This window comes from Aliarcobacter vitoriensis (assembly GCF_003316695.1).
Classification (GTDB): Bacteria; Campylobacterota; Campylobacteria; order Campylobacterales; family Arcobacteraceae; genus Aliarcobacter; species Aliarcobacter vitoriensis.
In genome coordinates, this window is record NZ_PDKB01000002.1 from 115,343 (window position 1) to 173,013 (window position 57,671).

Sequence of the window (57,671 nt, forward strand, 5' to 3'; positions counted from 1 at the left end):
TTTGTAATCTTTTATTATTTGAAACTCTTTATTATAGAACTTGCACTCAACTATATCATATACATTATTATCATATTCAACAATAAAATCTATTTGAGCTCCACTATCTTCATCATTGCCTATAAAATTCCAATAACCATAACTTTTTGCAAATCCTTTAGTCTTTCTTGCTTCTAAGTATAAATCTATATTTGCAACACATAATACTTCAAATGCAAATCCACTCCAAATAGAATATTTTTGAGAATCCATTACAGTATTAAAATAAGGCTTTTGTAGAGAGATTAATTCATTTTTACTATATTCACTAACCCACTTATTATAAAAAAGTACAAATGGATCACATATGATGTATTTTGTATTAATTTTTGAATTAAGTTTGCTTAATCCTTTTATAAAACCTGCCTCACAAAGCTCTTCTATTGCATCTTTAATAACTGAACCACTTTTTTGCCCAAGTTCATTGGCTAATTCAGTTTGAGTAAGTCCACTTTGTTTAGAACATAATATTTTGATAATTGATGAATAAAACGATGCTTTCATATCAAAAAGAGATTTTAAAACATCTACATACTCTTTATTTAAATGTCCATCTATATTGAATATTAAATCATCTATATTTTGGGAAATTGTTTTAGAACTATCGAGAAAACTCAAATATTTAGCAACTCCACCAAATACCATATAAGTTTCAGCTATTGTTTTATCATCTATATTAAACTTACAAACATCTAACAAGTATTCTTTAGTTTCTTTTAAATCAAATGGCTTGAGAGGGATTTTTTCATCTAATCTTTGATAAAGTGGTCCACTACTATCTTCAAATATTTTATTTTTTATCCATGATGAATTAGATCCACAAAGAATTAGAATAATATTCTTATGATTAAGTGCAAACTCATTCCAAAAATATCCAAGTGCTCCAATGAATCCAGAATTATTTTTTTTATCTATCCAAGGTACTTCATCCAAGAAAATTACAACTTTTTGATTCTCTTTTTGATATTGAGTAATTGCATATTTTAAATAGTTGAATCCATCCATCCAATTATTAATCTCTTTTTTTGATTCTATTTTAAACCAGTCATATATTGATTCAGTAAAGTTTCCAAGTTGTGTTGAACTGTCTAGCATATATGAGCCAGTAAATCTAAAGAAAATGCACTCTTTTTTATGCTCACTAAACATATTATTGATTAGATAAGTTTTTCCTATTCTTCGTCTTCCATATACTGCAATAAGTTTACTTTCATTTTGTTCACATGCTTTTGTTAAAATTTCAATCTCTTTTTTTCGACCAATCATTTAATGCCTTTTATATTATTAGTTTTCGTAAAATACTTATTTTTATAAAATAAAAACATAATTATATATAAAATTTCGTGAGATATCAACATATACGATATATTTATATTTAATTTAAATATAATTTCGGAAATCTAAAGAATTTATACAATTTTTACTTAAAATTAGTTATTCCATTAAATAGCAAATTAATCATTTCTTAGAAAACTTAAAAATATTCTCTTTTTTATCTACTTTTATAGAGTATATTTTTGGTAAAGATACTAAAAATTTATCAAAATCATTTATAGCAAATTTACCAGTTATTTGTGTTTTAGCAACTCTTTCATCTTGAAATTCTATTTTTAAATCTTTGTATCTTGAAAACTCCGCTAAACTATCCTTTAGAGTTGTTTTATTAAACACTAAAAAACCATTTTCCCAACTTGCTATATTTTCAACTTCTACTTTTTCAAAATCCATTTTTTTATCTTCATTTATCCCAATTTTATCACCTTGATTTAAATAAGTATATTTTCTGTTAGAAGTAACTTTTACAGTTCCTTCTTTTACTTTTACACTAAAACTATTGTTGATATTTGATACTTCAAAAGTTGTCCCAACAACTTCAATTTCTGCATCTTTTGTTTTTATGATAAATGGTTTTTCTTTATCCTTTGCAACATAAAAAATTGCTCTACCATCTACAAAATCTATCTTTCTACTACTTTTATAATAATCTACATTTAGATTTGAATTTACATCTAAAACTATTTTAGAATCATCAGGAAGAGTTATAGTATTTTGTAATTCTTGAGCTGAAACAAAATTTTGAGAATATACTGGAACAAAATAATAATCTGCTCCAAAGCCAATACAGAGAAAAACTGAAGCGGCAATCATAAACTTTTTTGTTCTTTGAATAAATTTTGTTCTTTTTGCTCCTTTATTCGCATTTTTTACTAATTTTTCTATTGTATTATTTGATAGTTTTGAAAATCTTTGTCTTAAAAGTTTATTTGTATTGTAAGCTTTTTTATGTGAAGAATTTGACTCTAACCAATGTTTTAATTGTTCTTCTTCATTTTGAGTTAATCCTTCTTTTTCTTTTATAAGCCAAGATACAGCTTGTTCATCAACACTTTTCATCAATTATATCCTTCAATACTTTCTAGCTTTTCTTTGATTCTTTCAGTTGCTCTAATAATATGTTTTTCAACTGCAGGGACACTTATTCCCATTCTTTTAGCTATTTCTTTTCTGCTTAATCCTTCATACAAATGTAAAATAAAAGCTTGTGCATTATTTGGAGGGATAGTTTCTAAAATTTGAGCTAACAACTCTTGTTCACACTCTTCAAAAAGTATCTCTTCTGGTTGCTCTGATATAGGAATACTAGAATATTCTTCTTCATATTCAATCGAAGCTGAATGTTTTTCTCTTCTTGCTAAATCAAAAACGATATTTCTTGCTAATTTGTATAAAAAGGCTCTTTGATTTTCTATTGGAATATCTAAATTTGCATCTAATAATCTACTATAAGACTCTTGTACTATATCCTTGGCTTTTTCTTTATCTCCTACCATCTTTTGAACATAATATACCAATTCTTGATAATATTGTACCATTGAAAACTAATCCTTTGATAATTTTTTAAGAAATACTATCATAATTGGAATTATGCTTATATTAATATAAACTATAAAAATTTATAACTTATAAAATTTCTATTTTTTTGGTCTAAAAGCTTTTATAATATCTTCATTTGTTTCTAAATATGCTCCATCCATCAAATCTATACAATATGGAATTGCTGGAAAAACTGCATCAAGGCACTCTCTAATTGATTTTGGTTTTCCTGGAAGATTTACAATCAAAGAAGTTCCTCTTAATCCTGCTGTTTGTCTTGATAAAATCGCAGTTGGCACATATTGTAAACTAACACTTCTCATAAGTTCCCCAAAACCAGGCATCATCCTATCACAAACATTTTCAGTCGCTTCTGGAGTTACATCACGAACTGCTGGTCCAGTTCCACCTGTTGTTACAACTAAACAACATTTTTCATTATCAACTAAATCTTTTAAAGTATTTTCAATAGTATTTCTATCATCTTCAATACATCTATAAACTGGTTCCCAAGGAGATTTTAAATACTCATTCAAAGTATCTATTATAGCTTTTCCTGATAAATCTTCATATATTCCTGCACTTGCTCTATCACTTGCTGTTACAATCCCAATCTTTGCTGTCATAATAAATGTCCTTTATCTTTAAAATAATAAACCGTTGCATAATTTTTAAAAAAGTCTTTTGCAACTAAACTATCAATTATCAAATCTTTTTCACCTAAAAAAACTTCTATTTTTAAACCATTTTTTACAAGTTTTTCTAAATCATCTTCAATCCAAATATAGTTTAAAAGTGTTTCTAACTCTTCAAAACTTCCTTTTTTAAAATATTTTTCTATATCTTTGTATATTGGAGATTTTACATTTTCTAAAAAACTATTTATATATGAGTTTTCATCTTTTTTAAAAAACATAAGTTGCATTCTTTTGAATTTATCATCTTTTGTTTGAAAAAAAGCTGGAGATAAGAGTTGAAGTTTATCAACTCTATTTTTTGAATTTAAAACATATTCAAAAGCTTTTATTGCACCGTAAGAGAAACCACTAACAGTAAAATCATTTGAAACTAAATACTCTTTGAAAAGTTCACTTTCATTTTCAAAACAAAATCCACTAAAAAAGTTTTTACAAATCTTCAATAGTTATTACCTCATTTTTAAGCATAATTTCTTTTAATCTATTTATTTCAGCTACATTTGAAGATAATTCAATTCTTAGTTCATCTTTAATATTTGATATAAGTTCATCTATATTATTTGCCATTTTGTACCTATTTACAACTATATCAGCTGATTTATATGCTCTATCCAAATCTTCACTATTTATAGCAAATTTCTCTTTTTTTATTACTTCAAGTCCAACAAAACCAGCTAAATCTCTTTTGATATTTTCGCATAATTCACTATAAGATGGATAAGTTGAATTCAGTTTTGAGACGCTTTCATCTAAAAGAGATATTTTACTTTTTGAAATAAATGCTTTACTTACTTGGTAAATTGCTAAAATATCTTTTTGTTCATTGTCTAAAATTTTTATCTGTTTTTTTCCAAATTCTAACTTATTTTTTGCAACTTCAATATCATTGTAATCTAATACTTTTTTATTGTTTTTTATCATATTTAAAAGTGCTTCATTTACAAGTGTTGAAAGAGCTGCTGAACTAAATCCAGCAGTTTCATTTACAAGTCTTTCTATATCTATTTTGCTATTTTTATCTTTTAAATATAACTCTAAAATTTGCTTTCTATCTTCTATATTTGGCAATCCTACATACAATCTTCTATCAAACCTCCCTGCTCTTAATAGTGCATCATCTAAAACCTCTATTTTATTTGTTGCAGCTATTACTATAACTCCACTTTCTCCATCAAATCCATCCATTTGAGTTAAAAGTTCATTTAAAGTTGATTCTCTTTCATCATTTGATTTTCCACTTCTTGCCTTTCCAACTGCATCTATTTCATCTATAAATACTATTGAAGGTGCATTTAACTTTGCTTGAGTAAAAAGTTCCCTAACTTTTTTTGCTCCCATTCCAACATAAATATGTACAAAACTAGCTCCACTTTGATAAAAAAATGGTACTTGTGCTTCTCCTGCAACTGCCCTTGCTATTAGAGTTTTTCCAACTCCAGGAGCACCTACAAGTAAAACACCTTTTGGAAGTTTTACACCAAATTTATTATATTTTATTGGATTATTTAAAAAATCAACAATTTCTTCAAGTTCTTCTTTTATCTCTTTTATTCCTGCAACATCTTTAAAAGTTATATTTGAAGTTACTGGTTTTATGTTGCTTTCTAAATCTTCTTGAGTTTTTTGTGTAGTTTTTTGAAGTTCCATATCAAAAGAGTTTATATTAGGTTTTATACCTTTTTTATTTTCTAAATATTTTCTTAATTTATTTTGATTAGCTCTTAAAACAAGAGATAAAATAAGTAATATAAATAAAAATCCAATACCAAAATAGTATGAACTTCCCTGTATATTTGAGCTACTTTTATAAATAGTATAAGAAAATAGCACTATTAGTACAATAGCTGATATAATCATCAACTTAAAGTTTTTTTCTATATTTTTGTTATTTGAATCTTGTTGCATTTTTAGTAAACTCCACTTCATAATCTTCTAAATATAACCAATCCCCAACTAAATCTTCATCACTACTTATCTCAATTTGATTAAAATATTGATCAAGCCCTATATATTTTCCATTTTTCTCTTGTTCAACCAATACTTCAAGTTTAGTTTTATTATCTCTTCTAAACTCATAATTTTTCTGTTTGATAGTTTCTACAAGTTCAATATATCTATCTTTTGCAATATCACCTTTTATATCAGGCTTCATAGTAGCACTAGGAGTTCCATCTCTTTTTGAATAAGTGAAAGCATGAACATGAGTTAAAGGAAACCTTTTAAGATTTTGCATAGCTTCTTTCCAAATTTCAGGAGTTTCGCCAGGATGCCCCACTATAAAATCTGTTCCTAACGCATATCCACTATCTTTTAAAAATTCAAAAAGTTCTAAATCACTTAAAACTTTATTTCTTCTATTCATAATTTTCAACATATCTTTTGAAGTATGTTGAAGTGCAATATGTAAGTGTTTTGCCATAAATGGTTCATTTATAAGTTCTTTAAACTCATCATCTATTTGTATTGGTTCAATGCTTCCCATTCTTATTCGTCTAACACCTTTTATTTGTGACATTTTTTTAAGAAGTTTTGCTAATGAAGTATGTTGTTTTTTACCATAACTGCCAACATTTGTTCCTGTTAAAATAAACTCTCCAAAACCATTTTGTGCTAAAGTTTCTATTTGTTCTAAAATTACTTTTTCTTCATAACTTCTAGCATCTCCCCTTACATAAGGGATAATACAGTACGAACATCTAAAATCACAGCCCTCTTGAATTTTTATAAATGCCCTACTTTTACCTACAAACTCTTCAACTATTGTTTTATCCAAATGAGTTAAATCACCTAACTTAAAGAATCTTTTATCCTCTAAAAGTAAATCATTGATATTCTCTTTTTCAGAGTGTCCAAAAAGTGAATCAATTTTATTCTCACTAAATAGTTTTTCACCTTTTGTTCTTGTTCCACAACCTGTAAAAACAACTCTTGGATTTGTTGGTAAATTTTTTAAACTATTTATATAACTTCTTGCTGTACTATCTGCACTATTTGTAACTGTACAAGAGTTAATTATTACAATATTTGCATCTTTTTCATCTTGTGTTACTTCAAAATCTTTTAAATTACTAATCATAACTTGTGTATCAAAAAGATTGGTTCTGCAACCAAAAGTTTTAAAATATACTTTTGGTTTGTTTTGTGAAAAATTCATAAAATATTATCCTACACTTTATTTGTTAGTTCTTCTAACTCTTCTGGAACAACTTTTCTATTCATTGCTGGACCATAAGGATTACTTGTTCTATTAAGATTAATTTGTTGTGTTGGATAAGCAATATTTATATCACTTTCTTTCATAAATGCTTCGAGAATTTCCGTACTTATTGTACTTCTTAAAACTAAAGCAGCAAATGAGTTTGTAAGATACCAACCAGAAATCACAACTCCATGTGGCTCTATAAAAGTAAATACTCTTGGTTCTACTCCAGTTGCTCTTAACTGATATTTATTTCTCATTTTAGATAACTGTTTTCTTGTAATATCACTATAACCTTTTGAATAGTGCTTCAATATTTCTCTTATAATTTTTTGTGCTTTTTTATGATTTGAATCAAATGTTAAAGTTATATCTATTCCATCCCAAACTGTTTTTAGTTCACTATGACTATAATTTGCTATAAGTTCAGAAAAAATATAGTTATTTGGTATAAAAAATATTCTTCCAGCTCTTCTATTTTGCATATATGTAACTAAAGTAACATCTTCTCTAATAGTTATCTTAAATAACGAAATATCCAAAACATCTCCAACTGTTTCAACATTTCCTTTTGTAACTCTAATTCTATCTCCAACTTGAATAAATCCAGAAGTAACGATAACCATCCAGCCAAAAAGCGACATAAACCAATCTTTTAAAGCAATCGCAATACCAGCTGATGCAAATCCAAGAATTGTTACAAGATATGAAACATTATCGATATATGAGAAAAGTAATACCATCAAAACTAAAAAAGCTAAGGTAAAGTTTATGATTTTATTTACCATATAATAATTTTCAGTTTGTGAGAAATACTTTTTCAAAGTAAGTTTTACTAAAAATGATATTACAAATAAGAAAACAATAATACCAAATATTAAAAACATTTTTTGTATTTGTTGAGTTATTTGATTTTTAATCTCTAATATAACTTGTTCAATTTTTTTACCATAAACTTCTTGAGTTGTAGTAACGATATCTAAAACAATATCAAAATCTCTTTTTTGTTTATCTAAAAATGTAATTTTCTCTTTATACTCACTTTTTGAATCAAGAGCATAAAGTTCTCTATAAGTAGTCAATTCTTCCTCTAAGGCTTGAAAAGTAGTCTCTATTTGCATTTTTAAAGTATTGAATTGTTGTCTGTTATTTTCTATTTTTTTAATATTTGATAGAGCATTTATTATTCCAAATGGGTTTGTAATATTCTCAAATTTCTCTATTTCAGGGGGATTCATCAAAGAACCAATAGGAGAACCTTTATACTCTGCTATTAATTCTAACTCATTTTCTTTTACTCTAATTTTATTTAGAAGTTGATACTCCAACTCCTCAGCTAAATTGTTTTTTTTCTTTAAACTATCTTTTAATTGATCCAATTCGGCTGAAATTTTGCTATATGATAAATAATTAGAGTATCTTTTTAATAAAATATTATCTTTAAATGTTGATTCTATTTTATTGATTTTTTCCAATAAAATATTTATCTCAACCATATTCTCAATCTCTAAAACACTATCATCTTTATTTGTATTTTTTGTATTTGTTTTTTGTTCTTTTTTTTCTACTTTTTCATTGGCACTTAAGATAAATACACTTGAAGAAGATAAACTTATTAGTACAAAAGCTAAAAATATTTTTTTTAACAATTAAAATCCTTCTAAAACTTCAATAACATCATTTTTACTAATATCATCTGTGATTTTACAATCACCTATACCAACAGGAACAATAAATTTTATTTTATTGTTTGAAGATTTTTTATCTAAGAAAAAATGCTCATAAAAATCTTCAACATCTTTTATTTTGTAAGTTGTTGGGATATCATATTTTTTTAATAAATCTTCAACTCTTCTAGCATCTTCACTACTCATAAGATTTAACTTAACAGCTAAAGCATTTGCCATACACATACCTATTCCAACAGCTTCACCGTGTAAATACATTTTATAATTTGTTTCATTTTCTATTACATGTCCAAAAGTATGTCCATAATTTAATGCAGCTCTTAAACCTTGTTCTTTTTCATCTTGAGAAACTACCCAAGCTTTTGTTTCAACAGATTTTTGAATAGCTATATCAATATTGTTTTCTTTATTTAAATCATTATTTTCAAGCCAAATAAAAAAATCTTTATTAAAGGTAACTGCCATTTTTACAATCTCAGCAACTCCAGCACCAAACTCTCTTTTTGGCAAAGTTTTAAGCATCGATGAATCTATATAAACAGCTTTTGGTTGATGAAAAGTCCCTATTAAATTTTTTCCATATTTATTATTTATTCCTGTTTTACCACCAACACTTGCATCAACTTGAGAAAGAAGCGTTGTTGGAATTTGAATAAAATCAATACCTCTTTGATATATTGAAGCAGCAAATCCTGTCATATCACCAATAACTCCACCACCAAATGCAATAAGTAAAGATTTTCTATCAAGTCTTGCTTCAAAACAAGATGATAAAATCATCTCTAAAGTTTGCATATTTTTATACTCTTCTCCATCTGGAATTGTACAAATCGTAAATTCACGTGCTTTTATTTTTGATTTTAAATATTCAAGGTGATACGAGCTAACAGTTGGATTTGTAACAACTACAACTTTTCTATCAAAGTTCAGTTCTTCTAGCTTCTCTATGTAAATTTTATATGAATTTTCTTCTGAAAGGTTTATTTGTACAGTCATTATCTATTTTCCATTATCTTTGTATATAATGCTAGATAATAGCCAAAAAAAGCTAAAAAAAGCCTTTCTTGACATGGCACAAGTTTTAAAGTTTTGCCATAACTGAACCAGAAATAGCGTTTATTCCTATCTCTTCTAAAGTTTTTATCTCTGCAACTTCATCTACTGAAGTAGCAACAAGTTTAATATCCAAAGACTGCGTTAATATTTTTAGCATATTCAAACTTTGTCTTGATTCAAGTAAGAAGAATTTTGAAGCTTTAATGTATAGTGGTTTTAACTCTTTTAAGTAGTTATAATCATCGCTATTTGCAATAAAGTTAAATATAGCAAATTTGAAATTGTACTCTTTAAATAACTCTACATACATCAATGTACTATTTAAATTTTTGTTAAATGCTTCTTCTTCTATTTCAAAAATAACATTTTTTGAAAGATTCTTATATCTTGTCAAAATATCTTTTAATTTAGCATAGCTACTTAACTTTTCTATAAACATTGTTGGTAATTGTATAGATACAAGTTCATTTTCCTTACTATTTTTGAAAACTTTTTCAATAATATGTAAATATACTTCATCTAATCTATTCTGTTCTAAAACAGGAGCTATAAACTCTCCATATCTTATAGTTTCGCCTTGAAAATCAAGTTCAAAACTAACTGTTTTTAAAAATTGTTCTTTAGAATTTATATCAACAATATCTCTATGAATTAACTTAAAGTACTCTTGTTTTAAAGATAGATTTAAAATATTAATCCACTCTTCTTTTGTTTTAAAATTCTCAATATTTTTTGCATAAAAATAATCTTTTTCTGTATGTATTTTTGCTTGAGAAAATGTATAGTCTATTTTTGTAAATAACTCTCTCATTCCATCTTCATTCTCATATTTCAACATACCAAAACATATATTATTTTTAAACTCTTCAATATCTTTTAAAGAATTTATTAATTTTATTAAATTTTCTTTTACAATATCTTCATTTGAATTTGGAATAAGAACTACAAAATCAGGACCATTAAGTCTTACAACAACATTCATATCATCACAAAAATGTTCTTTCATAGTTTTACCTAAATTTTGTAATAATTTATCTGTTTTTGCAAAGCCATAAGTTTTATTTATATCTTGAATGTTTATATTAATAAGTACTAAAAAACCCTTATTATTCGTGCTATCTTTATCTAAATATTCATTTGCTTTTAATATAAAATATTTCCTATTGTTCATTTTTGAGTGTTCATCAAAATATAAAAGTTCTTTATTCGTTTTTAATACTTCATTTGTATTTTTAAACATACCTTCAAACTTTTTAACCATACTATTTATTCCAAAAGTAAGAGATTTAAACTCTTGTGTAAATGGAACTTGATTAGATAGTATAAACTCATTTTCCATAACTGCTTTTGCTTGTTTATCTATTATTTTTAAAGGTTTTAAAATATAAGTAAATAGCAAAAACAAAACTATCATTAACACAACAAAACTAATCAATAAAGACTGTACAAGCTTAATAAACATTGAATATGTCTGCTCATAAAATATCTCTTTATCTCCATATATTTCTAAAACACCTAAAACATTCCACCCTTCTGATACACTAGCAAGAGCTGAGATTTCACCAATATCAACAATTTCTATGAACCAATGTGGAACATCTCTATATTCATTAGAAATCTGTTCTTTTTGTCTTTCATAAACAATATCTTCATTTGTATTTTTGAATACAATTTTTGCATAATTACCATTGTCAAAACTAGCATTCATAACAGTTTTTATAGAACCTTCATCTACTCCCGCATTTGTAATAGACAAACTTGTACTTGTAACACTATTTTGTACATTATCATACAAAGATTTTGAAGCTGAATCTTTTATTATATTAAAAGATAAACCAATGATTAATACAAATAGTATTAAAAAAATAAAACTTAAAACTATAGCAACTTGTTTAAATAAACTCATATTTTTTGCCCTTTATAATTTTGAATTAAAGTATCCCACTTTTTATGTGCAGCCGTTTTTTCACCCTTTAAAATATTTGGATTAAAGTTGAAAACTGGAACTAAATCAGTTCTTTTTGATGCAGGTTGAATAGATTTTCGCAAATTATCTAAAATCAATGGTTCAGAATTTGGTGTTTCAAAGTATGTTAATACCATATGTGCTTCATTAGAAGCCTTTACTCTAACATACGTTAAAAACATTTTTGAAGTTGGTACTCCTAAATACTCTAATGCAAAATATTTAGCAATAACATAATCTTCACAATCAGCCTTATCTCTAGCTAGCATCTCATAAGGATTCGCCCAATAATCGCTCACCCCATATATACTTTGATCACTTGCATATTTTACACTATTAAAAAAATCATTAACTTTCTCAAGTTTAATGTTTACATCAACACTTTTGTTTTTTTCTAATAAGTTATTTAAGGCTACAAACCTATTTTTTGCAAATTTACCATATTTAGCTTCCACTTTATCAAGTAAAGATGTGCCAATGAAATCTGCATTTAAAGTGAAAAAGAGTAGAAAAATTATACTTATAAAAATTTTCATAAGTCTATTATATCTAAAATATCACTTTTTTAGCTTTTTTTGTATTTATGTTAAAATTAAAAAAATGATATAGGATGAATATGAAAAAATTAGTTTTAATTAGACATGCAAAATCTGATTGGACAAATCCTCTTTTAAATGATTTTGATAGACCTTTAAATAAAAGAGGTTTAAAAGATGCTCCTTTTATGGCAAAGTTATTGAATAAAAAATGCTTAAATCCAGACTTAATAATATCTTCACCATCTATAAGAACAAAACTGACTTTAGAATATTTTATAAAAGAGTTTAAATACAAAGAAAGTATAGTTTTTGAAGAATCTATATATGAAGCTCCTTTTGAGAACTTATTAAGAGTTTTAAGTAACACAGATGATAAATATAAAACTATATTTTTAATAGGACATAATCCTGGACTTAATGATTTAAGTAACTTTGTATTGAATGACTTTAAAGAAAATATTCCAACTTGTGGAATATTAGAAATAGATTTTGATATAGAATTTTGGAAAGATATTTCAAAAGAGAACTCAAAATTAATATGCTTTGAGTTCCCTAAAAAGTATATCTAAGCTATTTTTTTATTTTATCTATTAGATGTAAAAGCGGTCCTGTCATAGCTGTTGTAACTAAAGCCATGATTACAAACATAGCAAATAATTCAGCACTAAGAATTCCCAACTCATATCCGATATTTAAAACAATAAGTTCCATCAAACCTCTAGTATTCATCAAAGCACCAATTCTAAAAGAATCAGACCAAGAAAATCCCATAAATTTAGATGACAAAGCAGCTCCTAAAAGCTTTCCTGCAACTGCAACTAATATAATAATTCCACAAATATACCAGTGATATGATGTTTCCATCAATCCAATTTGTGTTCTAAGACCTGTTAATGCAAAAAATAGTGGTAAAAGTACAAGAACACTTACATATTCAATTTTAGGAATCAACTTCTCTCTTAATTTTGAATCTTTATTTGATGGCATAATAACTCCAGCAATAAATGCTCCAAAAAGTGCATGAATTCCTATAATTTCAGTAGCTAAAGAAGATAATAATAAAACTATTAAAATAATTGCTACCATACTCATATTAAGTGTCGTATCATCTTGATATTTAGAAGCAAACCAAGCTAAAAATGGCTTAATTAAATAAATCATAATCAACATATAAGCAATTATTAATCCCAATGATAAAGCTGAAGCTCCTAAAGATGTAGATGAAGATATAGCTATAATTATTGCTAAAATATACCATCCTGTTGCATCATCTGCTGCTGCACAAGTTAAAGACATCGCTCCATAAGAAGTATTTGAAATATTTCTCTCTTTTACTATTTTAGCCAATACTGGAAATGCCGTAATACTCATAGCAATTCCCATAAATAATGCAAATGGAATAAAAGAAATATTTTGAGGAGCAAATTCATTATATAAAAATAGTGATAATCCTACTCCTAGAAAAAACGGAAAAAGAATACTAGAATGACTTATAACAACCGACTCTTTTGTTTTACTTTTCAAACTATCCCAATCAAGTTCCATTCCTATAACAAACATAAAGAATACTAATCCAAGCTGACTAATCATACTTAAATTACCCAAAGATGATTTAGGGAATAATGTTTCTGAAAAAGCTGGAAGCATAGAGCTTAAAAAAGATGGTCCTAAAATAATACCTGCAATAATCTCTCCAACAACAATTGGTAATAAAACTTTTGTTGCGATAAAACCAAAAATCCTAGTTGCTATCATAATAACAATAATTTGAGTTAGAAGAAGAGATAAAGGGTGATGAAATTGATTGATAATAAGTGTTTTTAAATCATTAAAAACTCCATTTTCACTTGTAAGTTGAAGTGTACCTAGAGAAACATTACTATTTATATATCCAAAATATAACATTAACACTATCCCGAAGGAGAATAAGGTCACTACTAATAAGTAGGTGTACATTTTTTTCATTTTTATCCTTTTTTATAAAAATTCGGACATATTACGGGATAAAATATTAAAATAATATTAAAAATTTAAATTAATTTTTTATTTAAGAATTCAATTCTTTGTAAGAAAATTATCTTTTTTTATTCTTTTTTATTAAAAGATAAACAAAAAATGGAGCACCAATAAAAGCTGTAACAACACCAATTGGTAATGTTGAATCTGTATTTAAGTTTCTTGAAATTAAATCACAAAAGAGTAAAAATATTCCACCAAAAAAGAAAGTAGGAAAGAATAGTTTTTCTGCACTTTGTTTATAAATTATTTTTACAATATGTGGAATAACAAGACCAATAAAACCTATTGGTCCTACAAAACTTATAGTTATTCCAATACATAAAGATACAAAAATCAATATTAATAAGTTCGTTTTATCAACATTTAGACCTTTCAAAAATGCAGTTTCATTTGAAATAAGTATCAATTTTATACTTTTTTGGAAATATTTGATAAAAATTAAAAAAACAAATGCAACAAACATCACAATAAAACTATCTTTAAATCCAACTATATCTAAGCTTCCTAGAGTAAACCTAACTATTGAGTAATTTTCTTGTAAATTACTCATATAAAAAATCATCATCAAAGCCGAACCATAAAAATATGATAAAGCAATTCCAATCAGTAAAATAGAGTTTGTAGAACTTGATATTATATTATTGTTTAATATTTTTGAGATAAAAAATAGAATTATTATTGTAAAAAGTGAACCAAAAATAGAACCTAAAAGCAATGGTAAAAATGGTAAAAAAACTATTGTAAAAGCAGTAAAAAGAGTAGTTCCACTAGCTATTCCTAAAGTATATGGAGTAATAAGTTCATTTTTAAAAATTGATTGAAAAACAAGCCCACCCAAAGCTAAAATTCCTCCAACAAAAAAGGCTAAAATTACTCTTGGAACTCTTAATTCCCAAAATATAATATTTTCTTTGTGTGTAAAATCAACTATATTTTGAATATTTAGAGGAATTTCACCCATAAATGGAGATATAAAGATTAAAATTATAGAGAAAATATATAATAGAATTTTCATAAATCCACCACCAAGTGATTTTGCAATTTTTTTATAGTTTTATTGTAAAATTTTTCTAAATTTTTATCATTAAAAAACTCTTCGTTATCACCAAAAAACTCAATTTTTCCCTCTTTTAAAAACAGAACTTTATATTTGAGTGCAAAAGCAAAATCAAGATTGTGGGTTATGATAATTTTTTGATTTAACAAATCAGATTTAAGAAGTAAAAAAATATCTTTTATCCTACTTATATCTAAATTTGCTGTTAATTCATCAAAAATTGTAATTTTTGCATTATGTAATATAGAACTAGCCATTAGCAAAAGCTGTTTTTCTCCAGAACTTAAGTTTTTACAAGATTTTTGTGAAAATTTATCTAATTTTAATATATTTAAGACTTCATTTAACTTTTTTTCATCAAAATCTTTAATAAAAGAGCTTTGTAAAAACTCTAAGACTGTCATAAATTCATCAAAAATCTCAAACTTTGGTGGTATATAATTTATATATTCAGCTCTTTTACTATTTGAAATTTTTGATAAACTCTTTTGAAATAGTTTTACATTGTTATTTGGTATTAAATTTGATAAAACTTTTGCTAAAGTTGATTTTCCAGCTCCATTTTCTCCTAGAATTAGTAAATTCTCACCATTTTCTAGACAAAATGATATATTTTTTAATATAAAATTATTGTAGTTTTTTATCTCTAACATCTTCTAATATCTTCTTAAAATCTTTTATAAAATACTCTACTCTATGGCTTGGGATACCTGCATATTCCTTTGAAATAGAATATATATTTTTATTTTTACTTGCATTAATGGGTAAAGTTTCCCAAAGCTTTATTATTTTTGCTTCTTCATCTTTTTTATCTTCTAAAAATGGTGCTAATAAAACTATTATATCTGGATTTAGTTTTATTATCTTCTCTGTATTTAAAACAGGTTGTGCTTTTGAATTTGAAAAATATGCATTTTTATTGTGACTATTTTTTATGATATCTTCAAAATACACATAATTTCCAGCTACATAAATCTGATTTGATAGAGTGTTTTGTGGGCTTATTACGATTAAGATTTTTTGATTAGTTACTATGTTTTCTAAAGATTTTAAAGAATCATTTATTTTTTGATTTAACTCTTTTGCTTTTTTTGTTTCTTCAAAAACTTCTCCTAGATTTGTAATAGTATATTGTATATCTTTCATAGTTTTTGTAGTATATACTTTAGTGTCAAAGCCTAATTTTCTTAAATTCGAGTTTAACTTTTCATCAAAATCGTGAGTTATTATAATATCTGGATTTAATAAAACTATTTTTTCTAGTGAAACATTACCATATCCACCAACTTTTTGTATATTTTTTGATTCTAGTGGATAATCACAAAACTCTGTATTTGCCACTACTTTATGCCCTAGATTTAGGGCATAAACTATCTCATTTACTGATGGACTTAAAGTTATAATTCTCTCATAAGAGAGTAATGACGTACAAAATAAAAAAGATATAAGTAGCTTTTTCATACTAGAAACTAGCCTTTAATCCAATATAAGCTGCTCTTTGGCTTGTTGAATAACCATCAACAATTTGGTAATCTTTGTTAAAAATATTATCAAGTTTTACATAAGTCGAGAAATTTTTGCTAATATCATAATCAACGACTGCATTCCAAATTGTGTAGTTTCCAGTCTTTGCACCTTGTTTATTATTAAAGTCATATCTTTCTCCAATATATTCACCATTTATATTAAAATGAAAATCTTTTAAACCATAATAATCAACTCCAAAACCAACTTTATTTTTTGGTCTTCTTCCAAACTCTTGTTCATCTTTATTTTTTGCACTAAGTCTTGTATAGTTTAAATTAAGGAAAATATCTTCTGTAATAGAGTTTTTATATGCAAGTTCAATACCTTTAAATCTACTCTTTCCTTCTATATTCTTATTTTTCCCATCATATGATCCTGGTCCTGTCCATTCCCAATTTATTAAATTCTCTATTTTTGAATTAAAATAAGTTGCAGAAAAACCTTTATATTCAACTCCAACATCATAAGATTTTGTTTTTTCTGGTTTTAAATTTATATTTCCACTAGAAGCATCGTACAATTCAAAAGTACTTGGAATATTATATCCAGTTCCATAGTTTGCACTAATATTTAAATCATCAATAATATATTGTTTAACTCCAACTTTTCCTGTTGTTTTATTTTCAAAATCGCTATATTTATCATATCTTAAAGATTGAGTGAATATTGTTTTATTATCAAAAAATTTATTTGTATTTGAGATAAAAATTCCTTTATTGTCATAATTTTTATCTATATTTGCTTTATTTTCAAACTTTTTATAATCAGCACCTAAAACAAGATTTGAATAGTTATCTAAATAATCTATACTTGTATTTACTCCATACTCTTTTATAGTACCTTTATATTTAGGAGTATTACTTGTATATTCTCTTTTAATATCTGTATAGTTCGCATATACTTTTGTAAGAGCAATATCATTTTTATTTTCATAAGTAAGATTTGCTAAATGAGTTTTTGTTTTTGCTTTATCTGTATTATTTGGATCTGGATTATAAAAAGAATCATTTCCATCAATATCTGTTTTTGTATCAATTATTTCATAAGAAATTGATAATCTATTATTTTCATTAAAATGATAACCCAATTTTATATTGGCAGTTGTATTTTCATAGCCATCTTTTTCATACTTTTTAGCTTCGCTACTTTTGGGTGACATTGCTGAAAAACCATTTGTATCAACTCTTGTTACACCTAATTTTGCATCAAAATTCTTATTTTTATGCGAAATATTTGCTTTTGCTATTGTTGTATCATATCTTCCATACTCAATATTAGCACTTCCATATGTTCCATCTTTTGCACTTTTTGTAATAATATTTATAACTCCAGCACTTGCATCTGCTCCCCAAATACTACTTTGAGCACCTTTTATAACTTCAATTCTTTCAATATCATTTATCATTAAATGTTCGAAGTTTGCTCCATTTCCACTTGGGTCATTGTATCTTATACCATCAACTAAAACTAAAGTTTTTTTAGAATCCATTCCTCTTAAAAAAACTGATGTTTGTTGCCCTATTCCACCACTTTGTGATACTTGAACACCTGCAATAGTTTGTAAAGCTTCAGCAACTGTTTTAAATTTTCTAGCCTCAATATCTTCTGATGTTATAACATCAACATTAGAAGTAATATCTTTTAATTTTTGCTCTGATTTTGTAGCACTTGTAACAGTTATTGTTTCTAAAGTGTCTGTTGAGTAAAGATTTGTTGCTATAAGTAGCCCAGCAACCAAGCTTGTAGACATTTTGTTTTTCATTTTTCTTCCTATTTTTATATATTGTTTGTTGAATAAAGTTTTATTGGTTTTAGTTGTTTTTCTAATAACTCTTTAGTTATTTTTGGTATTTTAGACAAAACCGAGTCTATTTTACAGCAACTACTTAAGAGTTTTCTACTTACAGTTGCAAATAAAATCCCAAAAAAACTAAAATATTTTTTTGTATTCTTAACCATTTTTTCCTCCTTTATAAAATTTTTATATTAATGATGTTGTATATTGTGATTTTTATCTTCACTTATATTCATATGATTAATCATTGTAGAATCTGGATTTACAATAAATATAAATCCCTTATACATAGTAAAAAGTCCAAAAACTATTACTAAAATAGAAGCTAGTTTCATAAAAATATTTCTTAAATTTGATTGTTTAAAAATTCCTACAAAAAATCCTAATACAAATAGTGCAGGAATAGTACAAAGCCCAAATATAAACATTATAAAAGCACCTTGTAAAGCACTAGCCGTACTAGCAGCCATTATTGCAAAAACATATACAAATCCACATGGTAAAAATCCATTCAATATTCCTACAAAATAAAAACTAAAAAATGAATCACTAGATATTACTTTTCTAAATATTTTTTGATAAGTTACAGATTTTGAAAAAGAGTGTTCGATTTTTGTCAAGAATTTTAATTTTCCTAAAAGAGAAAATCCTACAATGACAAGTAAAATTCCTGTTAAAAAAAATAAAAAACCTTTTGTTATAGAAGAAAAAGCTACAATTGAACCTAAAAATCCAAAAATAGCACCTAAAAAACTATAAGATGTAACTCTTCCAAATCCATACATTAAATGTGCAATAATTTGTCTTACTTTTGTATAATCATCTTTTATTTTAGAGCTTGAATATGCTACTACTATTCCACCACACATTCCAATACAATGTCCGAAAGAACCTAAAAGTGCAATGCCAATAATAGATATTAAGCTAAATGTTTCCATATATAAGCCCTTAGAAATTTAAAAATAATCTGTGATTATATAGATTTTGGCATAAAAAAAGGCTTTACAGAGGGAAAACTGTAAAGCCCGATATATTATTCAATTCATTTCAAAAAAAGTATAGGATACTAAAAAACATTGTATTTAGTAGTAGGAGGATTCAATACAAATATCCTATGAAAGAATTATAATACCTCTAATATTAAAATAAGATAAAATTTGTCCTATTTTGAAAAAAATGTTTTAACTTTCTGTTTATCATATAAATATTATAATGTTTTATTAAATATTTTAGGAAAATTTTATGAAGTTAATAATTTTTGATATGGATGGAACACTTTTAGATAGTGGTTATTCTATTGCTAATACAGTGAATTATGTAAGAGAAAATTTGGGGTTTGAACCAATGCATAAAAATTATATTTTAGAAAATGTAAATGATCCAAACATAAATAGTGCAGAATTTTTTTATGGAACAAAAGAGTTTACAAAACATCAAGAAGAGCTTTTTAAAGATTATTATAACAAAAACTGTTTGACTGATTTAGTATTATATGACGGAATTAAAAATCTTTTAGACAATCTAAAAGGTGAGTTTAAATTTGCAGTTGCTACAAATGCAAATTCAGTTTATGCAAATAAAATGCTAAATCATCTTGAAATAAATCACTATTTTTCATCTATTTTGGGTTACAACGATGTAGAAAAACCAAAACCAAATCCAGATATGATAAATAAAATTTTAGATATACATAATATCAAAAAAGAAAATGCACAGTTGGTTGGTGATTCAAAAAAAGATATTATGGCTGCAAACAATGCTGGAGTTGATTCTATACTAGTAAATTGGGGATTTTCTAATTATGTAGATGAAGCTATTGAAACAGTTTATGAACTAGAAAATAGAATAAAAGCTAAATTTTTTAAATAGAAATTAGCTTGTATTCACCCTCTTTTAAATCATCAACTTTAAAATCATAAAAACTTACCCTATGTAGCTTTAAAACTTTATTTCCTACATAAGCAAACATTCTTTTTACTTGATGATATTTACCTTCTACTATTTCTAATCTTGCTAAATTTGGATTTACAATATCTAATTTTGCTGGTTTAAGTGCTTTTTCTTCACCTTTTAAAATCATCTCTCCACTTGAAAATATATCTATAATATCTTGAGTTAAAGGTTTTTCTAAATTTGCTTCATATATTTTTGGAACACTATTTTTAGGGCTTGATAGTTTATGATTTAATTCTCCATCATCGGTTAATAAAATAGCTCCTGTTGTATCAATATCCAATCTTCCAATAGTTGATATTTTTGGGTTTCTGTTTTGCCATCTTTGTGGTAAAAGTGAATATATCAATTTTCCAGCATCATTATGAGAACAAATATATCCATCTGGTTTATGAAGTAAAATAAGCAATTTTTCATCATCTAATTTTTCACCATTTACACTGATTTCACTATGATTTGCTTTTATTGAAGTATTAAAAACCCTACTTTGGTTTATACAAACATCATTCATTTTTAAAAACTTTTTTGCTTCACTTCTTGAACAATAACCCAAACTTGATAAATATGCATCTATTCTTTTCATAACTTTTCCTTTAAAATTTGGATATTAGCATTATTGATATAAAATACAAATATGAAACTACTAGATAAAAAACATAAAATTTGGCTTTTAGATGAAAATAACTTTGATTTTCCAACTTTAGATATGATGAATGATGATTTAGTTGCTATTGGTGGAGATTTTCATCCTCAAAGAGTTATAAATGCTTATGAAAATGGCTTATTCCCTTGGTTTATAGATGATTATGGATATATAAACTGGTATAGCCCAAATAAAAGAATGGTTCTATATCCAAATGATATGAAAGTGTCGAAAAGTCTTAAAAAGTCGATACTAAATAAAGGTTTTGTAGTAAAATCAAATGAAAATTTTGAAAAAGTTATAAACTATTGTGCTAAAGTAAAAAGAAAGCATGAAGATACTTCTTGGATAGATGATAACTTTATTAAAACCTATACAAACTTACATAAACTAGGTATTGCTTTCTCAATTGAAACATATTTAGATAATGAACTTGTAGGTGGACTTTATGGACTTTTGATAAATGATATATTTTGTGGTGAAAGTATGTTTTCTCTTGTAAGTGATGCTTCAAAAGTAGCTTTTTATCATCTTTGCCAACAAGCGCAACAAAATGGTATAAAAATGATAGATTGTCAAGTTTATAATCCTCATTTAAAAAGTCTTGGAGCTTATGAGATAAGTCGTAAAGAGTATTTTAAGATTTTAAAATCTTAAATATTTGATTTTTTACCGATTAAAATAAGTGATATTTTTCTCAATAAAAATAGTATTTTATATAATATTTTTGAAAAAATATTGTCATATTTGAAGAAAAAATGCAATTTTCCTAAAATTGTATTTTTATTTACGATACTATTTATAAATTCTAAAGCTTTTGAACCTTGATACACTTTATCGTTAGAAATCACTATAAATCCATCATTTATATCAAAATTTGTATCATTTCTTTCTTCTCTTGCATTTTTTAATATAAGTTCATATTTATCTTTTAATTTCAAAAAATTTACATAATTGTCACAAAATGGGCAGTCTTTATCATAATATATAACTATTTTATCTTTTTTTATCATTATAATCTTTCAAATTTTATTGTATAATCCCAGCAAAATCTCAACAAAAAGGATATTTATGAAAAAAATTATAGCATTTGTGTTATTAATCAGTTTAAATATTTTTGCTAATGATATTGATAAAGCTGATGAAGCTTATGAAAAGCAAGATTATAAAACAGCTATTGAATACTACATAAAAGCGACAAATAGTACAGATTTGGTTACAAAACTTGATGCAATGAATCAATTAGGATTTATATACGATAATGTACAAGTTCACCAAGGTATAACTCCAAATTTAAAATTAGCTTATGAATGGTATAAAAAATGTGCCGATTTAGATGATGCACAATGCCAATTTAACATAGGTAGTATGTATGATGAAGGTCATGGAGTCGAACAAAACTATTCAATAGCAATGAATTGGTATTTAAAAGCAGCTGAACAAGATTTTATTGATGCACTTTATAATATAGGTTTAGTGTATGAAGTAGGAAAAGGAACTAGAAAAGATATTCCTGAAGCTATAAAATGGTACTCAAAAGCTGCAGCTTTAGGTGATGTTGAATCTGCACAACTGGTAAATGATTTAAAAGCTACTTTAAAATAAAAAATATTAAAAAAAATAGTATCAAACTTTAAGTTATTAATCAAAATAGTGGATTATAAATCCACTATTTATGATATCTTTTCTATAAAAGCAAAATTATTCTTTACTTTTAAAACTTTTATTTTTTCTCCATCTTTCAAAGTTTTATCATCAAAATTTGGTTCAAGTTCCCAAAATGTACCTTTGAAAAATATCTTTCCTTGCTTAAACTCTCCAAAACCACTCTCATCAAAAAAATTGTCTTTTACTTCTCTTTGTGACTTTGAAAATCTAGCTAAAAGTTTTTTTCTAAATAAAAATAGAAAAATCAAAGACAAAATAGAAACTAATGCTATTTGCCAAATAGCACTTTCAAATGGATAAAAAAAGCTTAAAATTCCAACTATTATAAATCCTAAACCAAACCAGATAACTACAAAAGAGTATAAAAATATCTCTAAAGTGATTAAAGCAATAGCTATTGCAAAAAGTATATAAAAGTCAAATGCACTAAGAGTTATTAGTGTTTGCATTGCTTATTCCTTTGAAAAATGAATCTCCTAAAACAGATGTTGAACCAATCATAGAAGTTACATCATAAGGCAAAATCATCTTATCTGTTGAGTTACTTTCAGCCAAAGCTTTAAATGCAGCAACTCTATCTTTTGCCAATAAAAATTCTGCTGCTTTTTCATTTTCACTCATTGATATATTTATCAATCTCATAGCTTCTTGCTGACCAGCTGCCACTTTTTCTTGCTCATATTTTTTTGCATCTGCCATTCTTTCTATTGCTTCTGCTTTTAAAATTTCACTTTGTTTATATGCTTCTGCTTCTCTTATTTGTGCTTCTTTTTGTGCTTCGGCTCTTGTTTGAATAGCTCTTTTTTCTCTTTCAGCTTCCATTTGCATATTCATAGCCTTTTCAATCGATGGAGGAACTGAAATATCAGCTATTTCAACTCTTGTTACTTTTATTCCCCAGTTTGATGCTGCACTTCCTAGTTCTGTTTGAAGTTTTGCATTTAATGTTTCTCTATTTGACAAAGTATCATCTAAATCCATTCCACCAATTTCTGCTCTTAAAGTTGTCATAGCAAGATTTGCAATTGCATGTTTAAAGTTCATAACATTGTAAGTTGCCTGAACAGCATCATCAACTTTACAAAAAACTATTCCATCAATAGATATATTTACATTATCTTTTGTAATAACGGATTGTCTTTCTATATCTACAAGTTGTTCTCTTGAAGTCAATGTTATTCTTACTTTATCTACAACAGGGATTATCAGGTGAAATCCACCGTGTAAAACCTTGTGAAATTTTCCAAGTCTTTCAACAACATATAAATCTGCTTGAGATACTATTTTTACACCTTTTGATATTATTACTATCGCAAAAAATATTATTGTAATAGCAAATATTATGCTCTCTTCCATTTTTAGCCCTTTTTTATAAATTTATATATTATAGTTTACTAAGAATTAAAAATAGTTTTTATTATAAATTTATAGATAATTAACACTTATTTGAAATAATTTTACAAATTTCAAAAAAAGGAAAATTATGAAACAAAAATTATGTTATTCAATAATACTTTGTGGGTCTTTGTTTGCAAATGAAACTACAACTTTAAACACTGTGAGTGTAGTTGAAAAGTCAAATTCAAAGCTTATAAAAGATATTAGCAATGAAGAGTTAAAAAGTGCAGATTTATCAGAAGCTTTGATGAAAAGTTCTCCAAATATTTCAATTGTAAGAAGAAATGGTATAGCAAATGATATTATTTTAAGAGGTCAAAAAAAAGATAATATCAATATTTTAATAGATGGTGCAAAAATATATGGAGCATGTCCAAATAGAATGGATCCTCCAACTTCTCATATTGTTACAAACAATATAGATAGTGTAAAAATAATTGAAGGTCCTTATGATGTTGAAAATTTTGGAACTTTGAGTGGATTAGTGCAAGTTAAAACTATTGAACCAAAAGAGGGAATAAATGGTGAAATAAATCTAAATGCTGGAAGTTTTGGGTACAAAAAAGCAAGTGCAACTGTTAGTGGTGGTAATGATTTTGTAAAAGCTTTGATTTCGGCTTCTATTGAAAAAAGTAAAGCATATAAAGATGGAAATGGTGATAATTTTTTAGAACAACAGATAAAAAAAGGTGTACCAACGGCTAATCAATATAGAGATGGAGATATTGATGCTTTTGAGAAAAAAAGTGTTTTATCAAAACTTCAATTTAATCTAACAGATAATCAAGATTTAAAACTATCATATACAGCAAATAGAAGTGATGGTATATTATATCCAGCAGGACCAATGGATGCAGATTATGACGATAGCGATATTTATACTCTTGGATATACTATTAGAGATTTAGGGTTATTTTCAAAAGAGCTTAATTTAGATTATTACTACTCAAAAGTTGATCATCCTATGAGTGGACAATTAAGAAATGGGACAGCAATGCCAACTTATATGACAAACCACTTAAAAACTTCAATTTGGGGAGCAACAGTTAAAAACTCTTTGGAAGTTGCAAATACTTTACTAACTTTTGGACTTGATACAAGTAAAAGAAATTGGGAAGGAGGAATGTACTCTACAAATAGGAACACTGGTGTAATTACTCCAAATCCAACTATGAATAAAATGTATGATACAGATACTACAAATAAAGCAATTTTTGTAAAAGCTGAAAAATCATTTGGAAATTTAGATATAGAATCAGGACTTAGATATGATTATACAGATATAGAAACTCAAAGACCAAACGTAGATGATAAAAAATTTGTAGCTTTAAATGGATATATTTTTGGTACATACAATATAAATGAACAAAACAAAATCTTTGCAGGTATTGGAAAATCTTCAAGAGTTCCAGATGCTAGAGAACTATATCAGCAAACTGCATCTTCAAACCCAAATTTAGATCAAACAAAAAACTATGAAATAGATTTTGGATATGAAGCAAATATTGGAAACTTAAATATAAAACCAAAGATTTTCTACTCAAAATTAAAAGATTATATTTACAATAGTAGCAAATTTGAAAATATTGATGCAAAAATATATGGAGCAGATATTAGTGGATATTACTACTTTACAGATGATTTTTCATTTGATTTTGGTCTTGCTTACTTAAAAGGTAAAAAAGATGGAAATTATAGTGGAAATGATAAAGATTTAGCAGAAATTCCACCACTAAAAGCAAATTTAGCTTTAAACTACCAATACCAACAAGCAAAATTTAAAGCAGAAGTTATAGCAGTTGATAAATGGAGTAAATTTGATGAAAGTGCCAAAGAACAAGAGTTAGCTGGATATGCTGTTGTGAATTTAAAATATTCTCAAGAGTTATTTAAAAATTTTGAATTAACTTTAGGAGTTGATAACTTGTTTGATAAAGTTTATAATTCAACAAATACTTACCAAGATATCACTTATGTTCAAGTTGGACAAGATAGAATATTATTCAATGACCCTGGTCGATATGGATATGTAAATTTAAAATATAGTTTTTAATAAGCTATATTTTAAATTATTATATTAATTAATAGAAAATATAAAAATAAATAATAAATTAACAGAAAATTAACATCTCTTTTCTAAAATAAATCAAATTTTTAGTAAAGGAATTTATTGTGAAAAAAAAGAGAATAGTTTTATGTCTAGCTTTATGTACAAGTTTACTCTTATCAGAAGAGACAACTACTGACAAAAAAGGAACTACCGTTTTAGAAAAAATAGAAGTTGTTTCTATTGTTGAATCTGACAATCCATTAAAAGTTATAACGGATCCTAAAAATCCAATTCAGCCAATTCCAGCTAGTGATGGAGCTGATTTTTTAAAAAACATTCCAGGTTTTTCTGTTAAAAGAAAAGGTGGAACAGATGGAGATCCAATATTTAGAGGAATGTCTGGTTCTAAACTTGGAATATTTTCTGATGGGCAAGAAGTATATGGAGGATGTGGAGGAAGAATGGATCCTCCTACTGCATATATTTTCCCTGAATCTTATGATAGTGTAGTTATTACAAAAGGTCCTCAAACTGTGTTAGCAGGTTCTGGTTTTTCAGCTGGTATAGTTCAATTTGAAAAAAAACCTAAATATTATTCTACACCTGATTATGATATATATTCTTCTTTTAAACAAGGAAGTTTTGGACGAAGTGACCAATTTATTGACATTAGTGGAGGAGGTCCTTTAGGATATGCTCAACTAATTGCAACTCGTTCTCATTCAAATAATTACAAAGATGGTAAAGGTAATATTGTAGATTCTGAATATACAAGATGGAATACAAGCCTTGCATTAGGATGGACACCAACAGATGATACTACAATTGAGATTTCAGGTTCAAAAGGTGATGGAGAAGCGAAATATGCCGATAGAACAATGGATGCTTCAAAATTACTTAGAGAAAATATTTCTTTAAAAGTAATAAAATATAATCTTGCAAAAAATATAAACAAAATTGAAATGCAAGTTTATAGAAACTATGTAGATCATATCATGGATAATTATTCATTAAGAGAAGCTCCTATTAGTCCTATGACAAATAAAAAAGCATATTCTGGAATGAATCCAGATAGAACAACAATTGGTGGAAATATAAAAGTTACTACAGAAATACCATCTCTTTTATTAACAAATGTATCTGGTATAGATTTTAAAGAAGATGAACACACAGCAAGAAGTTCTATGGGACAAGCATCTTCTTCTTTAGCAAATAGCGGTATGAGTTCTGCATCAAGACAAACTGACTTTGATTTTTCTCAAATTGGATTTTTTAATGAATCTACACTTGATATAAATGAAGATAATAGAATCATTGCTGGACTTAGATTAGATAAACATGAAGCAATTGATAAAAGAACAAAATTTGGAATGTTGATTTATAACAACCCAAATTATAATCAAAAAGATAAAGAAAATCTTATAAGTGGATTTTTAAGATATGAAAAAGATATCCCAAATTATGGTTTAAAAACATATATTGGATTTGGGCATTCTGAAAGATTTCCTGATTATTGGGAAAGAACAAAATATAACCTTGAAAGTATAAATAATTCAAATAAAGCAAATCCAAATGCAATAAATTCAATAGATATTCCAGAACCTGAAAAAACAAATCAAATTGATATTGGGGCTAGTTGGACAAATGGTGATTTAACAGCTTCAGCTTCTATGTTTTATAGTAAAGTTGATGACTATATTTTAAATAGATGGTTTGATAAAAATGGAAATACAATGACTGTTCCTTATATGATGGGGACAACATCATACACAACAGTATCTAATATAGATGCAACTATTTATGGAGGAGAATTAAGTGCAAGTTATCAAATAACAAGCGATTACAAAATTATAGGATCATTAACACATGTTATTGGGAAAAATGATACAGATGATAAACCTTTAGCACAACAACCACCACTAGAAGCCAAACTATCTGCTATTTATGACAATGGAGAATATTCAGCTGGTATACTTGCAAGATTTATCTCAAAACAAGATAGATATGACATTGGAGCAGGAAGTATAGTTATGAATGGAGTTGATAAAGGAGAAACTCCTGGTGCAGCAATTTTCTCTATAAATGGTGGGTATAAATATAATAAAAATGTTTCACTTTCTTTTGGAATAGACAATATTTTTGATACAGCCTATATGGAACATTTAAGTAATTCAGATATTTCAAGTGCTACAACTTTTATGGCTCAAGAAAGAATATATGAACCAGGTAGAAATATTTGGTTTGAACTAAAAACTAAGTTTTAAATTAAACTATCCAGTTAAAACTAATATTTTAGTTTTCTGGATAGATCTTTTTAGTTATTTAAATAATTTATCTATTTTTAATTTTTTATAATATTTTTTAAATTTAGTATGATGATATTTCCACTCTCTTTTGAGTTAATATTTATAGAGATTTTATACTTATCACAAAACTCTTTTACAACTGTTAGCCCTATTCCATAACCCTTATTCAAAGAATTTTCTTGAAAATATCGCTCAAAAACCAACATAATATTTTCAGGCAAGATAGCAACACCATCATTATAAACAGATAGAATTTCTCCTTTTTGCTCTATTTTTATATATGGTTTTTCTTTAGAATTGTATTTTATAGCATTTGATATCAAGTTATCTAACACTATTATAAAACCATAATAATCGCAATAAATAGTAGGATTTTCTATATGTATATCCAAAGTTATATTCTCAAGTTGTTCTTCAAATTTTTCAAGAGAATTTTTAAGTGCATCTTCAAAATAGAACTCTTCTAAATCAACTTTTTCTAACTCTTTTTTTAACTCATATTCCATATTGTTATACAATTTTATTAGATTTTCATTTGCTTGTTTTATTCGTTCAACTCTTTTTACATTTTTTTCATCTTTTAGATTTCTCAACAAATCTAAATTCAATTTTATAGTAGAAACAGGAATATTTAGTTCGTGAAGAGTATTTTTAATAGTTTGTTTAATCTTTTCTTCACTTTTAAAAATTGGCTCTAAAATCTCTTTGGATAATAGTAGAAAAAGTATAAGTTCAAATAATATAAAAAATAGATAAACCCATATATTTTGTGAAAATAACTCTATTTCAAGAATTAAAAAATAATACAAACCAAAAGTGATAGCTTGTGATATAAAAAAAACTAAAGATATTGAAATAAAAAAATATATTTTTTTAAAGTTCAAATTTATAACCAATAGATTTAATATTTTTTATACAATCTTTACAATCAAGTATTTTTTTTATTTTTGCTACATATACTCGAATAGAACCTTCACTATAATGTTCTGAAACATTCCAAAGTCTTTGGATAATCATCTCTTTTGTTACAATTTTGCCTTTATTTTCTAAAAATATTAAAAGTAACTCAACTATTTTTTGTGGTATTTCTAAATCTAATTCATCTTTATAAACTCTTTTTTCTATGGGGTCAATTTGAATATTATTTTTTAGTTTTATAACTTTTAAATTTTTACTAAATCTATTTACAATAGCTCTTATTTTAAAAAGAAGTTCATCTAAATCAACTGGTTTTTTTATATAGTCATCACAACCATTTATATACGCATCTTTAATTACATCTTTATCTTTATAGGAACTTATAAATATTGTAGGTGTCAAATCTTGGCTATCTCTTAAATCTTTTAAAAGTTCTATTCCATTTTGTCCAGGAAGATTTATATCAAACAAATATAAATCATAATTTTTTTCATAGTTAAAATCCAATGCTTCTTTTGCACTTCTTGCTAAATCAACAACATAATTCTGCTCTGTTAAGATATCTTCTAAAGTATTTGCAAAAAGTATATCATCTTCTAATACTAAAATATTAGGCATTTTCTTTCTCTTTCTTTTTACCTTTTTGTCTAGTTAATTTTGAATATTTTTGTTTGATTTTTTTTCTTTCTTTGATTTCCATTTGAACATCTAAAGAGTCTGTACTTTTTATTCCTTCTCTTTTTTCAATTGGAATTTTACCTTTTAATTTAGGATTTAATTTAAAAAATTCTTCTACATCTATGTCAAAAACTTCACCCTTGTTATGAAGTTCATCTTTCTTTGGATAACTTATAATATAACACTCGCTAAAATCATGCTCCACCCTTCCACCATAAGATATTGTTCTTAAAATATTAAACTTTTTTATAACAAAAAGCATAACAAAAATAGAGATTATTATGATGTAAGTATCAGTTGTATTCATTCCAACCCTTTACGCTTTTTTATATCATCAAATATCTGTTTATACTTAAAATTATCATCAAAAATTTTATCTTTATACTCAATAATAAAATCTAGTTTTTCTTGAGTAGTTTTATTTTGTGTTTCAACTCCAAATATTTTCATAAACATCCATAAAGGTACACCTTTTTTAGCTGAAATTTCATATTTTTCAAGTTCATTCCTAATACTTATATAACAGTAGTTATCATACCATTTTCCATTTAACTCTATTTTCCACATAGAGCCATCTCCAAAAGTTGCTTTATAATCATCATCTTTTTCTAAAATAAAATTAATAGTTGATAACTTTTCTTTTGCCAAATTTATCTCAATTTGATACTTTTTATACATAGTTTTATTGCTTTCTTAAAAAATATAATTTTACCTATAATTCTAACAAAATATTGCTTATTAATATTAATTGATTTTTAGATATAATCCTCGCATTTTACAAATAATTTTAAGGAAACAGATTTGGTAAAAAATATTTCTATATCTTTACTTTTAATACTTTTAGGGTATGTAGTTGTTTTTTATGAAAACTTTACTGTTATTTTAAGTGGTATTGCCATTTTTATAATAGGTATGTTTTTTATGCAAGATGGATTTAAACAACTTTCTGGTGGTATTTTAGAAAAACTTTTACAAAAGTTTACTAGCAATACTTTATATGCTATTTTAACTGGATTTTTATCAACTTCAATAGTTCAAAGTTCAACTATCATATCTTTAGTTGTAATATCTTTTTTAAGTGCTGAATTACTAACTTTAGTTCAAGGTATAGGTATTATCTTTGGTTCTAATTTAGGTAGTACAACAACAGCTTGGATTGTTTCAAGTTTAGGAGTTGATGTTAAAATTTCTGCTTATGCTTTTCCTATGATTGTATTTGGAGTAATCTTAAGATTCTTTAAAACAAATGCATCAAAAGGTACTGGAAATGTGCTTTTAGGTTTAGGTTTTATCTTTTTAGGTATTGCATATATGAAAGATGGTTTCGATGTGATGAAAAACTCTATCGATTTAGCCTCTTATGCAATGGATGGATATTTAGGGATAGTAATATATATTTTAATAGGTATCGTTGTAACAGTTGTAATCCAATCAAGTGCAGCAACTTTAGCTATTGTTATTACAGCTTTAAACGCTGATAGCATAACTTATATAAATGCTTTAGCTTTAGCTATTGGAGCAAATGTTGGTACAACTTTAACAGCTATATTAGCATCATTTACTTCAAATGAGAATGGGAAAAGAGTTGCATTAGTTCACTTTATTTTCAATATTGTGTCTGCTATATTTATAACTATCTTTATATTTAACTTTAAAGATTTAGTAGATTTCTTAGCACCATATTTAGGGATAAGCGATAAAAACTACGGTATGAAACTAGCCCTATTCCACACTATTTTTAGTGCAATTGGAATTTTACTTTTAACTCCATTTATTCCATTGTTAGTAAAATTATCTGAAAAACTTATCAAGAAAAAAGTATCTTCAGCTTCAAAACCAAAATATCTTAATACATCAGCTATGCAAAACCCTGATGCTGCTTTAGTTTCTATTAGAAAAGAGATCATAAATCTATATGAAAACTGCCAAAAAGCTATGCTTCATGCTCTAAGTTTTCATACAACAAATCTTACAAAAAGTAGTTTACAAGAACAAATTTCAAAAGATTTTACAATAATTGATACAAATTTAGATGAGATTTATCAAACAAATTTAAAATCTCTTTATAGTGAAATTATTCAGTATTCTTCTTTTGCTCAAGAAAATATGTTTGAGTTTCAACATACAGAAATTGGTGAATTAAAAAGAAGTGCTTCTTTGATAGTTGAAGTTTTAAAAGATACAAGAGATATTCAAAAAAATGTTAATTTTTATCTAAAAAGTAAAAATGAATATATAAAAGAAGAGTATAATATCCTAAGAAGAGAAATTGCTGAAATTTTAATCGATATCAATACATTATCAACTTTAGAAAATGATGCTGATAAATTAACTCAACTTGAAGTTATAAAAAATGAATTAGCGCAAAATGACTTAGCAAGTAGTGAAGAAATAGATGCATTGATTAGAGAAGATAAGATAAAAGCAACAATGGCAACATCATATATGAATGATAGTGCAACAGGTTACTCTATACAGAAAAAACTTGTTGAAGTTGCAAATATTCTGTTTATGCACAATGACTTATTAAAACAAATAGGAGAAACAAATGAAACTAAGTAAAATAGTAGAAAAAATCAAAAAATACCTAAAAAAAGATGATTTAAAAAAGTCTCAAGAAGAAAAAGTTTTAAAAATAATTGAAGATTTAAAAGAAAAAAGATCAAAGATCAAAGAAGAGATAAAATCTTTAGATATAAAAGAGATAAATAAAAAAGATGAGCTTGAAAAAAAACTTCAAGCTATTGCTAAACTTATCAAAAAAAGTGAAGCTCTTATTTGATTATTTAAAGTTTGCGAAGTTTTGTCTTAAAGCTTCGTAAGCTATTATCGATACAGAATTAGCCATATTCAAACTTCTTGCATTATTTGTCATAGGTATAGTTATACAAGATTCTTGGCTTTTATTTAAAATACTTTGTGGCAATCCTGCATCTTCTCTTCCAAAATAAAAGTAATCCCCTACTTCAAATTTTTCTTCAAAATATACTTTTGTTGTTTTAGTTGTAGCAAAAAAATGTCTTAAAGAAAATGGGTTTTTATCCCAAAATTCTTCTATATTTTCATATTCATAAACTTCTAAATCAAACCAATAATCAAGCCCAGCTCGACGAACCTCTTTTTCAGTTATTTCACCAAAACCATAAGGTTTTATCAAATGAAGTTTACAATTTAGTGCAAAACACAACCTTCCAATAGTGCCTACATTTCCTGGAATTCTTGGTTCATGAAGTACGATATTAAACATTATAAAATCACCGTTTTATTTCTGTGAACAAAAACCCTATCATTTAAAAGAAGTTCAAAAGCATTTGATAATACAACTTTTTCTACATTTCGACCAGCATTTCTCATATCTTCCCATGAATAACTATGATCAACTCTTACAACATCTTGATATATAATTGGTCCTTCATCTAAATCATTTGTTACATAATGAGCTGTTGCTCCTATGATTTTAACCCCTCTTTCATAGGCTTGTTTATACGGATTTGCTCCAATAAATGCTGGTAAAAATGAGTGATGAATATTTAAAACTTTTCCACTAAATTTTTCTACAAAATTTGATGTTAGAATTCTCATATATTTTGCTAAAACTATAATATCTGGATTAAATTGAGATATTTGTTCTATCATTTTATTTTCGTGTTCATCACGGCTTATATTCTCAGCACTTACACAAATAAAAGGAATATCAAACTTTTCAACCAAACTTTTTAAAGTATTGTGATTTGCAATAACTGCTTTTATATTTGCATTTAATTCACCTGATACATAACGAATAAGCAAATCTCCTAAAACATGAGATTCTTTTGTAGCCAATAAAACAACATCTTTTTTTGTTTTTTTATTTAGTTTTATCAATGAACCTTCAGGTAAAACCTCTTTTAGCTCTTTTAATAATATATTTTCAGAGATTTTTCCACTCAAAACACTTCTCATAAAAAAGTTTTTTGTTTCAGGGTCTACATATTCAGCATTTTGCTCAATATTTATACTATTTGCAAAAAGAATTTTTGAAATATTATAAATCAAACCTTTCGCATCTTGTGTAGATATTAAAAGTATATATTGTTCCATTTTTATCCCATTTTGTTTACATAAAGTTTGGATTCTAACATTTTAAAGATTAATCCTTTATCATTATAATCCCTGCAAATCTTCCTGTGTTTTTATCTTTTCTATATGAAAAATATGGCTTATTTGAACATTTTGTACAAATATTGGATATTTCTATATTTGTTACTCCAATTTCAGATAAAAGTTTTTTGTTTATTCCTTGTAAATCGATATTTCTATTATTTACAAACTCATTTCCGAAAGAATTTTTTACAATCAAAGCTAATTCAGGACTTACTTCATAACAACATTTTTGAATACTTGGTCCTAAAATAACTTTTATATCATCTTTATTACAAGCAAACTCTTCTATCATCTTTTTTGCTGAAATTTGAACTATTTTTAGAAAAGTAGAATTTCTTCCAGCATGAATAGCACAAACAACTCCTTTTTTAACATCAAACATTAAAATAGGAATACAATCAGCAACCATTACCATAAGAGGTAGATTTTTACAATTTGTGATGATACCATCACAATCTTCTATCAATTTTGGAGAGTTTTCATCAACTTTTACAACATTGTTCCCATGCGTTTGATTCATATAAACTAATTTCTCATAGTCATAACCAATTTTTAAAGATAATTTTTGCCTATTATTTATAACATTGTTTTTATCATCACCAGTATGAAAAGCTAAATTTCCATCTTTTGATGTTGTAAAATCATAAATTATTTTCATTTTTTCTTCTTTTTATTTGCTTTCGATATAATTTAGCCAAAATTTGTTTAAGGATAGGATTTTGAGTAGATTTGACGAAAGAGCAAAAGATTGGGATAAAAAACAACTAAGCCATGATAAAAGTGAAGCTTGTTTGAATCATTTAAAAGACAATTTAGATTTTACAAAAATAAAAAAAATACTCGATTATGGTTGTGGAACTGGACTTATAGCTTTTGAATTAGTAAATAATTCAAATGAAGTTTTAGGGCTTGATAGTTCAACTGGAATGTTAGAAGAGTTTAATAAAAAAGCAAAAGAGAAAAATCTATCAAATATCAAAGCACTAAAACACGATATTTTAAATGATGATTTAGAAGAGAATAGTTTTGATTTGATAGTCATTTCTATGTCACTTCACCATATAGAAAATTTTGAAATATTTTTTGAGAAAAGTTTTAAAGCACTAAAAAATGGTGGATATCTTTGCATAAATGACTTAGAAAAAGAAGATGGAACTTTTCATAAAAAACATAATAATGCTGGAGTTTATCACTTTGGATTTACACAAGAAGAGTTAGAACAAGAATCTTTGAAAGTAGGATTTAAAGAATTCTTATATGAGAGAGTTTTTATTTATAAAAGAGATTATGGAGATTTTCCACTATTTAATTTTTATGCAAAGAAAGGTGAATAATGAAAAAGTTTTGTATCTTTGGTAACCCAGTTGCTCACTCAAAATCACCTCAAATGCAAAATGCAGGTTTTAAATATCTAAACTTTGATGCTCTTTATGAAAAACATCACTTAGAAAATGGTGATTTAATAAAAGAAGAGTTTCTAAAAAATGCTTATAGTGGAGCAAATATTACTGTTCCTCACAAAGAAAAAGCTTTTAAAAATGCTGATATTGTAAAAGGAATAGCACAAAAAATAGAAGCTGTAAATACTTATATTTTAGAAAATGATAAAGTAATTGCTTATAATACTGATGCACCTGGATTTTTAAAAGCTATTGAAAGTTTTGAACAAATATATAAGGTGCTAATATTAGGTGCTGGAGGAACAGCAAAAGCAATAGCTTTAGCTTTACAAGAAAAAAACATCGATGTAACAGTTTTAAATAGAAGCCAAGAGAAACTAGAGTTTTTTAAAAATCACAATATAAAAGCTTTTAATTTTGAAAATTTTCAAATAAATAAATTTGATTTAATTGTAAACTCTACAAGTGCTGGACTAAAAGATGATTTGTTACCAGCACCAAAAGAAATCTTAGATGAAGTATTAGATAAGAGTTCTTTTGCATTTGATTGTATTTATGGAAAAATCACTCCATTTTTGGCTCTTGCGAAAAGTTTGGATAATAAAATCAAAGGCGGAGAGGACATGCTTTTGTATCAAGGTGTTTTAGCATTTGAATTATTTAGTAAAACAAAAGCTGATGATAACTTGATTGAAAGCATGAGAAAAGGATTAAAAGGATAAAACGAATGATTATATTAGATAAAAGTATAAAAGAGCAGTTCAAAATTTTTTGTAAAGCAAATAATATAGAAAATATGCAAATAGCAATAAAATATTTTACTGTATTTGGTGGACTTGATATAAAAATTGACACAACAAAACCTATTATAGAACTAATAGAAAAAAATATTTTAAATAATTACAACTACTACAAAAGTGAAATAAACTATCTAACAGGTGGATACCATGTAGATAGTGCAATTCTTTCAGGAATAGCACTAGGAGATAGAAAAACAACAAATGCTTTTAAAAGAGCTTATGTGAGTTTTGAAGAGGGTATGAAATGTGTAGATTCTCTTTGTGAAAAAGATATTATAGAAATAGACTCTTCTCAAAACTTTCTTTTAGGAAAAAGAAGTGACTCAAAAGTTGCAAAAAAACTAATCTTTACAAATCCTTTTATTCGATTTTGGTTTGCTTTTATATCTCCTATTTATAAAGGAATCAAAGATGGAAACTATGAAGAATTTAAGAAAAAATTTGAAAGTAGAGAATCTGATTTTAATGATTTTATATTTGAAGAGTTATCTTTAGCCTCTTTAAAAGATAGTTTTATTGAAGACTCTATAAAACAATATGGTCAATATTGGGACGAAAAAATACAAATTCCAATAGTTGCAAAAACAGTTTCTGGAAAAATCATAGTTGGAACTTGTAAATATACAGAAGCAAAGATTAAAAAAAGTGAACTAAATAAACTTTTAGATGATTGTAAAAATACAAATATAGATTTTGATATTGTAGTTCTTTTTGCAAAAAATGGCTTTACAAATGAACTAAAAACTTTAAAGAATGATAATTTAAGACTCTTTAGTGTAAAAAGTCTTAAAATTTTGCTAGATTAAATTTTGGCTATTTAATTAATCACAAATAACAAAGCTAAACTATCTATAATTGAAGCTGTGAAAAGGAGTAATAAAAGTAGGAAACTTTCCTAGCTTTTATTTGTAAAAAGATTTATAAATGATACTCTATCATTTACTTCTAACTTAAAATATATATTTTTAATATGAGTTTTTACTGTATTTATAGAACTTCTCAATTCATCAGCAATTTCAGAGTTTGAATATCCATTTTTTAACAAAATAGCAATTTGATACTCTGTTTTTGTCAAATCTTTAAGTATTGTATCATCGTTATTTACTGCTGTTTTAGAAAACTCTTTTAAAAGTTGCATAGTAACTTCAGGAACTATCCAAATCAAATCATTAAATATAGACTCAACAGCTGAATTTAGATAAATATTACTCATAAAACTATTTCCATATCCATTTATACCAAGAGATAACCATTTTTGAGCATTTTCTAATTTTGGAGAACTATCTAAAACTAAAACTTTATTATTATTTTTCAATAAATTATCTATAACTATATCTTCACTTTTTAATTTAACACAAGTGCTAAAAACAACCAAGACATCTTTAATTTTCAATAGTTCATCAAAACTACTAATAACCATGCAATCATAATCACTAAGATTCGTTTTCCATCTATTTAAAATATGTTCAGAACTTGTAAATAGTGCCAATTTTTTCATAAATCACTACTCCTCCCCTAATTTTAATTTTTGATTATAAAATAATTTATATAAATACTTTATAAAATAATCATAAATTATTTTATTTTTTACAAACAGTTGGTGACTCTTTACAAAGAATATCTAAATTCTTTTTAGCTACCTCATTTCCTTGATTTGAAGATTTCGTCCAATATTCAAATCCTTTTTCATTATTTTGAGTTACACCTTCACCTTTTAAGTACATTAGACCTACGTTAAATTGTGCATTTGAATTATTTCCATCATCTGCAGCCATTTTATATAATCTAAAAGCCTCTACTAAGTCTTTTTGAACTCCTAAACCATTATGATACATACTTGCAAGGTTTAATTGTCCTAAAGTGTTTTTACTATTTGCAGATTTCTCAAACCATTTTAAAGCTTCATTATAATTTTGTGGAACTGATATACCATTTTTATACATAAGTCCTAAATTAGCTTGAGCAAAAGCATTATCCTTTTTAGATGAAACCTCATACCATTTAAAGGCTTCATTATCATCTCTTATAACACCTTCACCTAATCTATACATTTTTCCAACTTTATAAGCCGCATTTGCATGTTCTTGATTTGCAGCTTTTAGAAAATAGTTAAAAGCCTCTTTTAGATCTTTTTTCGTACCCTCACCTTTTTCTAACATAGTTCCAGCCATATACTGTGCTTGTGAATAACCTTGTTTTGATGATAAATTATAATATTTGAAAGCTTCTTTTTGATCCTCTTTTACACCTAAACCTTTATTATAAATAACTCCTAGATTATACAAAGACATAGTGTCATTTTGTTTAGCTGCTATTTCAAACCACTTTTTTGCTTCAGAATAATTTTGATTAACTCCATCTCCACCTAAATAAAGAAGTCCTAAATTGAACATTGCTTCTACATCACCTTTTGTAGCTAAATCATGGAAAATTGTTACAGCCTGTCCATAATTTTGATTATCTATTGCCAAATGTCCATCTTTAATAGTAGCACCAAAAAGTAATGAACCGGCTACAAATGTAGATAAAAATATTTTCTTCATAAAATTCTCTCCTTATTTAATTATCTTTCAGTCATCGTATATGTTTTTGTTTTTAATATTGGTTTTAAAATATAATCAAGTACAGTCTTTTTACCTGTTAAAATATCAACATCTGCTATCATACCAGGTATAATATGCTTTTGTTTATCGCCTTCACCAATATAATTTTTCTCTGTTTCTATTCTCACAATATAAAATGTTTTTTCATCTTTTTCTACTACCGTATCTGGACTTATATTTATAACATGCCCATCTAGTCCACCAAAAATAGAGAAATCAAAAGCTGAAAATTTCACAATAGCTTTTTGCCCTTGATAGATAAATGCTATATCTTTTGGCAATATTTTTACTTCAACTATTAGTTTATGGTCTGTTGGAACTATTTCTAACAAATCTTGAGCTGGTTTTATACTTCCACCAATAGTATTTATATGTAGTTTTTGAACTATTCCATTTGATGGTGATTTAACAACTGTTCTTGCAACTTGATCACTTGAAGCTAGTTTATTTGCTTCAACATCTTTTAGTTGATTTACAGCTTCATTTAATTTTTCTCTAACTTGTGCATCATTTACTTCATTTGTTTCATCAATTTTTCTATTTAATTCTGCAATTTCAGAAGTAATTTTATCAACAGATAATGTAACACTTTGAAGTTTATTTTTAGCATCACTTTCTTCTCTTTGAAGCTTTAAGAAATCAACTTGAGATCTGATTCCTCTTTCAACCATTGGTTTAGTCATAGATACTTCTTTTGATATAGCATTTACAGAAAACTTCATATGAGAAATTGTTTGTTGAGCATCTTTTAAATCATTTTCTTTTTGTTTTATCTGCTCTTTTAAAATAGATATCTTTGATTCTAATTGTTTTTGATTTGTTATATATAACTCATTTTCATTGTCTAAAAACTCATTTAATTCTTGATTATCAACTTTTTTATATTCAAAAGGAATTCGAGACAATTCTGCGTTTAATCTTTGTATTTGAGCCTGTAAATAGTAAGATTTAAGTTCATTTGACATAGCAGTTGAAGTACCTTTTTCATTTGAAATTCTAATAAGAATTTCATCTCTTTCAACAGTATCTCCTTCTTTTACCAAAATTTCTTGAACTATTCCACCTTCTAAGTTTTGAACAATTTGATTTTGCCCACTTGGAACTACTTTTCCTGTTCCTCTTGCAATCTCATCAATTTCAGCAAATGCAGCCCAAACTATAAATAAAAACATTGTTACACAAAATGAAATTAAAACCCAATGAAGCTTTTTTGAAGAGCTAAAAACAACAGCAGCACTTAAAGACTTCATATATTCATAATCATTTTGATTTAATGGAGTTTTTGGAAGAGCTATATTATCTTTATCCATAAAAGTTTTATAAATATCTTTATATTTTTTAACTTGTGGACTGTTAAGAAAATCTTTTATTTTACTCATTTTTCACCACCTAATTTTTTTATAACTTCTTCTTTCAAACCATCTAAAACTTTTTCACCAAAATTCATAACAATAATTCTATCAACTAAATCAATCATATTCATCTTTTGAGTAACTAAAAGCAATGTTTTACCATCTATTTTTTCACCCAAATTATTAAGAACAATAGATTCACTTGTTTGATCCATAGCATTTGTTGGTTCATCAAACATCCAAATATCAGAATTATTTACTAAAGCTCTTGCTATTCCAACACTTTGTCTTTGACCTCCACTTAATCCTTGACCCCTTTCACCTATTGGCATATCATATCCTGCTGGATGTAATCTTACAAACTCATCCGTTCCACTTGTTTGAGAACACTCTAACATCCATCTATCATCAATAAACTTATGAATACCTAATATATTTTGTTTAATAGTACCTCTAAATAAATGAATATCTTGAGGTACATAACTAATACCTTTTCTTAAATCGGCAGGATCTATTTGAGAGATATCTATACCATCAATTAGAATAGATCCTTCATCTGGTTCATAAAGTTTTAAAATCAATTTTGCAATTGTTGATTTACCACTTCCTATTCTTCCAATAAATGCAACTTTTTCACCCTCTTTTATTTTAAAACTTACGTCTTTTAAAGCATAAGCATCACTTTGTGGATATTTAAAACTAACATTTCTAAACTCAATATTTCCACTAATAGAAGGCATTTTTACAAACTCTTTTGCAAATGGACGTTCTTGTGGTTTATTTACAATATCATCTAACATTTTAAAAGATTGTTTTGTATCTTCATAATTTGTAATTAAAGAAACAATTTGTCCCATAGGAGCAATAGCTCTACCTGAAAGTATCATAGTTGCTATCAATCCTCCCATAGTAAGTTGAAAATCTTGGATTAAATAAACTCCAAAAACAACTATTAAAACAGTGTTTAGTCCAACTAAAAGTCCAGTTACAGTTGGAATTGAAGCAGATATAAGTTTAGATTTCAAACCTTTATTTGCTATTTCTCCTGTTGATTCCTCCCAAGAATATTGAACATTTCCAGCCATACCTTGTGCTTTTATTGTTTCAATATTTTGTAAAGACTCAATCAAAATTCCATTTTTCTTAGCACTTGCTTCATAAGTTTCTTCAATACTTTTTTTAAGTGGGTCTTTAATAATTTTTGCATAAATTATAATTAAGATTATTATAAAAATAGGCACAATTACTAAAAATCCTCCAAGATAAGCAATTACCATCAAAAATAGTATTGCAAATGGAAAATCTATTAATACACTCAAAGTCGCACTTGTTAAAAATCCTCTAACACTATCAAAACTTTTAAGATTATTTGCAAAAGAACCAACAGATTTTGGATGTTCACTCATTTGCATATCTAAAACTCTTTCAAAAATTATAGAAGACATAATAATATCGCTTTTTTTTCCTGCCATTTCTAAAAAATATGTTCTAACAAATTTTAAAGTAGCATCAAGGAAAAATACAACGACTATACCTATTGTAAATACCAATAATGTCTCTTGAGCATTATTTGGTATAACTCTATCATATACATTCATTGTAAAAAGTGGTGTTGCTAAAACAAATAAATTTATCAATATAGAAGCTATGATACAATCAATATAAATTTTTTTAGAAAAGCCTAAAGTACTCCAAAACCAATGTTTTTGATTATCAATTGATAATGTTTTTTTACCATTATCATGTTCATATTCATAAACCTTTTTAAGCATAAAAGAATAACCTAAATACTCATCTTCTAGTTTTTCAACATCTACCCACTCTTCTAGTGGATCATCAATACCAGAAAATATAATCTTAGCTTTTGTTCTATCTTCATTGAATGAGTCTAAAATACAACTATTTTCATTTGATAAAAGTAATATAACAGGAAGTTGAAGATTCAAAATATCTTTTATTGGTTTTTCAATAATTGTTGTTTTAAGCCCTGCTCTAGCAGCAGCCCTACTAAACATTGACTTTGAACTATTTTTAGAAAAAAGAAGCTGGTCTGCTTCATTGTCTCCTAAAGGAAGACCTTGAAGCAAAGACTCAGCTGAAAATGGCTTGTGGAAAAGTCTTGTATAAAGAACTAATGAATCAAGTAATGTATCATTCTTTCTTAAACTTTTATTTATCATTATGTGTCCTTATATTATTTTTTTATAAGAACAGCTTCTATCCTTCTGTTTTGTGCTCTTCCATCTGCAGTTTCATTTGTAACGATTGGTTCAGAGAACCCTTTACCTACAGATGAAACTCTTGATTTTTCTACACCATTACTCACTAAAACATCTTTTATAGCATCTGCTCTTTTTTGTGACAACATTATATTATATTCTGCTGAATTTTTCTTCGTTCTAACTGTTGTACTAGAAGGAAGATCACTTGCATGTCCAATAATTTGTGTATTGAACTCTGGATTAGCAACTAAATATTTTGCAAATGCTACAACTTTACCTAAAGTAGCTGGTAATATTTTAGCAGAATCATTTTCAAATAAAACTTCAAGATTTATAACACTTGGACAACCTTTTTCATCTACAGTTTGCCCTGCTGGAGTATTTGGACACTCATCTAAATCATTTATTACACCATCATTGTCATCATCATTAGCTAGACTTGTAGATTTTGGAACATATAAAGAAGCATAAACAACATTATTTAATTTTCCCTCTCCCATAACCGTTTGTAAGAATGTTTTATCATAATCAACTCTTGATTGAGTAACTAATATTTTCTCATCAACACCTCTATTTACTAATTCATCTTTTACACTATTTGCATATTCTAGTCCTTTATTGAAACTAGCTTCTTTATCTTTTGTAATTTTCGTATTTCCAATTAAAGTTACAACAGCATTTGTACCGTTATAATCTTTTAAAGTTTTTGCTATATTATCTAAATCACTTGAATTTAAATCACTCATATTTAAGAATTCAAATCTTTTAATCATAGCAAAATCATCATACATTAAATGCTTATCTAAAGAAGTTGATGCAATATTTTTATTTGCTGCCACATTGAATTCATAATCATAAATTCCTAATTTTGGAGCTTTTTTCGGACTTTCTTCATTGTAAGCTAATATATTATTTATATAATCTCCACTTGTCATATTGAACTTTTGTTCATTTCCAACAGGACAACCAGAGGCATCTACAACAGCACCAAATGGAGTATCTGGACATTTATCTTTACTATCTGGAATTCCATCAAAATCACTATCTTTTTGTTCTGCGTTACATCCATAAGGAGTTATATCATCATTCCCAACAACAGAATTATCACAAATATCTAAATGATCAACAATTCCATCTTTATCAACATCAAGGTAAACAGGTAATTCATCTTCTACTACATCAAATGGATTTGTAGTTACTTTAATAACATTTGCATAATCTTTTTCATCTAAAACTGAACTAACTAACATACCCATAGCATCTAAGATTCTATATTGTGCAAAAAGCTTATCCATTTGTGCGTTTATAATTTGTGCTTTAGAACTCACTAAATCATTTTGAGCTGATAATAAATCAAGAAGTGTTCTTCTTCCCATTTCATATTCACTTTGATAACTTGATAAAGTCTCTTCAGAATATTCATAATATTTATATAAATCTTCAAGTTGTTTACCAAGCATTGAGTAAGCAGACCAAGAAAGTTCTAAACTTTCAATAGTTTGTCTTTTTAAATCTCGTTGCAATTCTATTTCTTTATTTATTGTACTTCTACTTTTTTGTAAATCAGCAACATGAGCTCCACCTTTAAATAGATTCCAATTAATTACAGCATATATTTTTTGTCTATCATCTGGATTATCATATCCATTGTTATCACGAGAAACATCATTAAAAATTTGTTCTGCTTCGATATCTAATGTTGGATAAAATTTACTTTTTTTCTCTCTATATAAAGCTTGAGCACCTTTTATGTTAAAGTTACTTACAATCATAGATGGATTATTTTGTATAGCAACCATTGTAGCTCTTTGGATACTTTCAGGCATTGCTAAATTTAAATTTGGAACTTCTAAAGTACCAACATTTACAGTTCTTCCATATAATCTTTTGAATTTAAACTCTTTATCCATAGTATTATTTTGTTGAACTGTTAAATTAGAGTTTGCTAATGACAATGAAGCATAAATTTTTGTCATCTCAGATTTTGTTGTTAATCCTTGATCATATAAAGACTGTACATCTTCATAAATTTTTTTATTTATAGTAACATTATCTTTTGCATTTTGTAACAATTGATAACTTCTTAATAAGTCTATATATGCTCCAGTCATTTGAAAAGATATATCATTTGCATTTTCTAAATAGTGATGTGCTGCTCCTAGAACTCTAGCCTCTTGATAGTTTATTTTTTCTGTTGTACTAAAACCATTAAAAAGGTTTTGAGTAAGTTTTAAAGAGTTCGTATAGTGATTATAAGTAGAATCTCTTGCTGTATAATCATATTTTGAGTTACCATTATCTTTGATATCTCCACCATTATTTCTTCCAAAACTTCCTCTATAATCTAAAGAAGGCAACCATTCAGATTTTACAATTTCTAAATCTTGTTGTGTTTCATTGAAGTTTTTTAATCTCTCCTGAACTACTGGGTTAGTGTTCATAACTTCAACTAAAGTTTCTTGTAAAGTTAAAGCATTTAAGTTCACACCTATTAAACAAAAACTGCTTGCAACTATACTAAGTAAATTTCTTTTAGTTCTTAACTTAACCATTATTTTCTACCTTATTTGTAATTTTGATTATGGAATTGTAACATAAAAAACTTATTTTTATAACACTTTTTATTATTTTTTTATTATTTTTTAGTGATAACTGTTAATTCTACCTAATTTTAGTATTATTTAGAAAATAATAATTTTAGAAGAAATAAGTTTTTTTATAAAAATTTATCTCTAATTTCAATTTGGATACAATTTTTACATTATTTTACCAAAAAAAGGACTTCTTATAAAAACTTTTTCAGACTTAAACTTAAGTGATAATATATTAAAAGCAATAGATGATTTAGGATATGAAACCCCAACTGCTATTCAAGAAAAAGCTATTCCTTTAGCTTTAAAAAAACGTGATATTATAGGAATATCTCAAAGTGGAACTGGAAAAAGTTGTGCTTTTATATTACCTATTTTAGAAGAAATTATAAAAGAGAAAGAAAATAATCCAAATAGTGTATTAAGAGGATTAATACTTGTTCCAACAAGAGAACTAGCAAAACAGATCATAAAAGCAATAGATGATTACTCGAAATATATCCCAATAAAAAGAGTTGCTATTTTTGGAGGAGTAAGTGCAAAAGATCAAGAAAAAAAAATAACAAATGGTATAGATATAGCTGTTTGTACGACTGGAAGATTGTTAGAGCATTTAAAAAATGGAACAATAAATCTAAATAGTGTTACAAATGTTGTAATAGATGAACTTGACACCATGCTTGATATGGGATTTTTAGAAGAAATTGAAAAAATATTACCAAATATAGGTATAAATAGACAAATTATGATGTTTAGTGCAACTATCAATCCAACAGTAAAAAAACTAGCAAAAGAGTTTTTAAATGACCCCGTTGTAATAGAAGTAACAAATCAAAGAAGTAGTGTAAAACTTATAGAACAACAAATAATATTAGTAGATGAAGATAAAAAACAAGAACTTCTATCATATCTTATTGGTTCAAAAAACTTTTCTCAATCTTTAGTTTTTGTCAATCAAAAAGCCCAAGCAGATAGTTTAGTTGAGAATTTAGAACTTGATGGATTAAAATCAGCTTGTATTCACGGAGATATAAGACAAAGTAGTCGTGCCTTAGCTTTGAGAAAATTTAAAGAAAAAGAGCTTAGAGTATTAGTAGCTACAGATATTGCAGGTCGTGGAATAGATATAGAAGATTTACCAGTTGTAATAAACTATGCTTTACCTGAAACAATAATAGATTTCACACATAGAGTTGGAAGAACTGGAAGAGCTGGAAAAGAAGGTCTTGCTATAACACTATTAAGTGTAAAAGATTATAAACTTATGGCTGAAATAGAAAAAGAGTTAAAAATAAATATCCCAAGAGTAGAGCTTGATGGATTTGAAACAACTGAGAAAAAACCAAGAAATAGAAAACCAAAGCCAAAACCACTATCTTTAAAAAAACCAGAAGCAAGAAAACAAACTCAAAAACAAGAAAAAGCAAAAAAAACAAATAAATTTAGAAAAACAACAAAAAGAGGATAATCAATCCTCTTTTTTAGGTTTTATAAAATATCCTATTATCCCAAAAACAATTGCAGGAATAATCCAAGCAAACCCTATTTCATAAAATGGAATAATCTTTAAAAATGAAATCTCAAATATATTTTTAGAAATAACTTCTACAATACAATATATCATAGCAGCAAAACTTGCTAATTTATAAACATTGTCATTTTTTATAAAATTATCGAAAAATGATAAAACAACCAAAATAATAGCAGCAGGATAAACAACAGTTAAAATCGGAAAAGCAATAGATATAATAAATTCTAAACCAAAATTTGTAAGAATTATACTAAATATTGTCACAACTACAACCAAAGTTTTATAAGATACTCTTCTGTGTGACAATCTTGAAAAATATTCAGATGTTACACTTACAAGTGCTGCACCTGTTGTAAAACAAGCTAAAAATACGACTATTCCTAAAAGCAAATTCCCACCACTTCCAAATAGTGAGAAAATAATATTATTCAACAAAGTTGCTCTATCGATATTGCTTTCATAAACTGTCGAAGTTGTAGCTCCCAAATATGTAAGTCCAAAATATATTATAAATATACAAATTGCCGCTACAATAGAAGCATAAGCTACAAGTTTTATTTGTTGATTATGTTCTGTATAAACTCCTTTATCTGAAACTGCTTTTAAAATAATAATTCCAAAAGCAAGTGCAGCTAAAACATCTAAAGTTTGATATCCAGCTAACATTCCATCAAATATAATATTACTTGTAGTAGCTTCACTTTGTGCAATTTCACCATCAGCAATAGGGAAAAACACTCCTTTAATTATTAAAATAAGTAAACCTATAAAAAGTGCTGGTGTTAAAAATCTACCCAAAATTTCTATCATTGTTGTTGGTTTTAGTGTAAAAATCAAAATTAAACTATAATAAATAATTGAAGTTATAAGAGAATTTGAAAAAGAAGCACCGAAAAATGGTACAACTAGCATCTCATAAGTAGTAGCACCAGTTCTAGGAAGTGCTATAAGTGGTCCTATACACAAAATAATTGCTGAAGTTAAAAATATCCCAGCAATAGTTCCTATTTTATGAGTCAAATTTTCAACTCTACCACCAGCTTTAAGTAGTGCAAACATAGTTAAAGTTGCAAAACCAATATCAGCTATAAAATATGACATAAATGCCAAATCCCAGTTACTTGAAGATGTAAGCCCTAAATATGGTGGAAATATGATATTTCCAGCACCAAAATACATAGAAAATATTGCAAATCCCAATATCAATGCATCTTTGAAAAATTTACTTTGTGTAAGCATTTTATTCCTATTTTATTTTTCGTTTACAAAATATTAACGAATATTAACTTTTTATATTATTTTTAATTGGATTAAAGCTAGTAAAACTATGCATGAAATAGCCAGTAAAACTCCTAATATAACTTGTTTTGATAGAATTTCTTTAAAATAATATTTTCCAATGAATACTCCACCAATTATAACTCCCAAATTCATAGTAACAAATACCAAAGTTGGTGTTTGTGAAAATATTTTATGTGCATTGATATAAAAATAGATATTTGAAAAGTTTAAAACTCCCAATAAAAGTCCATATAAAAAATATTTTATATCTATTTTTCCTTTAAAAATAAGAATATATATAAATGATATAAAAGAAGCTAATATAAAAATCACAAAAAGTAATTCTAAAAAATTTATGTCTTTATTTGTTGCAATTAATTTAAATAAAGTATCAATAATCCCATAGCCTAAGAATACAGCTATTAAATAAAAAATATTTATTGATTTATTAGTAGATTTTTTGCCTAAAATCAAAAAAATACTAACAAAAGTTAAAATTATCACAAAAGCTTTTACATAAGAAAATTCTTCATTGAATAATAAAAAACTAAAAATTATTGGGATAATTAAAGATAATCTTTGAAAAATATCAGTTTTTGCAAGTCCAGAAAATTCTAATGATTTATGTAAAAAATAAAAAACAGTGGGAAGTAAAATAGCTAAACAAATAACTAATTTATAATCAAATACTTTAAAATCTATAGTTAAAATTGATAAATTAAAAATATAATATGTAAGAAAACTAGCCATTATATAATTTGATAAAATAAATAAAAAAAGATTTTTTTTTGTAGCTATTTTGAGATATTTTATATAAAAGCCAACCAATAAAGATGATATTAAACTAAGAATTAAAGAACTCATTTTATACAATTTCCATATTTTTTATGGGATTATATTATAAGAAAGATAAATCTAATTTTTTGCGGGAAATTCCCGCAACTATTCTTTATCTTTTAACTCTTTATAAAGATTTTTATGTATTTCTATCTCTTCATCAGTAGCTTTTTTTCTGCAAGATAAAAAACCTTTTGTTCCTTCACTTGTAATTGTAGGAAAAATAGTAGCATATACCCAATAATAATCACCACTTTTTGAAGTGTTTTTTACAAGTCCACTCCAAGTTTCACCTTTCTTTATAGTTTCCCATAACTCTTTAAAAGCTATTTTAGGCATATCATAATGTCTTACAATATTGTGTGGTTTTCCTATTAGTTCATCTACACTATATCCAGCAACTTTACAAAACTCCTCATTTGCAAATAGAATATTACCTTTTTCATCAGTTTCACTGACAATAAATGTATATTCATCCAAAATTATTTCTTTCCCACCATCTATATTCTTCGCCAACATAATAACCTCCTATTATTTTGTTTGCTAAAACATAATTATATATAAAAATTGTAATAATTTTTCATTATTTATTATTTATCCCTAAAACACCCAGCCAGCTTGAAAGAGTAATTTAGAATTTTTATGTGATATTTTCACTTTCAATTGGTTTTGAGTTTGAATTCCATGCCATTTGTACTTTTGCAAAAAAATCTTTATAGTAGAATGTCACCTAAATAGACTTTTCAGTTCCTACAACTCTATTTAAAATTATACTATTTACATTTGGTTGATTGATTTATATTTGTTATATTTTCATTTTGAGAAATATTTGCTGTTCAACTTGTTACAACTCCACTACTTGGAGAAGAATACAAGTTTGAAGCTACTACAAGAGTAATCCACCTTTTAAGATACGAAATCTACTTTTATATTCTTGATTTTTATACATTTTTGTCTCTTTTCATATTTATTTTTGAACATTTTAATCAAAGAGTGTAATGAAATATAAAATTTTTTGATTTTTGGGGTAGAAATTTTGTAATTTCTTTATTTAGTATTAATAGTATCTATAAATCATAGATTTATGAAATTTCATATCTATTTTGGTATAATCTATGACTTTTAACCTAAAGGATTTAAAATTGAAAAAGAGAAATTATATTAAAAAGATTTCAGACTACTCAATGGTTGGTGGTTTAGGTGCTGTTTTAGTGCTTGGATTAGTTGGGTGTAATGATACAAATCAACAACAAAATCAATCTAGTGGAACATTAACAAATGCTTCTCAACAACAAGGCGCTTTTGTAGTAATAGAACAAGCAACAGATGGTAGTTACAAAATTGCTGATGAATTTCCAGCTAGTAAGACTACTATTGTTTTAAGAAGCCCTGATGGAAGCGAAAGAATATTATCTCAAGAAGAGATTGATAAACTAGTAAAAGAAGAAGAAGCAAAAATAGATGCTGGAACATCTCCTCTTACAAATCCAGATTCTCAATTAAGTAGTGGTGGAATGGGACTTGGTGGAGTTTTATTATCTTCTATTGCAGGGGCAATGATTGGTTCTTGGCTTGGGAATAAACTGTTTAATAACCAAAATTTCAACAACCAAAAAGCAGCTCAATACAAATCTCCACAAACTTATAGTAAATCTCAAAGTTCATTCAATAAACCAGCGGGAACAACTGGAAAAAGTGGAGCTTCAAAACAAGGTGGTTTCTTTGGGAACAAGTCTTCAAATGCTGGTTCATCAAATAGTTCAAGTTCAACAGGTGGATGATAATGAAATTAGAAAAATTAAGCCCTTTAACAAATGATTATTTAGAAAGTATTGGTTTTGTTTGGCATACAGATAGCGATAATAGTTCATATATAAGTGATGAATTAGTAGTTATTTCCGAAGAAGAAGCAGAAAGATATTATGAAGCAACAAATGAACTTTATGATATGTTCTCTGAAGCTGGTCAATTTGTAATAGACAATGACCTATTTCACGAATTAAATATTCCTTTTAATTTAGTTGATATTATAAAAGAGTCTTGGGAAAATGATGTTCATTGGCATTTGTATTCAAGATTTGATTTAGCAGGTGGAATTGATGGAAAACCTATAAAATTGATTGAATTCAATGCTGATACACCAACATCACTTTTTGAAACAGCTATCATACAATGGGCTATTTTAAAGAAAAATGGCTTAGATGAAGAGAGCCAATTTAACAATCTTTATGAAGCTTTGAAAGATAATTTTAAAAGAATTATAACTTTAGATAGTGATATAGAAAAATTTGATGAGTACTACTCAAAACTTGGTTGGAAAATACTATTTTCTAGTATTTCAAGTTCAAATGAAGATATAAATACTACAAAACTTTTGCAACATATTGCTTCTGAATCTGGGTTTAATACTGATTTTGAATTTATAGAAAATGTGCAGTTTAGTGATGATGGAATATTTAAAGATGATGAACTATTTGAATTTTGGTTCAAACTTATTCCTTGGGAAGATATAGCTATTGAAGAGAGTCAATTAACACTTATTTTAACTGAAATTATAAAAGAGAAAAAAGCTATTGTTTTTAATCCTGCATATACTTTGATATTTCAATCAAAAGCATTTATGAAAATTTTATGGGATTTATATCCAAATCATCCACTTTTACTTGAAACATCTTTTGAACCTTTAGAAGGTAAGAAATATGTAGAAAAAAGAGCCTTTGGAAGAGAAGGAGCAAATACAAAAATAGTAAATGCTGATGGTAGTATAGATGAACAAACAAGTGGAGAATACGAAGGTCATAAAGCTATATATCAAGAATATGTAGAGTTTCCAAAAGATGAAAAAGGAAATTTTTATCAAGCTGGAGTTTTTTATGCTTATGAAGCTTGTGCGTTAGGATTTAGAAGAGGTGGAAAGATTTTGAATAATATGTCAAAATTTGTAGGGCATATCATAAAATAATTTTATAAAAGTTGAAAAGTATGACAAAAGAAGAGTATGATAAAAATATAGAAACATTGATAACTTGGGCAAAGGCATATTATGTTTATGATGAACCAATTGCAAGTGATGAAGAGTATGATAAATTAGCAAGGTTATGTTTAGATTTTGAAAATAAAAACCCAGAACTCACGCACCAAAACTCTCCAAATAAAAGAGTTGGTGGAGTTATTTTAGATGGTTTTTCAAAAGCAAATCATTTAAGCCGTATGTGGTCGCAAGAAGATATTTTTAACACAAAAGAGCTTGAAGATTGGATAAAAAGAGCTTCAAAAGTTGGTGATAATTTGGAGTTTTTTTGCCAACCAAAGTTTGATGGAGTCTCTTTAAATCTTATCTATGAAAATGGTATATTAAAACAAGCAATCACTAGAGGAGATGGTGAAATAGGAGAAGATGTTACACAAAATGCCTATACCATTCAATCTATCCCATTAAAAATTGATGAAAAATCTTTGATTGAAATCAGAGGTGAAGTTGTAATCAAAAAAAGTGATTTTGAAAATATAAACAAAGATAGAATAAAAAATGGTGAAACACCTTTTTCAAACCCAAGAAATGCAAGTGCAGGAAGTTTAAGACAACTTGATTCAAATATAACAGCAAAAAGAAAACTATTCTTTAATGTTTGGGGAGTAGGACAAAATAGTCTAAATTTACAAAAAACTTCAGAGATGATGAAATACATATTTTCATTAGGATTTATAGAAGCCCCTATGCAAACTTTGGCAAAATCTATTGAAGAGATAGAAAATATTTATAATAATATGGTGAGTAAAAGAGATAGTTTTCCTATGCTTTTAGATGGTATGGTTATAAAAATAGATGATATTCATACACAAGAGGATTTAGGTTTTACTCAAAAATTTCCTAGATGGAGCTGTGCATATAAATTTCCAGCATTAGAAAAAACTACAAAATTAAAAGATATTATATTACAAGTTGGAAGAACAGGTGTGGTAACACCAGTTGCTATTGTTGAGCCAGTTTTAATAGAAGGTGCTAATGTAGAAAGAGCCAGTTTACATAACTTTGATGAGATAAATAGACTTGATTTAAAAATAAATGACAGTGTAATTATAATAAGAAGTGGAGATGTAATTCCAAAGATTACAAAAGTTTTAAAAGATAGAAGAACAGGTGATGAAAAAGAGATAATAAAACCTACACTTTGCCCTGTTTGTTCTAGCGAACTTTTAATCGAAGATATTATGATAAAGTGTCAAAATCTTGATTGTTCAGCAAGAGTTGTAAGTTCAATAATATACTTTGCAAGTAAAAATTGTATGAATATAGACGGACTTGGAGATAAAATAGTAGAACAATTGGTTCGTGAACAAAAAATATTTGATATTTTGGACTTATACTCTTTAAAATTTGAAGATTTAAATATTTTAGATGGTTTTAGAGAAAAAAAAGCACAAAATCTTATAGATGCAATAAAAAATACAAAAGGAAGTGAACTTCATAGAGTTATAAATGCTTTAGGAATAGAACATATTGGAGAAGTTGCATCAAAACAACTATGCTTTGAATTTGGCTTAAATTTAATAAATGTAACATTTGAAGAGTTAATAACTCTTGATGGGATTGGTGAACAAATGGCAAATTCACTCTTAGAATTTATGAGAGTAAACAAAGAAATAGTTTTAAAATTATTTGAAATTATTCAACCAACTGTTACACAAAAAATAGAAGCAAAAGAAAATATATTTAAAAATAAAACAGTCGTTGTAACAGGAACTATGAGTAAAAGTAGAAATGAGATAAAAGAACTTTTAGAAAATCTTGGAGCAAAAATATCTTCAAGTGTATCAAAAAAAACAGATTTTGTTATATTTGGAGAAGATGCTGGAAGTAAATATGATAAAGCAATAGAACTAAATATAAAGATATTAACTGAAAATGAAATGTATGAACTAATCAAAAATTAGTATTATTGTTACTTTTCTTAATTATTTAGTAATTAATTTTGGTAAAAGTATATTAACTAAAAGTTTTTTTTATAAAGTTAGTCTATAATCTTTGAATAATTTTAATAAGGTATATAAATATGGAAAATTTAAAAAGAGAAAAATCACTTACAATGACAATGCTTATGACTCCAGAGAAAGCAAATTTTTCAGGAAAGAATGTTCATGGTGGTGAGATTTTAAAGATGTTAGATCAAGTAGCTTATGCTTGTGCTGCTAGATATACAGGTCATTATGCTGTTACACTATCTGTTGATATGGTATTATTTAAAAATCCTATAAAAATAGGTTCACTTGTAACTTTTCATGCTTCTGTAAACTACACAGGAAGAACATCTATGGAAATAGGTATAAAAGTAATATCTGAAGATATAAAAGATAATTCAATAAAAAATACAAATGTATGTTATTTTACGATGGTTGCTGTTGATGAAAATGGTACACCAGTACCTGTTCCAAAACTTGAACTAATAACTGAAGATGATAAAAGAAGATATAACGACGCTTTACAAAGAAGAGAAATTAGAATGTCATCAAGACATGCAAAACAGTAATTTATCAATGAGAATATCGTTCTTTATAAAAAGAACGATATCTCTAAAATATTAAGATACTTTTGACTCCATAAACTCTTCATAAGAACCTTTAAAATCAATTATTGTTCCATCTGGTTGAATTTCTATAATTCTATTTGCATATGCATCAAGTAACTCTCTATCATGAGAAACACATATAACAGAACCTGCATACTCAAGTAATCCTTCTCCTAAAGCAATAATAGCCTCTAAATCTAAGTGGTTTGTAGGTTCATCTAAAACTAAAAAATTTCCTTGTTCTAACATAATTTTAGATAACATCATTCTATGTTTTTCTCCACCTGAACAAGAATTTACTTTTTTCTCTTGCTCTTGACCATTAAATAACATTCTTCCTAAGCAGTTTCTAATTTCAGCTATATCAGCATCTCTATCAAAACCTCTTAACCAATCATAAAGTGTAAAATCACCATTTATAATATCTGTTGTATTTTGTGGAAAATATGAATTTTGTATAGTTGCTCCCCATAAAACTTCTCCACTATCAGCACTTATATTACCCATTAAGATTTCACATAATGTAGTTTTTCCTATACCATTTGGTCCAATAAGTGCAATTTTATCGCCTTTTTCTAATGTAAATGAAACATCTTTTAATACAACTTTATCACCATAAGCTTTTGAGATATTTTTAACAGTTAAAAGTTCTTTTCCAACTTCTCTTTTTTGTCTAAAAATTATAGAAGGATCTCTTCTACTTGATACTTCAATAGCTTGAATATCAAGTTTATCAAGTTGTTTTTGTCTTGAAGTTGCTTGTTTTGCTTTTGAAGCATTTGCGCTAAATCTAGCAATAAATTTTTCAAGCTCTTCTTTTTCTTTTTGTTTTTTATTTATGTCTGTTTGTTGTTGTTTTGCTATAAGCGTTGAAGCAATATACCAATCATCATAAGTTCCACTAAACTCTCTTATTTTTTTGAAATCAACATCTAAAATATTTGTACAAACAGCATTTAAGAAGTGTCTATCGTGAGATATTACAACCATTGTACCATCGTGGTGTTGAAGCTGATTTTCAAGCCAACCAATAGTTTCAATATCCAAGTTATTTGTAGGCTCATCAAGGAATAAAACATCAGGTTTTGGATATAAAACTTGTGCTAAAAGAATTTTAACCTTATCTCCTCCAGTTAAAGTATTCATCAAATTTTGATGAATTGATGAAGGAAATCCTAAATCTTCCAAAATCTTTGTAATTTTGATATCATACTCGTAAGTTGGGTCTTCTTCACAACAAATTATCTCTAATTCAGCAAGTCTATTATTTACTTCATCAGTAAATTCAGGACTCATATAAAGTTCTTCTTTCTCTTTTACTGCATCATAAAGTCTTTTATTTCCCATTAAAACTGTATCAAATAAAGTGAAGTTTTCAAAAGCAAATTGATTTTGTGATAAAACACCTACTTTTTTACCATTTTGAATTTGTACTTCACCTTCAGTTGCATCTTCTTGCCCTGAAAGAATTTTTAGGAAAGTTGTTTTTCCAGCACCATTTGCTCCAATAAGACCATATCTTTTCCCAGTGTCTAATTTTAAATTTATATCTTGAAATAAAACTCTTGCACCAAAAGCTTTTTTAAGATTTACAGTTTGTACCATATTATAAATTTCTCCATTTTTTAAATTATTTATTTTGTAAAATTTGCTCGATTATAGCAAAAAATTAAGTTTTATGGCTTAAAAAGAGCCTACAACTCTTTTTCAAAAGCCAGTTTCATAATATCATCTTCACTTATAATATCACTATTGTCTTCATTTGGTGGATTCTTTATCCATAAAACTTTAGTTTTCAATTGGTCAAGTTGATATTTTGTAAGGTTTTTAATTAATTGATCAGTTATCATCTCTTTTGTTAAAGTATTTGCATTTAACATTTTTTTGATAACTTTCTCTAAGTTTTTCTTAGTACTTTCAAAGGCTTTCTCTTCATCTGTTAAAGAAATATACTCTTCATCAAGATATTTCATAACTGCATCACCAGGATATTTATATGTTGTAATACCCTTATAATTATATTTTTGACACTTCAATCTTGGAACATAAACACCAGTAAACAAATATCCTAAAACTGTATTTATCCCTTCTAAAGTTCTTAACGGATTATGAGAACATATATAATCATCTTTAACTATTGTTGGAGAATTCTGCAATGAAGTTATATTGTTGTGTAAAATTACAAAGCTTCCTTTTACTTCTTTAGGACCACCTCTTAGTGAATTTAATTCATTCTTGTAAGCAAAAAAACTTCCACCAACTTTTGTAGGGCTTCCTTCAAGGGATACAAGTTCATTTTCGCTTATATCAAAATCTCCATCTACATAGTTAAAATTAATTGGCAATTTTGACAAGTTTGGTAATCTGTTTGATAATTTTACATCTCCATGAACATCAACAGAGTTATCTGGTAAAATTGTAGTTGATTTTATATCAAATTTATCAAGCCAAGCTTGTATATCTTCAGTATTTGTTAAAGCAACAATAGGTCTATATATATGAGAAACTGCTTCACTTCCCTTATATCGATAATATTGTCCTTCATCATCAAATTTTGAACTGATATTTAACTTTACATCAGTTACTAAATCTCCACCTATTTCATCTGCAACACCATCTAAATCACTTAGTCTATTTGAATTACAAATATAGTCTTGTTTAACAGTAATTGGACCACCAACTAATCCTTCAACAATATTATTAGAACAATCAAAATATGTATCAATAGTCTTTGGTCCACCTTCTAAGCTTGTTAAACGATTATTATTACATTTAAAATGCCCTTTTACTGTTCTAGGACTTGCTTTTATAGATGATAATTCATTGTAAGAGCAGTCATAAAATCCTTTTACTTCCTTTGGACCATAAGATAGATTTTTTAAATTATTATGAGAACAATCAAAATCACCTACTTCAACAGGACAATCAAATAATGAAGTCAATTTATTGTATGAGCAATTAAAATCTTTCATAACAATTTTTGGACATCCCTCTAAACTTGGTAAATCATTATTGCTTATGTCAAAATATCCATCAATTCTATCAAACTTAACTGGAAGTTTTTCACCTTTTAACTTTTCATTTAAATTAACATTTCCTTGAACAGAAACATAAAAATCTTCTGATATATGATAATTGTTTATTCCATAATCTCTTAGCCAATTTTCAATATCACTAATACTAAACATTTTTTACCTTTTATACTGTGAAATGTTGGCTATTCTACTATATTTTTACTTAGTTTATTAATTGTATTGTTTGAAGAAAAAGAAG

At 26.6% G+C, this 57,671-nt stretch carries 55 protein-coding genes (1 of these 55 cut by a window edge); 16 read left to right on the forward strand and 39 right to left on the reverse strand.

Annotation, left to right across the window (positions count from 1 at the left end; all coding sequences use genetic code 11):
* From CRU91_RS01535 to CRU91_RS01585, 11 genes are all read right to left on the reverse strand, one after another.
* Window positions 1-1,305, reverse strand: the 5' portion of a protein-coding gene (locus tag CRU91_RS01535; protein WP_113892678.1) for an AAA family ATPase. 165 nt of this gene lie to the left of the window's left edge; the window shows 1,305 of its 1,470 coding nt (coding positions 1-1,305); its start codon is at window positions 1,303-1,305; the stop codon falls past the left edge of the window.
* Between the two features lie 192 nt (window positions 1,306-1,497).
* Window positions 1,498-2,433, reverse strand: coding sequence for a FecR family protein (locus tag CRU91_RS01540; RefSeq protein WP_113892680.1), 936 nt, complete (start codon window positions 2,431-2,433; stop codon window positions 1,498-1,500).
* Window positions 2,433-2,912 (reverse strand): RNA polymerase sigma factor, encoded by a 480-nt coding sequence (locus tag CRU91_RS01545; protein WP_113892682.1) that lies wholly within the window; start codon window positions 2,910-2,912, stop codon window positions 2,433-2,435. The genes CRU91_RS01540 and CRU91_RS01545 overlap by 1 nt, the downstream gene beginning before the upstream one ends.
* Before the next feature lie 99 nt (window positions 2,913-3,011).
* Complete coding sequence (gene mog / locus CRU91_RS01550; RefSeq protein ID WP_222718368.1) at window positions 3,012-3,539, reverse strand: molybdopterin adenylyltransferase; 528 nt, start codon at window positions 3,537-3,539, stop codon at window positions 3,012-3,014.
* Window positions 3,536-4,054, reverse strand: a complete 519-nt coding sequence (gene bioV / locus CRU91_RS01555) for a pimelyl-ACP methyl ester esterase BioV (protein ID WP_113892686.1) — start codon at window positions 4,052-4,054, stop codon at window positions 3,536-3,538. Before bioV ends, mog begins: the two co-directional genes overlap by 4 nt.
* Window positions 4,041-5,537 carry an AAA family ATPase gene (locus CRU91_RS01560; protein WP_235826918.1) on the reverse strand — a complete coding sequence of 499 codons (1,497 nt, stop codon included), beginning with the start codon at window positions 5,535-5,537 and terminating at the stop codon, window positions 4,041-4,043. Before CRU91_RS01560 ends, bioV begins: the two co-directional genes overlap by 14 nt.
* Window positions 5,497-6,765 (reverse strand): tRNA (N(6)-L-threonylcarbamoyladenosine(37)-C(2))-methylthiotransferase MtaB, encoded by a 1,269-nt coding sequence (gene mtaB / locus CRU91_RS01565; protein WP_113892687.1) that lies wholly within the window; start codon window positions 6,763-6,765, stop codon window positions 5,497-5,499. The genes CRU91_RS01560 and mtaB overlap by 41 nt, the downstream gene beginning before the upstream one ends.
* A gap of 11 nt (window positions 6,766-6,776) precedes the next feature.
* The gene (locus tag CRU91_RS01570) at window positions 6,777-8,459 is read right to left on the reverse strand and encodes a mechanosensitive ion channel domain-containing protein (RefSeq protein ID WP_235826919.1); all 1,683 of its coding nucleotides are present in this window, start codon (window positions 8,457-8,459) and stop codon (window positions 6,777-6,779) included.
* On the reverse strand, window positions 8,460-9,494 hold the full coding sequence (gene aroB / locus CRU91_RS01575) for a 3-dehydroquinate synthase (RefSeq protein ID WP_113892689.1): 1,035 nt from the start codon (window positions 9,492-9,494) through the stop codon (window positions 8,460-8,462).
* Between the two features lie 85 nt (window positions 9,495-9,579).
* On the reverse strand, window positions 9,580-11,460 hold the full coding sequence (locus CRU91_RS01580) for a bifunctional diguanylate cyclase/phosphodiesterase (RefSeq protein ID WP_113892690.1): 1,881 nt from the start codon (window positions 11,458-11,460) through the stop codon (window positions 9,580-9,582).
* Window positions 11,457-12,056 (reverse strand): transglutaminase-like cysteine peptidase, encoded by a 600-nt coding sequence (locus tag CRU91_RS01585; protein ID WP_113892691.1) that lies wholly within the window; start codon window positions 12,054-12,056, stop codon window positions 11,457-11,459. The genes CRU91_RS01580 and CRU91_RS01585 overlap by 4 nt, the downstream gene beginning before the upstream one ends.
* 80 nt (window positions 12,057-12,136) lie before the next feature.
* On the opposite strand from CRU91_RS01585, the gene CRU91_RS01590 reads away from it, so the two are divergent.
* On the forward strand, window positions 12,137-12,628 hold the full coding sequence (locus CRU91_RS01590; protein WP_113892692.1) for a SixA phosphatase family protein: 492 nt from the start codon (window positions 12,137-12,139) through the stop codon (window positions 12,626-12,628).
* 1 nt (window position 12,629) lies between these two features.
* Here the strand turns inward: CRU91_RS01590 and CRU91_RS01595 are convergent, their stop codons facing one another.
* From CRU91_RS01595 to CRU91_RS01625, 7 genes are all read right to left on the reverse strand, one after another.
* On the reverse strand, window positions 12,630-13,964 hold the full coding sequence (locus CRU91_RS01595; protein ID WP_235826920.1) for a cation:proton antiporter domain-containing protein: 1,335 nt from the start codon (window positions 13,962-13,964) through the stop codon (window positions 12,630-12,632).
* A gap of 169 nt (window positions 13,965-14,133) precedes the next feature.
* Window positions 14,134-15,093 carry a FecCD family ABC transporter permease gene (locus tag CRU91_RS01600; protein ID WP_113892693.1) on the reverse strand — a complete coding sequence of 320 codons (960 nt, stop codon included), beginning with the start codon at window positions 15,091-15,093 and terminating at the stop codon, window positions 14,134-14,136.
* Window positions 15,090-15,788: an ATP-binding cassette domain-containing protein gene (locus CRU91_RS01605; protein ID WP_113892694.1), complete on the reverse strand. Its 699-nt coding sequence runs from the start codon at window positions 15,786-15,788 to the stop codon at window positions 15,090-15,092. The genes CRU91_RS01600 and CRU91_RS01605 overlap by 4 nt, the downstream gene beginning before the upstream one ends.
* Complete coding sequence (locus CRU91_RS01610) at window positions 15,763-16,596, reverse strand: ABC transporter substrate-binding protein (RefSeq protein ID WP_113892695.1); 834 nt, start codon at window positions 16,594-16,596, stop codon at window positions 15,763-15,765. Before CRU91_RS01610 ends, CRU91_RS01605 begins: the two co-directional genes overlap by 26 nt.
* Before the next feature lies 1 nt (window position 16,597).
* Window positions 16,598-18,424 (reverse strand): TonB-dependent receptor plug domain-containing protein, encoded by a 1,827-nt coding sequence (locus CRU91_RS01615; RefSeq protein ID WP_113892696.1) that lies wholly within the window; start codon window positions 18,422-18,424, stop codon window positions 16,598-16,600.
* A gap of 14 nt (window positions 18,425-18,438) precedes the next feature.
* Window positions 18,439-18,621 carry a hypothetical protein gene (locus CRU91_RS01620; protein ID WP_113892713.1) on the reverse strand — a complete coding sequence of 61 codons (183 nt, stop codon included), beginning with the start codon at window positions 18,619-18,621 and terminating at the stop codon, window positions 18,439-18,441.
* Between the two features lie 27 nt (window positions 18,622-18,648).
* On the reverse strand, window positions 18,649-19,395 hold the full coding sequence (locus CRU91_RS01625; RefSeq protein ID WP_113892715.1) for a sulfite exporter TauE/SafE family protein: 747 nt from the start codon (window positions 19,393-19,395) through the stop codon (window positions 18,649-18,651).
* Between the two features lie 304 nt (window positions 19,396-19,699).
* Here CRU91_RS01625 and CRU91_RS01630 point away from each other — a divergent pair, with 304 nt between their 5' ends.
* Window positions 19,700-20,326, forward strand: coding sequence for an HAD family hydrolase (locus CRU91_RS01630; RefSeq protein WP_113892717.1), 627 nt, complete (start codon window positions 19,700-19,702; stop codon window positions 20,324-20,326).
* Here the strand turns inward: CRU91_RS01630 and CRU91_RS01635 are convergent.
* Entirely contained in the window at window positions 20,319-20,993 is a 675-nt protein-coding gene (locus tag CRU91_RS01635; RefSeq protein WP_113892719.1) for a pseudouridine synthase, read from the reverse strand. The genes CRU91_RS01630 and CRU91_RS01635 overlap by 8 nt on opposite strands.
* Before the next feature lie 51 nt (window positions 20,994-21,044).
* Between CRU91_RS01635 and aat the strand changes: the two genes are divergently transcribed.
* The gene (gene aat, locus CRU91_RS01640) at window positions 21,045-21,710 is read left to right on the forward strand and encodes a leucyl/phenylalanyl-tRNA--protein transferase (RefSeq protein WP_113892721.1); all 666 of its coding nucleotides are present in this window, start codon (window positions 21,045-21,047) and stop codon (window positions 21,708-21,710) included.
* On the opposite strand, the gene CRU91_RS01645 is transcribed toward aat, so the two are convergent.
* Window positions 21,707-22,066, reverse strand: a complete 360-nt coding sequence (locus tag CRU91_RS01645; protein ID WP_113892723.1) for a DCC1-like thiol-disulfide oxidoreductase family protein — start codon at window positions 22,064-22,066, stop codon at window positions 21,707-21,709. The two genes, aat and CRU91_RS01645, sit on opposite strands and share 4 nt — an antisense overlap.
* 58 nt (window positions 22,067-22,124) lie before the next feature.
* Between CRU91_RS01645 and CRU91_RS01650 the strand changes: the two genes are divergently transcribed.
* Window positions 22,125-22,658: a tetratricopeptide repeat protein gene (locus CRU91_RS01650; protein WP_113892725.1), complete on the forward strand. Its 534-nt coding sequence runs from the start codon at window positions 22,125-22,127 to the stop codon at window positions 22,656-22,658.
* Between the two features lie 68 nt (window positions 22,659-22,726).
* Here CRU91_RS01650 and CRU91_RS01655 read toward each other — a convergent pair whose 3' ends face one another.
* Window positions 22,727-23,170 (reverse strand): NfeD family protein, encoded by a 444-nt coding sequence (locus CRU91_RS01655; RefSeq protein ID WP_113892727.1) that lies wholly within the window; start codon window positions 23,168-23,170, stop codon window positions 22,727-22,729.
* Window positions 23,148-24,077, reverse strand: a complete 930-nt coding sequence (locus tag CRU91_RS01660; protein WP_113892730.1) for an SPFH domain-containing protein — start codon at window positions 24,075-24,077, stop codon at window positions 23,148-23,150. The genes CRU91_RS01655 and CRU91_RS01660 overlap by 23 nt, the downstream gene beginning before the upstream one ends.
* A 127-nt stretch (window positions 24,078-24,204) precedes the next feature.
* Between CRU91_RS01660 and CRU91_RS01665 the strand changes: the two genes are divergently transcribed.
* Together CRU91_RS01665 and CRU91_RS01670 are read left to right on the forward strand one after the other, a co-directional pair.
* Window positions 24,205-26,172 (forward strand): TonB-dependent receptor, encoded by a 1,968-nt coding sequence (locus CRU91_RS01665; protein WP_113892732.1) that lies wholly within the window; start codon window positions 24,205-24,207, stop codon window positions 26,170-26,172.
* A 119-nt stretch (window positions 26,173-26,291) separates the two neighbouring features.
* Window positions 26,292-28,433: a TonB-dependent copper receptor gene (locus tag CRU91_RS01670; protein ID WP_113892734.1), complete on the forward strand. Its 2,142-nt coding sequence runs from the start codon at window positions 26,292-26,294 to the stop codon at window positions 28,431-28,433.
* Between the two features lie 77 nt (window positions 28,434-28,510).
* On the opposite strand, the gene CRU91_RS01675 is transcribed toward CRU91_RS01670, so the two are convergent.
* The 4 genes from CRU91_RS01675 to CRU91_RS01690 are packed head-to-tail and all read right to left on the reverse strand — an operon-like array spanning window position 28,511 to window position 30,749.
* Window positions 28,511-29,359, reverse strand: coding sequence for a sensor histidine kinase (locus CRU91_RS01675; protein WP_113892832.1), 849 nt, complete (start codon window positions 29,357-29,359; stop codon window positions 28,511-28,513).
* Complete coding sequence (locus CRU91_RS01680) at window positions 29,349-30,011, reverse strand: response regulator transcription factor (RefSeq protein ID WP_113892736.1); 663 nt, start codon at window positions 30,009-30,011, stop codon at window positions 29,349-29,351. Before CRU91_RS01680 ends, CRU91_RS01675 begins: the two co-directional genes overlap by 11 nt.
* Window positions 30,004-30,378, reverse strand: a complete 375-nt coding sequence (locus CRU91_RS01685) for a hypothetical protein (RefSeq protein WP_113892738.1) — start codon at window positions 30,376-30,378, stop codon at window positions 30,004-30,006. The genes CRU91_RS01680 and CRU91_RS01685 overlap by 8 nt, the downstream gene beginning before the upstream one ends.
* On the reverse strand, window positions 30,375-30,749 hold the full coding sequence (locus CRU91_RS01690; protein ID WP_113892741.1) for a hypothetical protein: 375 nt from the start codon (window positions 30,747-30,749) through the stop codon (window positions 30,375-30,377). Before CRU91_RS01690 ends, CRU91_RS01685 begins: the two co-directional genes overlap by 4 nt.
* Before the next feature lie 123 nt (window positions 30,750-30,872).
* Between CRU91_RS01690 and CRU91_RS01695 the strand changes: the two genes are divergently transcribed.
* The gene (locus CRU91_RS01695; RefSeq protein WP_113892743.1) at window positions 30,873-32,633 is read left to right on the forward strand and encodes a Na/Pi cotransporter family protein; all 1,761 of its coding nucleotides are present in this window, start codon (window positions 30,873-30,875) and stop codon (window positions 32,631-32,633) included.
* Window positions 32,620-32,853, forward strand: coding sequence for a hypothetical protein (locus CRU91_RS01700; RefSeq protein WP_113892745.1), 234 nt, complete (start codon window positions 32,620-32,622; stop codon window positions 32,851-32,853). The genes CRU91_RS01695 and CRU91_RS01700 overlap by 14 nt, the downstream gene beginning before the upstream one ends.
* On the opposite strand, the gene CRU91_RS01705 is transcribed toward CRU91_RS01700, so the two are convergent.
* From CRU91_RS01705 to pgeF, 3 genes are read right to left on the reverse strand one after another with little or no spacing between them, the layout of a single operon-like run.
* Window positions 32,854-33,318: a tRNA (cytidine(34)-2'-O)-methyltransferase gene (locus tag CRU91_RS01705; RefSeq protein WP_113892748.1), complete on the reverse strand. Its 465-nt coding sequence runs from the start codon at window positions 33,316-33,318 to the stop codon at window positions 32,854-32,856.
* Window positions 33,318-34,151 (reverse strand): formyltetrahydrofolate deformylase, encoded by an 834-nt coding sequence (gene purU, locus CRU91_RS01710; RefSeq protein ID WP_113892749.1) that lies wholly within the window; start codon window positions 34,149-34,151, stop codon window positions 33,318-33,320. The genes CRU91_RS01705 and purU overlap by 1 nt, the downstream gene beginning before the upstream one ends.
* A 49-nt stretch (window positions 34,152-34,200) precedes the next feature.
* Window positions 34,201-34,872, reverse strand: coding sequence for a peptidoglycan editing factor PgeF (gene pgeF, locus CRU91_RS01715; protein WP_113892751.1), 672 nt, complete (start codon window positions 34,870-34,872; stop codon window positions 34,201-34,203).
* Between the two features lie 61 nt (window positions 34,873-34,933).
* Between pgeF and CRU91_RS01720 the strand changes: the two genes are divergently transcribed.
* From CRU91_RS01720 to CRU91_RS01730, 3 genes are read left to right on the forward strand one after another with little or no spacing between them, the layout of a single operon-like run.
* Complete coding sequence (locus CRU91_RS01720) at window positions 34,934-35,548, forward strand: class I SAM-dependent methyltransferase (protein WP_113892753.1); 615 nt, start codon at window positions 34,934-34,936, stop codon at window positions 35,546-35,548.
* Window positions 35,548-36,336: a shikimate dehydrogenase gene (locus CRU91_RS01725; protein WP_113892755.1), complete on the forward strand. Its 789-nt coding sequence runs from the start codon at window positions 35,548-35,550 to the stop codon at window positions 36,334-36,336. The genes CRU91_RS01720 and CRU91_RS01725 overlap by 1 nt, the downstream gene beginning before the upstream one ends.
* Before the next feature lie 5 nt (window positions 36,337-36,341).
* A complete protein-coding gene (locus tag CRU91_RS01730; RefSeq protein ID WP_113892757.1) occupies window positions 36,342-37,220 on the forward strand; it encodes a DUF234 domain-containing protein in 879 nt (292 codons plus the stop codon).
* A gap of 89 nt (window positions 37,221-37,309) precedes the next feature.
* Here the strand turns inward: CRU91_RS01730 and CRU91_RS01735 are convergent, their stop codons facing one another.
* The 5 genes from CRU91_RS01735 to CRU91_RS01755 form a co-directional block, all read right to left on the reverse strand.
* On the reverse strand, window positions 37,310-37,912 hold the full coding sequence (locus CRU91_RS01735) for a response regulator transcription factor (protein ID WP_113892758.1): 603 nt from the start codon (window positions 37,910-37,912) through the stop codon (window positions 37,310-37,312).
* Window positions 37,913-37,994: 82 nt separating this feature from the next.
* Complete coding sequence (locus tag CRU91_RS01740) at window positions 37,995-38,957, reverse strand: SEL1-like repeat protein (RefSeq protein ID WP_113892760.1); 963 nt, start codon at window positions 38,955-38,957, stop codon at window positions 37,995-37,997.
* Window positions 38,958-38,977: 20 nt separating this feature from the next.
* On the reverse strand, window positions 38,978-40,396 hold the full coding sequence (locus tag CRU91_RS01745; RefSeq protein ID WP_113892762.1) for an HlyD family type I secretion periplasmic adaptor subunit: 1,419 nt from the start codon (window positions 40,394-40,396) through the stop codon (window positions 38,978-38,980).
* A complete protein-coding gene (locus CRU91_RS01750; protein WP_113892764.1) occupies window positions 40,393-42,549 on the reverse strand; it encodes a type I secretion system permease/ATPase in 2,157 nt (718 codons plus the stop codon). The genes CRU91_RS01745 and CRU91_RS01750 overlap by 4 nt, the downstream gene beginning before the upstream one ends.
* 14 nt (window positions 42,550-42,563) lie before the next feature.
* Entirely contained in the window at window positions 42,564-45,143 is a 2,580-nt protein-coding gene (locus tag CRU91_RS01755; RefSeq protein ID WP_113892766.1) for a TolC family protein, read from the reverse strand.
* A 316-nt stretch (window positions 45,144-45,459) separates the two neighbouring features.
* Between CRU91_RS01755 and CRU91_RS01760 the strand changes: the two genes are divergently transcribed.
* Complete coding sequence (locus CRU91_RS01760) at window positions 45,460-46,650, forward strand: DEAD/DEAH box helicase (protein WP_113892768.1); 1,191 nt, start codon at window positions 45,460-45,462, stop codon at window positions 46,648-46,650.
* On the opposite strand, the gene brnQ is transcribed toward CRU91_RS01760, so the two are convergent.
* The 3 genes from brnQ to CRU91_RS01775 form a co-directional block, all read right to left on the reverse strand.
* The gene (gene brnQ / locus CRU91_RS01765) at window positions 46,651-47,952 is read right to left on the reverse strand and encodes a branched-chain amino acid transport system II carrier protein (protein WP_113892770.1); all 1,302 of its coding nucleotides are present in this window, start codon (window positions 47,950-47,952) and stop codon (window positions 46,651-46,653) included.
* Between the two features lie 51 nt (window positions 47,953-48,003).
* The gene (locus CRU91_RS01770) at window positions 48,004-48,858 is read right to left on the reverse strand and encodes an EamA family transporter (protein ID WP_113892772.1); all 855 of its coding nucleotides are present in this window, start codon (window positions 48,856-48,858) and stop codon (window positions 48,004-48,006) included.
* A gap of 78 nt (window positions 48,859-48,936) precedes the next feature.
* Window positions 48,937-49,350 (reverse strand): PAS domain-containing protein, encoded by a 414-nt coding sequence (locus CRU91_RS01775; RefSeq protein WP_113892774.1) that lies wholly within the window; start codon window positions 49,348-49,350, stop codon window positions 48,937-48,939.
* 623 nt (window positions 49,351-49,973) lie between these two features.
* Here CRU91_RS01775 and CRU91_RS01780 point away from each other — a divergent pair.
* From CRU91_RS01780 to CRU91_RS01795, 4 genes are all read left to right on the forward strand, one after another.
* Window positions 49,974-50,612, forward strand: a complete 639-nt coding sequence (locus tag CRU91_RS01780) for a UPF0323 family lipoprotein (RefSeq protein WP_113892776.1) — start codon at window positions 49,974-49,976, stop codon at window positions 50,610-50,612.
* Window positions 50,613-50,614: 2 nt separating this feature from the next.
* Window positions 50,615-51,793, forward strand: a complete 1,179-nt coding sequence (locus CRU91_RS01785) for a glutathionylspermidine synthase family protein (RefSeq protein WP_113892778.1) — start codon at window positions 50,615-50,617, stop codon at window positions 51,791-51,793.
* Window positions 51,794-51,813: 20 nt separating this feature from the next.
* Window positions 51,814-53,766, forward strand: coding sequence for an NAD-dependent DNA ligase LigA (gene ligA, locus CRU91_RS01790; protein ID WP_113892780.1), 1,953 nt, complete (start codon window positions 51,814-51,816; stop codon window positions 53,764-53,766).
* 119 nt (window positions 53,767-53,885) lie between these two features.
* Window positions 53,886-54,359, forward strand: a complete 474-nt coding sequence (locus CRU91_RS01795; protein WP_113892782.1) for an acyl-CoA thioesterase — start codon at window positions 53,886-53,888, stop codon at window positions 54,357-54,359.
* 51 nt (window positions 54,360-54,410) lie between these two features.
* On the opposite strand, the gene CRU91_RS01800 is transcribed toward CRU91_RS01795, so the two are convergent.
* Together CRU91_RS01800 and CRU91_RS01805 are read right to left on the reverse strand one after the other, a co-directional pair.
* Window positions 54,411-56,003, reverse strand: a complete 1,593-nt coding sequence (locus CRU91_RS01800; RefSeq protein WP_113892784.1) for an ABC-F family ATP-binding cassette domain-containing protein — start codon at window positions 56,001-56,003, stop codon at window positions 54,411-54,413.
* Window positions 56,004-56,092: 89 nt separating this feature from the next.
* A complete protein-coding gene (locus CRU91_RS01805) occupies window positions 56,093-57,586 on the reverse strand; it encodes a hypothetical protein (RefSeq protein WP_113892786.1) in 1,494 nt (497 codons plus the stop codon).
* Window positions 57,587-57,671 lie beyond the last annotated feature (85 nt).

Coding starts and splice junctions, on each gene's coding strand:
- CRU91_RS01540 (WP_113892680.1), bottom strand. CDS start 2,433: ATGAAAAGTGTTGATGAACAAGCTGTATCTTGGCTTATAAAAGAAAAA.
- CRU91_RS01545 (WP_113892682.1), bottom strand. CDS start 2,912: ATGGTACAATATTATCAAGAATTGGTATATTATGTTCAAAAGATGGTA.
- mog (WP_222718368.1), bottom strand. CDS start 3,539: ATGACAGCAAAGATTGGGATTGTAACAGCAAGTGATAGAGCAAGTGCA.
- CRU91_RS01560 (WP_235826918.1), bottom strand. CDS start 5,537: ATGAAGTGGAGTTTACTAAAAATGCAACAAGATTCAAATAACAAAAAT.
- mtaB (WP_113892687.1), bottom strand. CDS start 6,765: ATGAATTTTTCACAAAACAAACCAAAAGTATATTTTAAAACTTTTGGT.
- aroB (WP_113892689.1), bottom strand. CDS start 9,494: ATGACTGTACAAATAAACCTTTCAGAAGAAAATTCATATAAAATTTAC.
- CRU91_RS01580 (WP_113892690.1), bottom strand. CDS start 11,460: ATGAGTTTATTTAAACAAGTTGCTATAGTTTTAAGTTTTATTTTTTTA.
- CRU91_RS01585 (WP_113892691.1), bottom strand. CDS start 12,056: ATGAAAATTTTTATAAGTATAATTTTTCTACTCTTTTTCACTTTAAAT.
- CRU91_RS01590 (WP_113892692.1), top strand. CDS start 12,137: ATGAAAAAATTAGTTTTAATTAGACATGCAAAATCTGATTGGACAAAT.
- CRU91_RS01595 (WP_235826920.1), bottom strand. CDS start 13,964: ATGTTATATTTTGGATATATAAATAGTAATGTTTCTCTAGGTACACTT.
- CRU91_RS01600 (WP_113892693.1), bottom strand. CDS start 15,093: ATGAAAATTCTATTATATATTTTCTCTATAATTTTAATCTTTATATCT.
- CRU91_RS01605 (WP_113892694.1), bottom strand. CDS start 15,788: ATGTTAGAGATAAAAAACTACAATAATTTTATATTAAAAAATATATCA.
- CRU91_RS01610 (WP_113892695.1), bottom strand. CDS start 16,596: ATGAAAAAGCTACTTATATCTTTTTTATTTTGTACGTCATTACTCTCT.
- CRU91_RS01615 (WP_113892696.1), bottom strand. CDS start 18,424: ATGAAAAACAAAATGTCTACAAGCTTGGTTGCTGGGCTACTTATAGCA.
- CRU91_RS01620 (WP_113892713.1), bottom strand. CDS start 18,621: ATGGTTAAGAATACAAAAAAATATTTTAGTTTTTTTGGGATTTTATTT.
- CRU91_RS01625 (WP_113892715.1), bottom strand. CDS start 19,395: ATGGAAACATTTAGCTTAATATCTATTATTGGCATTGCACTTTTAGGT.
- CRU91_RS01630 (WP_113892717.1), top strand. CDS start 19,700: ATGAAGTTAATAATTTTTGATATGGATGGAACACTTTTAGATAGTGGT.
- CRU91_RS01635 (WP_113892719.1), bottom strand. CDS start 20,993: ATGAAAAGAATAGATGCATATTTATCAAGTTTGGGTTATTGTTCAAGA.
- aat (WP_113892721.1), top strand. CDS start 21,045: ATGAAACTACTAGATAAAAAACATAAAATTTGGCTTTTAGATGAAAAT.
- CRU91_RS01645 (WP_113892723.1), bottom strand. CDS start 22,066: ATGATAAAAAAAGATAAAATAGTTATATATTATGATAAAGACTGCCCA.
- CRU91_RS01650 (WP_113892725.1), top strand. CDS start 22,125: ATGAAAAAAATTATAGCATTTGTGTTATTAATCAGTTTAAATATTTTT.
- CRU91_RS01655 (WP_113892727.1), bottom strand. CDS start 23,170: ATGCAAACACTAATAACTCTTAGTGCATTTGACTTTTATATACTTTTT.
- CRU91_RS01660 (WP_113892730.1), bottom strand. CDS start 24,077: ATGGAAGAGAGCATAATATTTGCTATTACAATAATATTTTTTGCGATA.
- CRU91_RS01665 (WP_113892732.1), top strand. CDS start 24,205: ATGAAACAAAAATTATGTTATTCAATAATACTTTGTGGGTCTTTGTTT.
- CRU91_RS01680 (WP_113892736.1), bottom strand. CDS start 30,011: ATGCCTAATATTTTAGTATTAGAAGATGATATACTTTTTGCAAATACT.
- CRU91_RS01685 (WP_113892738.1), bottom strand. CDS start 30,378: ATGAATACAACTGATACTTACATCATAATAATCTCTATTTTTGTTATG.
- CRU91_RS01690 (WP_113892741.1), bottom strand. CDS start 30,749: ATGTATAAAAAGTATCAAATTGAGATAAATTTGGCAAAAGAAAAGTTA.
- CRU91_RS01700 (WP_113892745.1), top strand. CDS start 32,620: ATGAAACTAAGTAAAATAGTAGAAAAAATCAAAAAATACCTAAAAAAA.
- CRU91_RS01705 (WP_113892748.1), bottom strand. CDS start 33,318: ATGTTTAATATCGTACTTCATGAACCAAGAATTCCAGGAAATGTAGGC.
- purU (WP_113892749.1), bottom strand. CDS start 34,151: ATGGAACAATATATACTTTTAATATCTACACAAGATGCGAAAGGTTTG.
- pgeF (WP_113892751.1), bottom strand. CDS start 34,872: ATGAAAATAATTTATGATTTTACAACATCAAAAGATGGAAATTTAGCT.
- CRU91_RS01725 (WP_113892755.1), top strand. CDS start 35,548: ATGAAAAAGTTTTGTATCTTTGGTAACCCAGTTGCTCACTCAAAATCA.
- CRU91_RS01730 (WP_113892757.1), top strand. CDS start 36,342: ATGATTATATTAGATAAAAGTATAAAAGAGCAGTTCAAAATTTTTTGT.
- CRU91_RS01735 (WP_113892758.1), bottom strand. CDS start 37,912: ATGAAAAAATTGGCACTATTTACAAGTTCTGAACATATTTTAAATAGA.
- CRU91_RS01740 (WP_113892760.1), bottom strand. CDS start 38,957: ATGAAGAAAATATTTTTATCTACATTTGTAGCCGGTTCATTACTTTTT.
- CRU91_RS01745 (WP_113892762.1), bottom strand. CDS start 40,396: ATGAGTAAAATAAAAGATTTTCTTAACAGTCCACAAGTTAAAAAATAT.
- CRU91_RS01750 (WP_113892764.1), bottom strand. CDS start 42,549: ATGATAAATAAAAGTTTAAGAAAGAATGATACATTACTTGATTCATTA.
- CRU91_RS01755 (WP_113892766.1), bottom strand. CDS start 45,143: ATGGTTAAGTTAAGAACTAAAAGAAATTTACTTAGTATAGTTGCAAGC.
- brnQ (WP_113892770.1), bottom strand. CDS start 47,952: ATGCTTACACAAAGTAAATTTTTCAAAGATGCATTGATATTGGGATTT.
- CRU91_RS01770 (WP_113892772.1), bottom strand. CDS start 48,858: ATGAGTTCTTTAATTCTTAGTTTAATATCATCTTTATTGGTTGGCTTT.
- CRU91_RS01775 (WP_113892774.1), bottom strand. CDS start 49,350: ATGTTGGCGAAGAATATAGATGGTGGGAAAGAAATAATTTTGGATGAA.
- CRU91_RS01785 (WP_113892778.1), top strand. CDS start 50,615: ATGAAATTAGAAAAATTAAGCCCTTTAACAAATGATTATTTAGAAAGT.
- ligA (WP_113892780.1), top strand. CDS start 51,814: ATGACAAAAGAAGAGTATGATAAAAATATAGAAACATTGATAACTTGG.
- CRU91_RS01795 (WP_113892782.1), top strand. CDS start 53,886: ATGGAAAATTTAAAAAGAGAAAAATCACTTACAATGACAATGCTTATG.
- CRU91_RS01800 (WP_113892784.1), bottom strand. CDS start 56,003: ATGGTACAAACTGTAAATCTTAAAAAAGCTTTTGGTGCAAGAGTTTTA.
- CRU91_RS01805 (WP_113892786.1), bottom strand. CDS start 57,586: ATGTTTAGTATTAGTGATATTGAAAATTGGCTAAGAGATTATGGAATA.